Source organism: Vreelandella glaciei (assembly GCF_013415125.1).
GTDB classification, from domain to species: domain Bacteria; phylum Pseudomonadota; class Gammaproteobacteria; order Pseudomonadales; family Halomonadaceae; genus Vreelandella; species Vreelandella glaciei.
In genome coordinates, this window is the sequence record NZ_JACCDE010000030.1 from 1 (window position 1) to 56,648 (window position 56,648).

At 55.6% G+C, this 56,648-nt stretch carries 51 protein-coding genes, 5 tRNA genes and 1 pseudogene (1 of these 57 running past the window's edge); 30 read left to right on the top strand and 27 right to left on the bottom strand.

From position 1 onward, the window contains the following. Together HZS80_RS17835 and HZS80_RS17840 are read right to left on the bottom strand one after the other, a co-directional pair. Positions 1-192 (bottom strand): annotated as a pseudogene (locus HZS80_RS17835) (IS110 family transposase); the annotation flags it as partial. A 243-nt stretch (positions 193-435) separates the two neighbouring features. Next, positions 436-1,899, bottom strand: a complete 1,464-nt coding sequence (locus tag HZS80_RS17840) for a M48 family metalloprotease (RefSeq protein WP_179916820.1) — start codon at positions 1,897-1,899, stop codon at positions 436-438. 218 nt (positions 1,900-2,117) lie between these two features. Here HZS80_RS17840 and HZS80_RS17845 point away from each other — a divergent pair, with 218 nt between their 5' ends. Both HZS80_RS17845 and HZS80_RS17850 read left to right on the top strand, forming a co-directional pair. Further along, complete coding sequence (locus HZS80_RS17845) at positions 2,118-2,381, top strand: sulfurtransferase TusA family protein (RefSeq protein ID WP_179916821.1); 264 nt, start codon at positions 2,118-2,120, stop codon at positions 2,379-2,381. Beyond that, positions 2,378-3,478, top strand: coding sequence for an AI-2E family transporter (locus tag HZS80_RS17850; protein WP_179916822.1), 1,101 nt, complete (start codon positions 2,378-2,380; stop codon positions 3,476-3,478). The genes HZS80_RS17845 and HZS80_RS17850 overlap by 4 nt, the downstream gene beginning before the upstream one ends. Before the next feature lie 52 nt (positions 3,479-3,530). Here HZS80_RS17850 and HZS80_RS17855 read toward each other — a convergent pair whose 3' ends face one another. Beyond that, entirely contained in the window at positions 3,531-4,007 is a 477-nt protein-coding gene (locus HZS80_RS17855) for a peroxiredoxin (RefSeq protein WP_179916823.1), read from the bottom strand. A 269-nt stretch (positions 4,008-4,276) separates the two neighbouring features. Between HZS80_RS17855 and dapA the strand changes: the two genes are divergently transcribed. The 3 genes from dapA to purC all read left to right on the top strand — a co-directional run bounded on the left by dapA (position 4,277) and on the right by purC (position 6,972). Next, on the top strand, positions 4,277-5,161 hold the full coding sequence (gene dapA / locus HZS80_RS17860) for a 4-hydroxy-tetrahydrodipicolinate synthase (RefSeq protein WP_179916824.1): 885 nt from the start codon (positions 4,277-4,279) through the stop codon (positions 5,159-5,161). Positions 5,162-5,239: 78 nt separating this feature from the next. After that, the gene (locus HZS80_RS17865) at positions 5,240-6,223 is read left to right on the top strand and encodes an outer membrane protein assembly factor BamC (RefSeq protein WP_179916825.1); all 984 of its coding nucleotides are present in this window, start codon (positions 5,240-5,242) and stop codon (positions 6,221-6,223) included. A gap of 32 nt (positions 6,224-6,255) precedes the next feature. Beyond that, a complete protein-coding gene (gene purC, locus HZS80_RS17870; protein WP_179916826.1) occupies positions 6,256-6,972 on the top strand; it encodes a phosphoribosylaminoimidazolesuccinocarboxamide synthase in 717 nt (238 codons plus the stop codon). A 15-nt stretch (positions 6,973-6,987) separates the two neighbouring features. Here purC and tsaA read toward each other — a convergent pair whose 3' ends face one another. After that, positions 6,988-7,725 (bottom strand): tRNA (N6-threonylcarbamoyladenosine(37)-N6)-methyltransferase TrmO, encoded by a 738-nt coding sequence (gene tsaA, locus HZS80_RS17875; RefSeq protein WP_179916827.1) that lies wholly within the window; start codon positions 7,723-7,725, stop codon positions 6,988-6,990. A 164-nt stretch (positions 7,726-7,889) separates the two neighbouring features. Between tsaA and HZS80_RS17880 the strand changes: the two genes are divergently transcribed. After that, positions 7,890-8,414 carry a GNAT family N-acetyltransferase gene (locus tag HZS80_RS17880; RefSeq protein WP_179916828.1) on the top strand — a complete coding sequence of 175 codons (525 nt, stop codon included), beginning with the start codon at positions 7,890-7,892 and terminating at the stop codon, positions 8,412-8,414. Positions 8,415-8,420: 6 nt separating this feature from the next. On the opposite strand, the gene nadC is transcribed toward HZS80_RS17880, so the two are convergent. After that, positions 8,421-9,275, bottom strand: coding sequence for a carboxylating nicotinate-nucleotide diphosphorylase (gene nadC, locus HZS80_RS17885; protein WP_179916829.1), 855 nt, complete (start codon positions 9,273-9,275; stop codon positions 8,421-8,423). A gap of 105 nt (positions 9,276-9,380) precedes the next feature. On the opposite strand from nadC, the gene ampD reads away from it, so the two are divergent. The 7 genes from ampD to HZS80_RS17920 all read left to right on the top strand — a co-directional run bounded on the left by ampD (position 9,381) and on the right by HZS80_RS17920 (position 18,732). Continuing rightward, positions 9,381-9,962: a 1,6-anhydro-N-acetylmuramyl-L-alanine amidase AmpD gene (gene ampD, locus HZS80_RS17890; protein ID WP_179916830.1), complete on the top strand. Its 582-nt coding sequence runs from the start codon at positions 9,381-9,383 to the stop codon at positions 9,960-9,962. 404 nt (positions 9,963-10,366) lie between these two features. Next, entirely contained in the window at positions 10,367-13,039 is a 2,673-nt protein-coding gene (gene aceE / locus HZS80_RS17895) for a pyruvate dehydrogenase (acetyl-transferring), homodimeric type (protein ID WP_179916831.1), read from the top strand. 58 nt (positions 13,040-13,097) lie between these two features. Further along, a complete protein-coding gene (aceF, locus tag HZS80_RS17900) occupies positions 13,098-15,134 on the top strand; it encodes a pyruvate dehydrogenase complex dihydrolipoyllysine-residue acetyltransferase (RefSeq protein WP_179916832.1) in 2,037 nt (678 codons plus the stop codon). 257 nt (positions 15,135-15,391) lie between these two features. Beyond that, on the top strand, positions 15,392-16,045 hold the full coding sequence (adk, locus tag HZS80_RS17905; RefSeq protein WP_179916833.1) for an adenylate kinase: 654 nt from the start codon (positions 15,392-15,394) through the stop codon (positions 16,043-16,045). A gap of 114 nt (positions 16,046-16,159) precedes the next feature. Next, on the top strand, positions 16,160-16,858 hold the full coding sequence (gene tsaB, locus HZS80_RS17910; protein WP_179916834.1) for a tRNA (adenosine(37)-N6)-threonylcarbamoyltransferase complex dimerization subunit type 1 TsaB: 699 nt from the start codon (positions 16,160-16,162) through the stop codon (positions 16,856-16,858). Beyond that, a complete protein-coding gene (locus HZS80_RS17915) occupies positions 16,855-17,574 on the top strand; it encodes a class I SAM-dependent methyltransferase (protein ID WP_179916835.1) in 720 nt (239 codons plus the stop codon). Before tsaB ends, HZS80_RS17915 begins: the two co-directional genes overlap by 4 nt. A 36-nt stretch (positions 17,575-17,610) precedes the next feature. Beyond that, positions 17,611-18,732 (top strand): phospholipase D-like domain-containing protein, encoded by a 1,122-nt coding sequence (locus HZS80_RS17920; RefSeq protein WP_179916836.1) that lies wholly within the window; start codon positions 17,611-17,613, stop codon positions 18,730-18,732. A gap of 15 nt (positions 18,733-18,747) precedes the next feature. On the opposite strand, the gene HZS80_RS17925 is transcribed toward HZS80_RS17920, so the two are convergent. Further along, positions 18,748-19,407, bottom strand: a complete 660-nt coding sequence (locus tag HZS80_RS17925) for a YecA/YgfB family protein (RefSeq protein WP_179916837.1) — start codon at positions 19,405-19,407, stop codon at positions 18,748-18,750. Between the two features lie 64 nt (positions 19,408-19,471). On the opposite strand from HZS80_RS17925, the gene HZS80_RS17930 reads away from it, so the two are divergent. Then, positions 19,472-20,020, top strand: a complete 549-nt coding sequence (locus HZS80_RS17930) for a SprT family zinc-dependent metalloprotease (RefSeq protein WP_179916838.1) — start codon at positions 19,472-19,474, stop codon at positions 20,018-20,020. Positions 20,021-20,214: 194 nt separating this feature from the next. Next, positions 20,215-22,164: an acetate--CoA ligase gene (acs, locus tag HZS80_RS17935; protein WP_179916839.1), complete on the top strand. Its 1,950-nt coding sequence runs from the start codon at positions 20,215-20,217 to the stop codon at positions 22,162-22,164. Positions 22,165-22,302: 138 nt separating this feature from the next. Here the strand turns inward: acs and HZS80_RS23890 are convergent, their stop codons facing one another. After that, a complete protein-coding gene (locus HZS80_RS23890; RefSeq protein WP_022522133.1) occupies positions 22,303-22,428 on the bottom strand; it encodes a hypothetical protein in 126 nt (41 codons plus the stop codon). On the opposite strand from HZS80_RS23890, the gene HZS80_RS17940 reads away from it, so the two are divergent. After that, positions 22,427-23,089 carry a response regulator gene (locus tag HZS80_RS17940; protein WP_007113812.1) on the top strand — a complete coding sequence of 221 codons (663 nt, stop codon included), beginning with the start codon at positions 22,427-22,429 and terminating at the stop codon, positions 23,087-23,089. The two genes, HZS80_RS23890 and HZS80_RS17940, sit on opposite strands and share 2 nt — an antisense overlap. A 36-nt stretch (positions 23,090-23,125) precedes the next feature. Here the strand turns inward: HZS80_RS17940 and HZS80_RS17945 are convergent, their stop codons facing one another. From HZS80_RS17945 to HZS80_RS17960, 4 genes are all read right to left on the bottom strand, one after another. Then, on the bottom strand, positions 23,126-27,067 hold the full coding sequence (locus tag HZS80_RS17945; protein WP_179916840.1) for a hybrid sensor histidine kinase/response regulator: 3,942 nt from the start codon (positions 27,065-27,067) through the stop codon (positions 23,126-23,128). 127 nt (positions 27,068-27,194) lie between these two features. Further along, the gene (locus tag HZS80_RS17950; protein ID WP_179916841.1) at positions 27,195-27,704 is read right to left on the bottom strand and encodes a hypothetical protein; all 510 of its coding nucleotides are present in this window, start codon (positions 27,702-27,704) and stop codon (positions 27,195-27,197) included. A gap of 121 nt (positions 27,705-27,825) precedes the next feature. Next, on the bottom strand, positions 27,826-29,607 hold the full coding sequence (locus tag HZS80_RS17955; RefSeq protein WP_179916842.1) for a sodium:solute symporter family protein: 1,782 nt from the start codon (positions 29,605-29,607) through the stop codon (positions 27,826-27,828). A 6-nt stretch (positions 29,608-29,613) separates the two neighbouring features. Next, on the bottom strand, positions 29,614-29,874 hold the full coding sequence (locus HZS80_RS17960; protein WP_007113808.1) for a DUF4212 domain-containing protein: 261 nt from the start codon (positions 29,872-29,874) through the stop codon (positions 29,614-29,616). Positions 29,875-30,549: 675 nt separating this feature from the next. Between HZS80_RS17960 and HZS80_RS17965 the strand changes: the two genes are divergently transcribed. From HZS80_RS17965 to ttcA, 3 genes are all read left to right on the top strand, one after another. Next, entirely contained in the window at positions 30,550-32,394 is a 1,845-nt protein-coding gene (locus HZS80_RS17965) for a DUF294 nucleotidyltransferase-like domain-containing protein (protein WP_035562207.1), read from the top strand. Beyond that, positions 32,391-33,053, top strand: a complete 663-nt coding sequence (locus tag HZS80_RS17970; RefSeq protein WP_327050449.1) for a 3'-5' exonuclease family protein — start codon at positions 32,391-32,393, stop codon at positions 33,051-33,053. Before HZS80_RS17965 ends, HZS80_RS17970 begins: the two co-directional genes overlap by 4 nt. Positions 33,054-33,158: 105 nt before the next feature. Continuing rightward, complete coding sequence (gene ttcA, locus HZS80_RS17975) at positions 33,159-34,070, top strand: tRNA 2-thiocytidine(32) synthetase TtcA (RefSeq protein ID WP_035586014.1); 912 nt, start codon at positions 33,159-33,161, stop codon at positions 34,068-34,070. Here ttcA and fnr read toward each other — a convergent pair. The 11 genes from fnr to ccoN form a co-directional block, all read right to left on the bottom strand. Continuing rightward, a complete protein-coding gene (gene fnr / locus HZS80_RS17980; protein WP_035562210.1) occupies positions 34,063-34,806 on the bottom strand; it encodes a fumarate/nitrate reduction transcriptional regulator Fnr in 744 nt (247 codons plus the stop codon). The two genes, ttcA and fnr, sit on opposite strands and share 8 nt — an antisense overlap. Positions 34,807-34,888: 82 nt before the next feature. After that, positions 34,889-36,322: an oxygen-independent coproporphyrinogen III oxidase gene (hemN, locus tag HZS80_RS17985; RefSeq protein WP_035562213.1), complete on the bottom strand. Its 1,434-nt coding sequence runs from the start codon at positions 36,320-36,322 to the stop codon at positions 34,889-34,891. A gap of 78 nt (positions 36,323-36,400) precedes the next feature. After that, positions 36,401-37,093, bottom strand: coding sequence for a sulfite exporter TauE/SafE family protein (locus HZS80_RS17990; RefSeq protein WP_035562216.1), 693 nt, complete (start codon positions 37,091-37,093; stop codon positions 36,401-36,403). Further along, complete coding sequence (ccoS, locus tag HZS80_RS17995; RefSeq protein ID WP_035562219.1) at positions 37,090-37,335, bottom strand: cbb3-type cytochrome oxidase assembly protein CcoS; 246 nt, start codon at positions 37,333-37,335, stop codon at positions 37,090-37,092. The genes HZS80_RS17990 and ccoS overlap by 4 nt, the downstream gene beginning before the upstream one ends. After that, entirely contained in the window at positions 37,332-39,818 is a 2,487-nt protein-coding gene (locus tag HZS80_RS18000) for a heavy metal translocating P-type ATPase (protein ID WP_179916843.1), read from the bottom strand. The genes ccoS and HZS80_RS18000 overlap by 4 nt, the downstream gene beginning before the upstream one ends. Next, positions 39,815-40,348, bottom strand: coding sequence for a FixH family protein (locus HZS80_RS18005; RefSeq protein ID WP_179916844.1), 534 nt, complete (start codon positions 40,346-40,348; stop codon positions 39,815-39,817). Before HZS80_RS18005 ends, HZS80_RS18000 begins: the two co-directional genes overlap by 4 nt. A gap of 6 nt (positions 40,349-40,354) precedes the next feature. After that, positions 40,355-41,794, bottom strand: a complete 1,440-nt coding sequence (ccoG, locus tag HZS80_RS18010; protein WP_179916845.1) for a cytochrome c oxidase accessory protein CcoG — start codon at positions 41,792-41,794, stop codon at positions 40,355-40,357. A 146-nt stretch (positions 41,795-41,940) separates the two neighbouring features. After that, positions 41,941-42,870 (bottom strand): cytochrome-c oxidase, cbb3-type subunit III, encoded by a 930-nt coding sequence (gene ccoP, locus HZS80_RS18015; RefSeq protein ID WP_035562233.1) that lies wholly within the window; start codon positions 42,868-42,870, stop codon positions 41,941-41,943. Further along, complete coding sequence (locus tag HZS80_RS18020) at positions 42,867-43,091, bottom strand: CcoQ/FixQ family Cbb3-type cytochrome c oxidase assembly chaperone (protein ID WP_008955980.1); 225 nt, start codon at positions 43,089-43,091, stop codon at positions 42,867-42,869. The genes ccoP and HZS80_RS18020 overlap by 4 nt, the downstream gene beginning before the upstream one ends. A gap of 3 nt (positions 43,092-43,094) precedes the next feature. Then, positions 43,095-43,703, bottom strand: a complete 609-nt coding sequence (gene ccoO, locus HZS80_RS18025) for a cytochrome-c oxidase, cbb3-type subunit II (protein WP_008955981.1) — start codon at positions 43,701-43,703, stop codon at positions 43,095-43,097. Between the two features lie 19 nt (positions 43,704-43,722). Further along, a complete protein-coding gene (gene ccoN / locus HZS80_RS18030; protein ID WP_035562239.1) occupies positions 43,723-45,147 on the bottom strand; it encodes a cytochrome-c oxidase, cbb3-type subunit I in 1,425 nt (474 codons plus the stop codon). Between the two features lie 164 nt (positions 45,148-45,311). On the opposite strand from ccoN, the gene HZS80_RS18035 reads away from it, so the two are divergent. The 6 genes from HZS80_RS18035 (at position 45,312) to HZS80_RS18060 (ending at position 46,807) form a co-directional block, all read left to right on the top strand. Next, the gene (locus HZS80_RS18035) at positions 45,312-46,067 is read left to right on the top strand and encodes an alpha/beta fold hydrolase (RefSeq protein ID WP_179916846.1); all 756 of its coding nucleotides are present in this window, start codon (positions 45,312-45,314) and stop codon (positions 46,065-46,067) included. 70 nt (positions 46,068-46,137) lie between these two features. Next, positions 46,138-46,213 (top strand) — tRNA-Val (locus HZS80_RS18040). A 98-nt stretch (positions 46,214-46,311) separates the two neighbouring features. Then, positions 46,312-46,388, top strand: a tRNA-Asp gene (locus HZS80_RS18045). 58 nt (positions 46,389-46,446) lie between these two features. Further along, positions 46,447-46,523: transfer RNA gene (locus HZS80_RS18050), tRNA-Asp, on the top strand. Positions 46,524-46,575: 52 nt separating this feature from the next. Further along, positions 46,576-46,651 (top strand) — tRNA-Val (locus HZS80_RS18055). A gap of 79 nt (positions 46,652-46,730) precedes the next feature. Then, a tRNA-Asp gene (locus HZS80_RS18060) sits at positions 46,731-46,807 on the top strand. A 114-nt stretch (positions 46,808-46,921) separates the two neighbouring features. On the opposite strand, the gene HZS80_RS18065 is transcribed toward HZS80_RS18060, so the two are convergent. The 4 genes from HZS80_RS18065 to glcD form a co-directional block, all read right to left on the bottom strand. Then, complete coding sequence (locus tag HZS80_RS18065; protein WP_035562244.1) at positions 46,922-47,323, bottom strand: heme-binding protein; 402 nt, start codon at positions 47,321-47,323, stop codon at positions 46,922-46,924. A gap of 86 nt (positions 47,324-47,409) precedes the next feature. Next, the gene (glcF, locus tag HZS80_RS18070; protein WP_179916847.1) at positions 47,410-48,642 is read right to left on the bottom strand and encodes a glycolate oxidase subunit GlcF; all 1,233 of its coding nucleotides are present in this window, start codon (positions 48,640-48,642) and stop codon (positions 47,410-47,412) included. Between the two features lie 14 nt (positions 48,643-48,656). After that, complete coding sequence (gene glcE, locus HZS80_RS18075; protein ID WP_179916848.1) at positions 48,657-49,757, bottom strand: glycolate oxidase subunit GlcE; 1,101 nt, start codon at positions 49,755-49,757, stop codon at positions 48,657-48,659. A gap of 51 nt (positions 49,758-49,808) precedes the next feature. Next, the gene (gene glcD / locus HZS80_RS18080) at positions 49,809-51,308 is read right to left on the bottom strand and encodes a glycolate oxidase subunit GlcD (RefSeq protein ID WP_179916867.1); all 1,500 of its coding nucleotides are present in this window, start codon (positions 51,306-51,308) and stop codon (positions 49,809-49,811) included. A gap of 216 nt (positions 51,309-51,524) precedes the next feature. Here glcD and glcC point away from each other — a divergent pair, with 216 nt between their 5' ends. Next, a complete protein-coding gene (glcC, locus tag HZS80_RS18085) occupies positions 51,525-52,304 on the top strand; it encodes a transcriptional regulator GlcC (RefSeq protein WP_179916849.1) in 780 nt (259 codons plus the stop codon). A gap of 5 nt (positions 52,305-52,309) precedes the next feature. Here the strand turns inward: glcC and HZS80_RS18090 are convergent, their stop codons facing one another. Further along, a complete protein-coding gene (locus HZS80_RS18090) occupies positions 52,310-52,993 on the bottom strand; it encodes a GntR family transcriptional regulator (RefSeq protein ID WP_035562260.1) in 684 nt (227 codons plus the stop codon). Positions 52,994-53,251: 258 nt separating this feature from the next. On the opposite strand from HZS80_RS18090, the gene HZS80_RS18095 reads away from it, so the two are divergent. The 4 genes from HZS80_RS18095 to HZS80_RS18110 all read left to right on the top strand — a co-directional run. Then, a complete protein-coding gene (locus tag HZS80_RS18095; protein WP_035562263.1) occupies positions 53,252-53,713 on the top strand; it encodes a GlcG/HbpS family heme-binding protein in 462 nt (153 codons plus the stop codon). Positions 53,714-54,023: 310 nt separating this feature from the next. Beyond that, positions 54,024-55,001 (top strand): TRAP transporter substrate-binding protein, encoded by a 978-nt coding sequence (locus tag HZS80_RS18100; protein WP_035562266.1) that lies wholly within the window; start codon positions 54,024-54,026, stop codon positions 54,999-55,001. A gap of 65 nt (positions 55,002-55,066) precedes the next feature. Continuing rightward, a complete protein-coding gene (locus HZS80_RS18105) occupies positions 55,067-55,627 on the top strand; it encodes a TRAP transporter small permease (protein ID WP_035562269.1) in 561 nt (186 codons plus the stop codon). Positions 55,628-55,636: 9 nt separating this feature from the next. Continuing rightward, a protein-coding gene (locus HZS80_RS18110; protein WP_035562272.1) for a TRAP transporter large permease crosses the window boundary here: on the top strand, positions 55,637-56,648 show its 5' portion. 272 nt of this gene lie beyond the right edge of the window; only the first 1,012 of its 1,284 coding nucleotides appear in the window; it begins with the start codon at positions 55,637-55,639; its stop codon lies off the right edge, out of view.

A 56,648-nucleotide genomic window follows, 5' to 3' on the forward strand; every position in this document is an offset into this window, starting at 1 on the left:
TCGCGCCCAATAATGCGATCCACCGCACGCTTCCATAAATACCCGACAGGCCGGTTGGCGGCGCATAAAATCCAAGACCTGATGCCGTTTAAGCTCTTTGTTGACCTGAACACGCGGGCGGCGAGTGTCGACAACACACACTTGAAAAACACGCTTTGCCAGATCAATACCGATTGTCTTATGCTTGTTCATGGCTCTTCCCCTCCGCATTGATGTGGTTCAACTATCAATGTAGCTCGCTGAAGCTTCGAGAGGGGAGGAGTCCCTTTCATTGAGCGTAGAAGCTTCATTGCGAAAGAAGTGAAGCAACCTCGGTGTTACTGCCACCTCTGGTGAAGATTGCCGCGTTGCTGCGCTCATCGCAATGACATAGGTTTAGTTGACCTAGATTTAATTGACCTAGATTTAATTGACATAGGTTTAGTTGACATAGGTTTAGTTGAAATCTTCCAGCGCTTCGCGATACTCAATGAAAGCTTCCCGGCGCTGTTCAATCCTGGCTACTACCTGTTGATCATTTTCACGTTCCGCTGCATCCCGAGCGATGGAGAGCTGGCGAATGCCGCGGTCTACCCGGCCCGTCAATTGCAGGTGCTCAGCGCGAGCTAAATGCCCCCAGCCATCATGGCCACTGCGTCCGGCGGCTTCAGCTAATAGATTGAAGACCTGAGGGTTTTCTGGATGCTGATCGGCCATGTCCCGTAACACGTTATAAGCTGATTGAGGGTCACGCTGTAGCTGTGCTTCGGCCAATATCAGTTGAGCAGGCAGGTAGTTAGGCATAAAGCGCAGCAATCGCTGGCTGCGCTGGATGGCCTCATCGTACTGACCGGCCTCTAAAGCGACGCTCGCGGCAGAGGCGGGGAGCATGGCAAAGTCAGGCTGCTGACTGGCAAGTTGATCAAGGCGTTGTAAGGCATTATCAGTCTGGCCGTTACGGGCAGCGATCAAGGCGTCCAGGTAGCCCTGGGCAGTCTCGTCGGCGCCTTCTTGGGCAAGGCGCGCAGCCGCTTGCTGAGGTGTGTTGGCATAAATGCTCAACAGGGCGCGGGCGCGCATCATGTCGTAAAGGGTGTCGCTGGTATAGGCATCGGCGACATTGAGTTGGGCAGCGCGATCCTGTGCAGCGGTTAAGCGGCTATCGGTGACCGGGTGGCTAAGCAGGAACTCCGGCGGTGTCTCGCCCTGTAGGCGGGCCATGCGCTGCATAGCGGCGAACATGCGCACCATGGCCTCTGGGTCGTAGCCCGCGTCGGCCATCGCCTGGAGGCCTAGGTTGTCGGCTTCCTGTTCAAATAAACGTGAATAGCTGAGCTGATCCTGTATTAGCGCTGCCTGGGAGCCCATGGCGGCGGCCATGCCCGCATCACCGCCGCCACTCGCAGCAATTAGCATGCCTGCTAGCATGGCCGCCATGGCGGGCAGTTGGGTTTGTGCTGCCCGTGCGTTTCCCCTCGCATAGTGGCGTTGAGAGAGGTGGCCCAGCTCATGGGCCAGCACCGAAACGAAGGCGCCTTCATCTTCAGCAAATGCGAACAGTCCTGAGTTGATGCCTATCACCCCGCCAGGCACGGCAAAGGCGTTAAGCGATTCGTTATCCACCATCACGGTAATAGTGCGAAGACCGTTAATCTGGCTATGGGGGGCGAGCCGGGCAATCAGGCTTTCCAGATAGTCGTTGGTAATAGGATCTTGCCACTGGGGGGCTTGGGCACGAAACTGTCGTAACCACGCACGGCCCAGGCGATACTCCTCATTGCTGACCGAGGTAGACGCCGCCCCCAGGCTTGGCAGGCCGTAATCGTTGATAGCAACGCTTTGGGGACTAAAAAGTAAACTGCCGCAGGCGCAAGCGAACGCACATATCCAGCCTGGGTAAGCGCTACGAAAGGTCGGCATGGCATCCTCATGGGTGATGGTTAAACGCTACCGTCAGGGTATGACATTGATTAATACTATGACATTGATAAAGACGGGGAAGTGCCGTTAAATCGACGACCTAGTGAAATCAATCGCTAACAAGACAGTTTATGCGGCAGCGTCTATTACACAATGTATATGCAGCAACATTTACAAATCTATGCCGTGAATAGGCAGGTCATTTTGAGGGAGAGTGTATGTCTGAGCAAACCGGGGGCTTTCAACCCGATACGGTGCTTGACGCTTGTGGGCTGCATTGCCCATTGCCACTGCTGAAAACTAAGCAAGCCTTAGCTGCCTTGGCAGCAGGTCAGTTGCTGGAGGTGCGTTCAACGGACGCCGGTTCGTGGCGAGATATGGCGTCGTTTACCGATCAAAGCGCGCATACCCTGGAAGGCCGTGAACAGCGTGACGATGTTTATGTGTACTGGATTCGTAAAGTCGGGGATGGTCACTCATGACCCTGCGTACGATTTTAAAAAGCTGGGTTGAGCGCTACTTCTCCGACGAAGAAGCGCTGATTCTGCTGGTAGTATTGGTGGCGGGTTTTGCGGCGATCATCTGGTTTGGCCGTATGCTGGCGCCGTTTTTCACTGCACTGGTAATTGCGTTTCTACTGCAAGGCGTGGTGAGCGCACTTACCCGCCGTGGGCTGCCGCATTTGCTGGCGGTGATTATGGTATTCCTGGCGTTTATTAGTGTCTTGCTAACCCTGGCGTTTATTTTAATGCCGCTGATTTGGAACCAGTTAGTGGGGTTGGTGCAAGAAACACCGAGGATGTTCGCCAGTGGTCAAGGCTGGCTGGACGAGCTGCAAGCGCGCTATCCCAACATTATTACGCCGGATCAGATGCAGAGCTGGATAGGCGTGGCGAGCCGCGAAATCAGTCAGCTAGGGCAGCGCGCCTTAACGCTTTCGCTGGCATCGCTAGGCAATATTATGTCGCTGATTATTTATCTGGTGCTGGTGCCGATTCTGGTCTTCTTCATGCTCAAGGATCGCGACGTATTAGTTGGCTTCATGCTTTCGCTGCTGCCCCAAAAACGCACCCTGTTGTCGCGTATTTGGCGTGAGATGGATGATCAAATTGCCAATTATATTCGCGGTAAGTTTATTGAAATTATTATCGTGGGCACGGTGACCTTCTTTACCTTTGCTTTCTTTGGATTGCCCTATACGGCGCTGTTGGCCGTTCTGGTGGGGTTTTCTGTACTGGTGCCGTATATCGGGGCGGCGGTGGCAACGCTACCGGTGGCTGCGGTCGCTGGGTTTCACTTCGGGCTCAGCGAGGAGTTTGTGTATGTGCTCGTCGCCTATGGGGTGATCCAGGCGCTGGATGGCAACGTACTGGCCCCGGTATTATTTTCTGAAACCAACAATATCCATCCGGTTTCTATCATTGTGGCGGTGTTGTTCTTCGGCGGAATTTGGGGCTTTTGGGGTATTTTCTTTGCTATTCCGTTAGCAACACTGCTGAAAGCGCTGATCTACGCTTGGCCGCGTAGTATGCATGAGCGAGAGGAGCGTCGTAGCTTGCAAGCCCCAGCAAAAGAGTAAGCGTAGCGCTGAAACAGGCCCGCGCTGGGTATCCTCAGCGCGGGCATAGGGGTTAGCTGGCAGCGTTAAGTTGTTCAGCCGCGGCGAGTACCTCATCAACATGACCAGGCACCTTAACACCACGCCACTCGTTGGCGAGCTTGCCCTCTTTATCGATCAAGAAGGTGCTGCGCTCTATGCCAAGATGCTCCTTGCCGTACATTTTCTTGAGCTTGATAACGTCAAACAGCGTGCAGACGTTTTCGTCCTTGTCAGAGATCAGCTCAAAATTAAAATCCTGTTTGGCTTTAAAGTTCTCCTGAGCACGTAGGCCATCGCGAGAGACGCCGAGAATGACTGTATTAGCGGCATCGAAGGCGGGTTTACGGTCACGGAAGTCTCCCCCTTCGGTGGTGCAGCCTGGGGTGCTGGCTTTGGGGTAGAAGTAAATAACCACTTGTTTGCCGCGCAGTTCCGATAGCGTCACGGTGGAATCACCAGTTGCGGTGGCGGAAAAGTCAGCAACGGGTTGATCAATTTCAACAGACATAAGGCGTCCTTTTGAGGGTGGGTGTTAAGATTAGTAGTTATGCGCGATTACACGTAAGCCGGGGGCAGTTGTCAAAGCTCAAATCAGGTCAGTGATAAACTCGCACCGCTTTACGCTGTACAGGCTCGAATCGCCTGAGTACCATTTGCTCTCTGTGGAACGCTAGCGCCTGATAAAAAGTATCGCGATGGCGCCCAGTTTGATAAAGACATAGCACGTAAAATACATAGATAGTTGATATCACACTTTGGCTGGTGAGGAATAAACGGATGATCACAGGCAGCATTGTCGCCCTGGCGACGCCTATGAAGGTCAATGGTGACATCGACTGGGAGGCGCTTCGTCGTCTGGTGAACTTCCATCTCGAAAATGGCACCGATGGCATTGTGGCTGCTGGCACGACGGGCGAACCGACTACCATGTCCTTCGCGGAGCACTTTGATGTGATTCGCAGCGTTGTCGAAGAGGTCAATGGTCGTATTCCGGTTATCGCAGGGACTGGGGCTAACGCCACTTCTGAGGCGGTTGAGCTGGCGCGTTACGCCGGTGAAGTCGGGGCCGATTACTGCTTATCAGTGTGCCCTTACTACAATAAGCCCACCCAGGAAGGCCTGTATCAGCACTTTAAAGCGGTCGCGGAAGGCAGCAAACTGCCGGTGATTCTGTATAACGTGCCGGGCCGTACCTGCTCTGATCTCTACAACGAGACCGTTTTACGCTTGGCCGATGTCGATAATATTATTGGTTTGAAAGACGCGACAGGGAACCTGGAGCGTGCGGAAGATCTAATCTCACGCCTAAAGGGCAGTGGTTTTATGCTCTACTCCGGCGACGATGCGACCGCCTGTGACTTTATGTTGATGGGTGGCCATGGCGATATCTCCGTAACGGCGAATGTTGCCCCACGGGCGATGCATGATCTGTGCGCCGCTGCCGTGGCCGGTGATGCTGATAAAGCCCACCAAATTAATACCCGTCTGATGCCGCTACACACCAATTTGGGCATAGAGTCGAATCCTATTCCCGTGAAGTGGGCGCTTAATCGCATGGGTTATGCGGACGCAGGTCTTCGTTTACCGCTAACTTGGCTGTCTGAAAAGTACCACGCCACGGTGAGCGAAGCGCTGCAGATGGCAGGCGTCGTAGAGGAGTAACCTGGCGCAATACCCTTTGCTACCCAGCTCAGCGATAAGTTGAGCTGGGTACCTGATTTGTTGACTTAAGGTGGCTTGATGAGCTCTGTGCTTGAAATACGTGCGCTTAAATGGGTCCCGCTGGCACTCGCAGCGGCTGTCGCGCTCTCTGGTTGCGCGCGGGATGGTTTTTACCACGACCGTAACCTGGACTACACCGAGGCTGCTCCGGCGCCTCCGCTGGTGTTACCAGAGACCCGTAATACCCAACGTTACCGCGATGCGCTGCCGGTTCCTCAAGCCGCCACCCAAGGGACACGGCTTGACGAAGCGGCAGAAATTCGTCCGCCCCAATCACTGGCTATTGGCAGTGGCTTAGAGCCTGAATACGTTGAGCGCCGCGAAGTCGGTGATCAAACCTGGCTAGTGGTGGCCGCCGACACCGGTACGGTGTGGCCGCAGTTGGAAGAGTTTGTACGCAGCCGACAGTTGAACGTGCTGCAGAGCAGTGCTTCCCAGGGCGTTATCGTGACGTCCCAGGGGGAAATACGCCTGCAAAGTGCGCTGCGCGCAGGCAGTAGCGAAGTTCGCTGTGAAAGCGGTGGGCAAACCATGGCTAGCTGTCTGGACGCACTGGAAAGCCATCTAAGTGCACGCAGCGCCTCCGTCAGCGTGTCATCTTCTTGGACCGCTCAGCGCCTTACCGATGAGCAAACGTTACAAGTTCGCCAGCAGGGTGAAGAGTGGGAAGTGGTTATCCCGCAGCCAGTAGACCGCGTATGGGCTGAACTGAACCACTACCTTGAACTGGATTTTGCTCAGGAAGGACAGCGCGACTTGCTTGCCTCTGAGCCCAGTAGCCATGAGTTTCTGGTTGAATATATGACCGAAACCGAGCGCAACCGTAACCCGCTGCAAATCGTGTTCAGCGCTGACGTGCGCAAGATGTCTCAAGAGATCCGTCTTGCTCTACAGCCTGACGGCGACCAGACGATTCTGCGCGCCATCAATGCCAGCGAGCGGGCATTCAGCGCCGATGATCAGCGCGAGCTGCTTGAGCGTGTCTCCGGTTATTTACGTTAATTTATTGATCCTTGATCCCTTACGGAGCCCCCATGGAAAAGCGCCAAGAACTCTACGCCGGTAAGGCGAAATCTGTGTATACCACCGACGATCCGGATTTGTTGGTGCTTAACTTTCGTGATGACACCAGCGCCTTCGATGGCAAAAAAGTCGAGTCGCTGGCCCGTAAGGGAATGGTCAATAACATCTTTAACGCCTTCATTATGGAGCGGCTGCAGGAAGCGGGCATTCCCACCCACTTTGAAAAGCAGCTCTCCAATACGGAGAGTCTGGTCAAAAAGATGCAGATGATCCCGGTGGAGTGCGTAGTACGCAATATCGCCGCCGGTGGTTTGGTAAAACGGTTAGGTGTGGAAGAGGGTATTGCACTGACACCGCCTACCTTCGAGCTGTTCTTGAAGAACGACGAGAAGGGCGACCCGATGATTAATGAGTCATTGGCGGAGACCTTCGGTTGGGCAACGCCCGAGCAGCTCGCCAAAATGAAAATGCTGACCTTCAAGGTTAACCATATCCTCAAAGCGCTGTTTGCCGAGGGCGATATGCTGCTGGTGGATTACAAGCTTGAGTTTGGCGTCTTCAAGGGTGAGGTGGTGTTGGGGGATGAGTTCTCGCCCGATGGTTGCCGCCTTTGGGACGCTAACACCCGTGAAAAACTGGATAAGGATCGCTTTCGCCAGGGGCTGGGCGGCGTGATTGAGGCGTATGAAGAAGTTGGTCGCCGCCTGGGTATTACCTTTCCCGCTTAAAACGTCATCATTGTTTTACCGCTCGATGTAAGGTTCGATAGCCACCACCTCTAAGGTGGTGGCTTCGCCGTGTTGGCGCTGGCGAAACTTAACGTCTACATCGCGCAGGCGTACCCCGTAAAGTCGATCAGACGCTAACTCTTTTTGCTTATAGGCGGGCCGTGGGTCCTGGCTTAGTACTTGCTCAATTAATGCATGCAGCGTGGCGCTGTCTGAGCGTTGGGTGAGGGTATCCAGCGCTGCTGGGTGAAACGTAACCGCCAAAAGTGACGGTGTCTGCAGCGCAAAACCAGCCTGTGCATTAGGCTGAGATTCAGCCCAGGGCAGGTAGGGTTTGATATCAACCACCGGCGTGCCGCTGACTAAGTCGCAGCCCTGTAATGCCAAAACGACGCCTTGCTGAGTGTCGATGCCGACTAGCCTTACCAGTGATAGCCCCAGGCGATTAGGGCGGTGGGTGCTACGGCTGGCAAAAACGCCCACTTTTTTATTACCGCCCAAGCGTGGTGGCCTCACCAGCGGCGACCAGCGTTGCGGGCTTTGATGAAATATAAAGCTTAGCCACAGGTGGCTGAAGTCTTCTAGACCACGCACGGCGAGAGGGTCATTGTAGGGGGCGGTGAGCACAAGCTTGGCATTAGCCGCGGGTGCGAGCCCTGGCTGGCGCGGAATGCCGAATTTGTCAGGGTAGTCGCTGACCATGTGGCCAATGGGCGATAGCGTAAAGTGCTCGCTGTTAGGGACATCGTCCATCACACTGCCTTTTGTTAGGATTCATTGGCGTAGTATAAAACAGTATAAAGCAGCCGATGGCTTCAGCGTGACCCAATAGGGTGTGATCTAAAGCGGCGTGATCGAAGAGGTCTTGCTTGAATAGGCATTGATCAAATGTTAGCTGAACAGTGCAGAGGTGACGCATGAGTAATAGCGATGAGCAGCAAGCGCCAACGAGTGCGCGGGTTATATATCGCGCGGCACTGGCACGCGATGCCGCCGATCAGGCAGAAGTGTTTTACCACGCCGTCATGCAAGGGGCTGCTACCCACTATACGCTGGATGAGCGGCGGGCGTGGGCGCAAGCGTTACCCCGTGAAGGCAGCGCCTGGGCAGTGCGGCAAGCGCTGTATACCACGTTAATTGCTACCTGTGATGGACGTTGCGTGGGGTTTTTGGAGGTAGATTTAGATGCCGGGCGGATTGAAACGCTCTATGTCTGGCCTTCTCTTGCTGGGCGCGGCATTGGCACCACGTTACTGGTTCACGCTGAGCGTATGTTGCTCGAACAGGGCAAAGGCAAGGTGGAGATTGAGGCCAGTTCGATGCTTTACGAGCGTCTAATGCGCCGCGGCTGGGAAAACCTTGGCGAGCAGTGGGTTGAACGCAGTGGTGAATCGCTCAAGCGATATCGGCTTTCCAAGGCACTTAACGCAGTGGAAACGTAAGTCTACCTACACGCTATAGCTGCGGGTAATGCGCATCGATAGGTCGATTGAGGCGATATCCTTGGTTAGCGCACCGCTAGAGATACAATCAACGCCGGTATCGGCGATTGCCCGTAACGTAACGTCGTCCACATTGCCTGATGCTTCCAGGGTGGCTCTGCCGCCGTTAATTTCTACCGCAACGTGCAGGTCTTCAATGGCGAAATTGTCGAGCATAATAATGTCGGCACCTGCTGCCAACGCCTGATCCAGCTCTTCAAAGGTTTCTACTTCCACTTCCACCGGCAGGTCGCTGGCTAGCTTGCGCGCTTGTGCAATGGCTGCTTGAATGCCCCCACAGGCGGCAATGTGGTTCTCTTTGATCAAAAACGCGTCCCATAGACCAATGCGATGGTTATGGCCGCCACCGCAGGTGACGGCATATTTTTGCGCCAAGCGCATGCCGGGTAGCGTTTTGCGGGTATCGAGGAGGCGTACGCCAGTGCCTTCAATCAGGTCGACATAAGCGCGGGTGGCAGTCGCAGTGGCAGACAGCGTTTGCAGCACGTTAAGCGCTGCACGCTCGCCGGTGAGCAGGATGCGGGCAGGGCCTTCCAGGGTTAAAAAACACTGGCCAGCCTCAAGTTTATCGCCATCAGCGGCGTGCCAGTTCAGGCTTACTCGGTTATCCAGGCGGCGAAACAGCTCATCTACCCAGGGGGCGCCACACAGCACTGCGGCTTCACGGGTAATCACATCGGCGCTGGCCCACTGGTGTTCAGGGATCAATTGCGCGGTAATATCACCTGGGCCAACGTCTTCTGCCAGCAAGCGAGCGGCGCTGGCGCGGATTTCTTCAGCAAGAGCGGATTGATAATGCATGATCGTGGATTCCCTGAACGTCGTCTTCGATGACGGGCATTGTAGTGAAAAACAGCGGTGAAGGTGAAAGAGAAAGAGAGCGCTAACGTAAAGGAGCCCTTGCCAGTGGAAAACAAACAACCCTTCGACGGGTGGTGGGAAAGCGCGCGTAAAGTCGTTTCACCGAACTGTGACCCTCGGCCCACTGGTGAGGTGTCGTTGCTAGTGATTCATGCGATCAGTCTTCCGCCTGGTCAGTTTAGTGGTAATGCTATTGAGGCGCTATTTACCAATCAGTTGGCGGAAGATGAGCATCCATTTTTCGCCGCAATTGCCCACTTAAGAGTCTCCGCACACCTGCTTATCCGTCGCGATGGTGAGTGCGTGCAGTTTGTTGATACAGATCAGCGTGCTTGGCATGCCGGACGTTCCAACTGGTGGGATGCCCGTGAGCTAAGCTGGCGAAGGGCACTCAACGATTTCTCGGTGGGGATTGAGCTGGAAGGGGATGGCGTTACCCCCTATCGCAAAGCACAGTATGACGCTCTGGTGGAAGCAGTGGTGTGGCTAATGGCGCGTAACTCTCAACTAGATAGCAGCCGTATTACCAGTCATGCCCATGTGGCGCCGCTGCGTAAAACGGATCCTGGCCCGGCGTTTGATTGGGCGTATTTCCAGCAACTGCTGACATCTCGCGTTAAGCGTTAGCGGTTCGATTACGCTTTTTTCTGTGCTAAGTATTTCACTAATAACACAATAAAACGGTAGTTTAATTACATCGAATGACTATTTGGTCGCAATGGCAAATGCTCTATGAATTACTTATGTTGCAGTGCAATAGTTTGTTTTCGATAGGCTTTTCCGCTGCGACAGAATTGGCAGCGTGGCGACTTTGAGGTATCTTCGCCTATACAAAAGGCTAACCTTTAACAGAATTGTGTAGCTTTACTACATTCAACAAGCATGTAGCTTGTTGAATGTAGAGCTAAAACCCCTATCCGGCGGTTAATCGCCGGCGAAATGTTGGCGCGTGGTGGAGTTCCACACCGCCGCCCCAGGCCCTTGAGGGTAGCGGGGTTAATTGTCATTTATCGTCATTCGGAGAGACCTCTATGAGTCTGGAGACAAGAGAAGATCTCGATCCGATCGAAACTACGGAATGGATTGATTCCCTAGAGTCGGTATTGGATCGTGAGGGCGAAGATCGTGCCCGCTACCTGATGACCCGCCTGGCGGATCGCCTGCGCCGGGACGGCATGAAGGTGCCCTTCTCGGTGACAACCCCGCACCGTAATACGATCCCGGTTCACCGCGAAGCCCCGATGCCTGGCGACCTGTTCATGGAGCGTCGTATCCGCTCCTTGATCCGTTACAACGCCATTGCTCAGGTGATTCGTAATAACCGTGCCAAGCCGGGCCTGGGCGGGCACATCGCCAGCTTCATGTCATCTGCCACGTTGTACGACGTAGGCTTTAACCACTTCTTCCGCGCGCCCCAAGGGGATTTTGCTGGTGACTTGGTGTATATCCAAGGGCATGTGGCACCAGGCATTTACGCCCGTTCCTATTTGGAAGGTCGCCTGAGCGAAGCGCAGATGGACAAGTTCCGTCAGGAAGTCGATGGTGATGGTCTCTCTTCCTACCCGCACCCTTGGCTGATGCCGGACTACTGGCAGTTCCCCACGGTCTCCATGGGGCTTGGCCCAATTCAAGCGATCTACCAAGCGCACGTGATGAAGTACCTGCATCACCGTGAGCTGAAGGATATGTATGACCGCAAGATCTGGTGCTTCATGGGCGATGGCGAGTGTGACGAGCCGGAATCCCTGGGTGCCATTTCACTGGCCGGTCGCGAAAACCTCGACAACCTGATCTTCGTCATCAACTGTAATCTGCAGCGCCTTGACGGCCCTGTACGCGGCAACTCGCGGGTGATGGATGAGTTCGAAGGCGTCTTCCGTGGCGCTGGCTGGAACGTGATCAAGGTCGTATGGGGCCGTCACTGGGATCCGCTGTTCGAGAAGGACAAGAAAGGCATCCTTCAGAAGCGCATGGACGAAGCGGTCGACGGCGAATACCAGAACTACAAAGCCAATGGTGGCGCTTACACCCGTGAGCACTTCTTTGGCAAATACCCAGAAACCGAGGCGATGGTTAACGACCTCTCCGACGACGATATCTGGAAGCTCAACCGCGGTGGCCACGACCCGTTCAAGGTTTACGCGGCGTATAACGAAGCGGTTAACACCTCCAACGGCAAGCCCACGGTCATCCTGGCGCATACCGTTAAAGGCTACGGCATGGGCAGCGGCGATGGCGAAGCGGCCAACGAAGCGCACCAGGTCAAGAGCATGGAGTACGAAGCGCTCAAGACCTTCCGCGATCGCTTCGGTATTCCGTTAACCGACGAGCAGCTCAAAGAAGTGCCGTACTACAAGCCGGAAGACGACTCTCCCGAGCTCAAGTACATGCACCTGCAGCGTGAGCGTCTGGGCGGCTACCTACCCAGCCGTCAAAGTGACTTCGAGGCCCTGGAGATCCCAAGCCTCGAAGACAAGACCTTTGCCTCGCAAATGGGCGGCTCGAAAGGGCGTGAAGTCTCGACCACCATGGCGTTTGTGCGGGTGCTTAACGGCCTGGTCAAAGATAAAACGCTGGGCAAGAAGGTAGTACCGATTATTCCTGACGAAGCGCGTACCTTCGGTATGGAAGGCATGTTCCGCCAGTTGGGTATCTACACCTCGGAAGGTCAGAAGTACGAGCCGGTGGATAAAGGCCAGATCATGTTCTACCGCGAGGATCAGAAAGGTCAGATCCTCGAAGAAGGCATTACCGAAGCGGGCGCGATGTCGGCCTGGATCGCCGCGGCGACCTCCTACAGCAACAACAACGTCACGCTACTGCCGTTCTACATCTACTACTCGATGTTCGGCTTCCAGCGCATTGGTGACTTGGCTTGGGCGGCTGGCGACCTACAGGCGCGTGGCTTTATGGTCGGCGGCACCGCAGGGCGCACCACGCTTAACGGCGAAGGCCTGCAGCACCAGGATGGTCACAGTCTGATTCAGGCCTCCACCATACCCAATTGCCGCAGCTACGACCCGACCTATGCCCATGAAGTCGCCGTGATTCTGCAGGATGGCCTGAAGCGCATGTTCACTGACAAGGAGAACTGCTTCTACTATCTGACGGTGATGAATGAGAACTACGAGCACCCTGCGCTTGAAAACGTGCCCGCCGACGATATCGTCAAAGGCATGTACCTGCTGCGCGAAACCAAAGGTGACAAGGGCCGCGTTCAGCTGCTCGGTTCGGGCACGATTCTGCGCGAAGTGGAAGCTGCCGCTGAGTTGCTCGAGAACGATTGGGGCATCGGCGCCGACATCTGGAGCGTGACCAGCTTTAACGAGCTGCGTCGTGAAGCGCTGCTGCTGGATCGTGAAGCCTTCTTAAGCCCAGATGCGGAGGCCAACAAGCCTCACGTCACTAAGTGCCTGGAAGGGCGCGACGGACCGGTGATCGCGTCGACCGACTACATGAAGCTGTATGCCGATCAAGTGCGCGCTTGGATACCGGGTGACTACACTGTACTGGGTACCGATGGTTTTGGCCGTTCAGATACCCGCGAGAAGCTGCGCTACTTCTTCGAAGTAGATCGCTACTTCGTTACCGTGGCGGCGCTGCGTGCGCTGGCTGAGCGTGGCGAGATTGATCGCAAGCAGGTTGGTGAAGCGCTTAAGAAGTACGGCATTGATGCCAATAAGCCTAACCCGCTGACTAGCTAAACCGCTGACCGGTGGGCGGTTGCCCACCGGCTCGATCCGATTTGGAAGGAGCGCGACCTTGAGTAGCGAAATCATCAAAGTTCCCGATATCGGCGGCGATACCGATGTCGAAATCATCGAGATTGCGGTGTCAGAAGGCGACGTCATTGAAGCGGAAGACACCCTAATCACGCTGGAATCCGACAAAGCCAGCATGGACGTACCGGCCCCGAAAGGCGGCAAGGTGCTCAAAGTGCTGGTCAAAGAAGGCGATAGCGTTTCCGAAGGTGACGATATCGTTGAGCTGGAAGTCGAAGGCGGCAGCGGCGAGCAGCAAGAGAGCTCGTCTGATAGCCAGCCTGAAGAGGCCCCAGCGAAACAAGAAACACCTAAAGAAGACAAACCGCAGGAGCAGAAGCCCGCGGCGAAAAAGCCTGCCGGCGGTAAGCAGACGGTGGATATCACAGTGCCCGATCTCGGCGGCTCGGACAGCGTCGAAATTATTGAAGTCGCGGTCAGCGAAGGCGATGAGGTTGAGGCCGAAGACACCTTGATCACGTTGGAGTCTGATAAAGCCTCCATGGACGTGCCCAGCCCCCATAGCGGTAAGATCGTCAGCTTTACCGTGAAAGAGGGTGACACGGTGTCTGAGGGCGATGTGATCGGCCAGATGGAGATCGCAGGCGAAGGTGGAGATGACAGCGCAGACGCGCCGCAAGAGAGTGCCTCTTCAGAGCCGTCCTCTCACCAAGCCAGCAGCGAGCCGGAAGAGTCCTCTGAAGAAGATGATCGGGAAGAGGCCGCTAGCGAATCGCCTGCGCGCAAAGAGATTCGCGTACCCGATCTTTCTGGCGCTTCTGACGTGCCGATTATCGAGATCGGCGTAGCGGCGGGTGACGAGGTCAACGAAGAAGACCCGCTCATCACTCTAGAGTCTGACAAAGCCTCTATGGACGTGCCCAGCCCCTATAAAGGCAAGCTCCTGGAGCTGACCGTAAAAGAGGGCGACACCGTCTCTGAAGGCGATGTGATTGGCTATATGGAAGTCGCTGGCGCCAAAAAAGCGACACCGAAAAAAGCCGCACCCGAAAAATCTGAGCCTACAAAAGATAAGCCGTCCAAGGCCACTGAATCTCCGGCGGGTACGCCCAGCCCCGAAGCCCAGATGGCGGCCCATAAGCCTCGCGATGGCAAGCTGGTTCACGCCGGCCCAGCGGTGCGTATGCTGGCCCGTGAGCTGGGTGTCGATTTGGAACTGGTGAAACCCAGCGGCCCGAAAGATCGCGTGCTCAAAGAGGACGTACAGTCCTACGTGAAGCAAGCGATTGCCAATCAGGGCAAAGCCCAGCCCGGCGCCGCAGCTGCGGCCACCGGCGGGGCGGGCATTCCGCCGATCCCGGAAGTCGACTTCAGCCAGTTTGGTGAAGTGGAAGAGAAGCCGATGGGACGTCTGCTCAAGATGGGCGCGACCAATCTGCATCGTAGCTGGCTCAATGTGCCTCATGTCACGCAGTTCGACGAAGCGGACATCACCGAGCTGGAAGCTTTCCGTAAGGCGATGAAAGCAGAGGCTGAAGCCCAGGGCGCCAAACTGACGCCGCTGCCCTTTATGGTCAAGGCCTGTGCCTTTGCGCTGCGTAAATTCCCGCAGTTCAACGTCAGCTTGAAGGGCGACGGCGAAACCCTGGTATGGAAGAACTACGTCCATATCGGTATTGCCGTGGATACGCCTGATGGTCTGATGGTGCCGGTAGTTCGCAACGCCGACAAAAAATCCTTGATCGAGATTGCCAAGGAAATGGCGGAGCTAGGCAAGAAAGCCCAGACCAAAAAGCTCAAGCGCGACGAGATGACTGGTGGCTGCTTCACCATTTCGAGCCTCGGTTCGATTGGTGGTACCGCGTTCACACCGATTGTTAACGCGCCGGAAGTGGCCATTCTGGGTGTGTCCAAAGCGCAGATGAAGCCGGTTTGGGATGGCAGCGCCTTCCAGCCACGCCTAATGATGCCGCTGTCGCTCTCCTACGATCACCGCGCGATCAACGGCGCCGATGCGGCACGCTTTACTGCCTTCCTGGCAGATGTGCTGACCGATATACGTCGCTTACTGTTGTAATTGGTAGCGATGTACTCACACAAGCGGCGCCCCTCGGGGCGCCGCTTGTGTTTGCTATCTCTATCCTTACTAAACCTATAGCAGGGCGACCAAAGTGGTAGTTTTGCGCCACCTGTCTGTTTTAATTTTAAAAAAGTGAGATAAAAGCGGGTCTCTCAGGCTTTTGGGGAGTTGTGTCGCCCGAGAGGCGCGGTTATTGTCAATTAACAGAATTTTCATACGCTTTTTTCATACCAAGAACTTCAAGGAGCAGTGCCATGCGTTTAATCCTGTTGGGTGCCCCCGGCGCGGGGAAGGGGACTCAAGCTCAGTTTATTTGCGAGCAATTTAAGATTCCTCAGATTTCCACCGGGGATATGCTGCGCACGGCCATTAAAGATGGCACAGAGCTGGGCCTGAAAGTAAAAGAAATCATGAACAGCGGTGGTCTGGTGTCTGACGACATCATTATCGATCTGGTCAAAGAGCGCATCAGCCAGCCCGACTGTGAAAATGGCTTTCTGTTCGATGGCTTCCCGCGCACGATTCCCCAGGCCGACGCCATGAAAGAGGGCGGCGTCAAGCTGGATCACGTGGTGGAAATTGCCGTACCCGACGAAGAGATCGTTAGCCGCTTAGCGGGACGTCGCGTTCACCAAGCGTCAGGTCGCGTCTATCACGTTGATCACAATCCGCCCAAAGAGCCGGGCAAAGACGATGTGACCGGTGAAACGCTTATCCAGCGTGAAGATGACCAAGAATCCACGGTGCGCAATCGCCTGTCGGTTTATCACGATCAAACCGCGCCGCTGGTCGATTACTATCAGCAGTGGGCCGCCCAGGACCCGCAGAGCGCGCCCCAGTACCACCGCATCGAAGGTGTTGGCAGCGTGACGGATATCACCCGCCAGGTAAAAGAAGCCCTTAGCTGATAAGCTAAAAAAGCGTTATACGCCTTTGCCGATGGCCCGCTCAATGCGGGCCATCGTCGTATTAGCGTGACAAAGGTATAATGCCGCAACCTTTCTTTCGAGTGGCCACTTGCTATGCCGTTACATCTGCTTGCCCTGGACGCCTCTTCAAGCGCCTGCTCTGCAGCCCTACTGCGCCAAGACGACGCTGGTACTGAGTGCCTGGCGCGCTTTGAGATGACGCCCCGTGCCCATACCCGTCGACTGCTGCCGATGGTGGATGAGGTGCTTGCCGAAGCTCAGGTAACGCCTTCCCAGCTTGATGCCGTAGCGTTTGGACGGGGGCCAGGTTCATTTACCGGGCTGCGTATCGCGGCGGGGGCAGCCCATGGGTTGGCATTTGGCCTCGACTGCCCGCTATTGGGCATCTCAACGCTGGAAGCGCTGGCGCTTCAGGCCCATCGCCGCTATCACCTCCGCCACGTAGTGACGGCTTTAGATGCCCGTATGGGCGAGGTATACGCCGCGACCTGGCACTGCCTTAAAGACACCATTACGCCAATGAGCGCCGAGGCGGTGCTGGCCCCCGAGGCACTGCGCCTGCCTGGCGATGAAACCGACTGGGTAGGCGTGGGCAGCGGCTTTTCGCTGTGGGAGCGCTTCACTGTCGATGTGCAGCTAAGCATGCCCCAGCATTTGGATGATTTGGAGCCCCGCGCCGAAGAGATGGCGTGGCTGGCGGCGCGTGATTTTGCCGCTGGGTTGGGGCAGGCCGCGCACTTGGTTCAGCCGGTGTATCTGCGCAACGACGTTGCCTGGAAAAAGCCCGCATGAGCTTTGTGAGGAGCGATATTGAGAACATTGCTCTACCTGACGGGCTGCGTTTGGTTCAGGGGGAAGACGGATTAGCGCTGGTCGGTGATGAAAAACGCTACGGCAAGCCGCTCAGCGTTGATTTCGTGGCGGGCAAAGCGGCCCATCGGCGGCGCTTTGGCGGTGGGCGGGGCCAGCTTGTAGCAAAGGCCTGTGGGTTAGCCAAGGGCGTGTCACCCAGCATTGTCGATGCAACGGCAGGATTAGGCCGCGATGCGTTTGTATTGGCTAGTTTGGGCGCTCAGGTGTTGTTAATTGAGCGAGTAGCGGCGATTGCGGCGCTGCTGGAAGATGGCCTAAAACGCGCCTCCAGGCATAGCGATACGGCGGATATCGCTGCCCGCATGACGTTGCGCCATGGCGATGCCGCTCAATCCCTGGCTGAACTCGTAGCGAGTGCACACTTTTCACCCCAGGTGATACACCTGGATCCGATGTTTCCCCATCGTGAGAAATCGGCGCTGGTGAAAAAAGAGATGCGGCTGTTTCGCGAGCTGGCCGGTGATGACGACGACGCTCCACGCCTGCTTGAAGCAGCGCTGGATGTCGCCACCCACCGCGTGGTGGTTAAGCGCCCCCGCAAGGCGCCGCCTATTACGGGTCCTGCGCCGCAGCATACCCTTGAGGGTAAAACCAGCCGCTATGATTTGTATGTCCATCGCTCATTAGTGCGCTAATCGGCTCGCTTATCGGCAGTACCGCAAGGAGCACCCATGCAGAATGCGTGGCGAGAAGGTAATCGATTTACGCTGCTGCCGGAGGCCACACGCTTTCTGCCGGCTATGTTCGAGGCAGTACATAGCGCCCGCCACTATGTGTTGGTAGAACTCTATTTAATGGAGTCGGGGGAGCTGGCGGATCAAGTCAGTGATGCGCTGATTGAGGCTGCACAGCGCGGGGTCAACGTCTGTTTGCTGCTGGATGGCTATGGCTCGATGGGGCTCTCTAAAAATGATCGCCAACGGTTGAAGCAGGGCGGTGTTCAGCTGCGCTTTTTTAACCCGCTAGGCTTCCACTCCTTGACGCTTAACTTGAGCCGCGATCACCGCAAAATTGTCGTTATTGACGGCGAACTGGCGTTTACCGGTGGCTTCGGTGCGGTAGATGAGTTTCTCAATGCCTGGTATGAGATTGCGCTGCGTATTGATGGACCGGTGGTGGCTGACTGGGAGCAGCTATTTCGGCGGCTTTGGAACTCGCGGCTAACCCACAATGAGAAAGGCGATAAGAGCGCGGGGACGCTGCCTGAAAGACGTGAACCTCGAGCCCATGCCGATGGTGTACCTGGTCGGGCTATGTCAGCGCGGGGCTATCGATACCAAGCCATTCGTCATTCACTGCATGAGCGTGTTAATCATGCACAAACACAGTTATGGCTGTGTACTCCCTATTTTGTGCCGACCTTCGCGCTACGTCGACGCTTGGTTAGAGCCGCCCGGCGCGGGATCGACGTGCGCCTATTGCTGCCTGGGGCAAAGCACGACCATCCCAGCGTGCGCTTTGCCGGCCAACGCTTCTACCATTCGTTGCTGAAAGCGGGCGTGCGTATTTATGAGTTTCAGCCAACCTTTATCCATGCCAAATTCGTGCTTGCCGATGAGTGGGTAAGCATTGGTTCGTGTAACTTTGATCACTGGAATTTGCACTGGAACCTAGAAGCGAACCAAGAAGCGATGGACCCACAGCTAGCGGCGGAAGTACGCGAACTGTTTGAGCGTAACTTCGCCGCCAGCCAGGAGGTGGATGCAGCGGCCTGGGCGGCGCGCCCCTGGGGCCAGCGCATCAAAGAGTGGATCTATGGGTTACTGGATGGAATCATCACGCGGCTCAAATGATGGCAGCTGATAGCACTAGCGTTTCTTGCCCTTGGCAGGCGTTTTTTTACGCGGTTTGGGTTTGGGCGTTTCCGGCGGTACGCGGTAGTGCAGGTAAAGGTCTAAAACGAGCTCTGGTAACTGCACTACTAACGACTCCTGGCGCTCTTGATCTTTAGCCAGCTCGGCCATGTCCGGCTCATCGTCGAACAGCCCAGAGAGCAGCATAAACGGCAGTAGCAGGGTGGCGGCAGCCTCTTCATCGTCCTGGAACCAAGCGCTCTCGTCGCTGAAAACGCCCTCCATAAAGCCCGCGCACCAATCGCCAATGGGGGTTTCCTCGGCGGGTTCGCCACCCAGGGTTAGCTCAAATGGAAGCTCCGGCAAGCCGCCTTGCTCAAGTACCGCCACCGCGTTGTCACGCAGCAGCGTGAGCAGGGTGATAATCTCATCACGCTCGGCGTCGTCGGCGTAGCGAGGCTCACCCTGAAACAGCTCAGCCAGCCACTGGGTAGGCGGTACTTCGCTAGGGGCAACCGCAAGCGCCACTAAAAAGCCATGGGCGGAGATCAGATCCAAGGCGTCTTCATCGACTTGATCAGAGTCGAGGAAGTCGTCCAGTCTATCCAACTGCTCATCCTCAAGCAGTGGCTGTGGTGGCGTGGTTGTATCGGGCGTGTCACTGCGCTCTGCCATGAGTAAAGCCTCGTCAGTACAAATCGTTCGTCAATGGTTATCTATAACGGCTAGTTTATCACTAATGAAGACCTCACCACTGCCCCCTTGGCCTGCCACTGAATTGGCGGCCATGTCAGAAACAGAGTTGCACCGGGCCGCGCGGGCTCGCGTTGAACAAGCGTGGCAGCGCTGCTGTGAAGTGTGCCCGGCGCTGCCAGTACCAAAAGTGTGGTTTAACCTGCGCGGTGCTTCGGCTGGGCAGGCGCATCTTGGTCACGGCGGGTTACGCTTGAACCCGGTGCTGTTGAGGGAAAACCGCACGGCGTTTTTTGATGAGGTGATTCCCCACGAAATGGCTCACTGGCTGGTGTTTCATTTGGACAACGGCCCGCGCTTAAAACCCCACGGCCGCGAGTGGAAAACGGTGATGCGCGACCTCTTCGGCTTAACTCCTAGTGTGACCCATCGGTTCGATATCCAGCAGGCGCAGTCCGCACCTTATCGTTACCAGTGCGATTGCCGGTTTCATCAATTTACCCCGAGGCGTCATGCTTTAGTGGTAAACGGGCGTCGTTACCGCTGTCGACACTGCGCTAAGACCTTGGTCTACAGGCCAGAAGATGCGCTTTGATTTGTTTATAAATAGCTGTTTTTTAAATAAAAAATGATAATACCAATGTCTAAAGGGAAGCCCGCGCGAGGAGGTTTATGCTAGGGGAACATTAATGGCAGTCGATACGCCCGATAATGGTCAATAGGCCCCATAAATAATCGTATCGACTACAGTTTCTTAGAGAGTGCATTTTCACGGACAGAGGCAATTTTATGAGCGATCAACAGAACGTCTATCCGGTGCGCGACGATTTCGCCGCCAATGCCTGGGCCGATAAAGCCAAATATGAGGCCATGTATCAGCAGTCGATAGACGACCCGGAAGGCTTCTGGGCTGAACAAGCTAAACGTCTCGACTGGATCAAAGCGCCCAACAAAATCAAAAACACCTCCTTTGCGCGTGACAATGTCGATATTCGTTGGTTTGAAGATGGCCTGCTGAACGTCAGCGCCAACTGCCTTGACCGCCATCTGGATAAGCGCGGTGATCAAACGGCGATCATCTGGGAAGGCGACCACCCTAATGAGTCCAAACACATTACCTATCGCGAGCTCTATGCCCGTACGAATCAGCTGGCTAACGCGCTGAAAGAGCTGGGCATCGGTAAAGGCGATACCGTCACGCTGTATATGCCGATGATTCCCGAAGCGGCCATGGCGATGCTTGCCTGTTCGCGCATCGGGGCCGTTCACTCGGTTGTCTTTGGCGGCTTCTCACCGGATGCCGTTGCCCAGCGGGTCATCGGCGCCGACTCCAAACTAGTGATTACCGCCGATGAGTCGGTGCGCGGTGGCAAGCATGTGCCGCTTAAGGAGAATGTGGATGCCGCGCTGACCCGTGACGGCACCGACGTGTGCAAGAACGTACTGGTGGTTAAGCGTACCGGTGGTGAGATTGAGTGGAACGACGGCCGCGATATCTGGTTTGATGAACTCGTCGACAAGCAGTCAAATGAGTGTGAAGCTGAGGCCATGGGCGCGGAAGACCCGCTGTTCATTCTCTATACCTCGGGCTCTACAGGGGCACCGAAAGGCTTGAAGCACACTACCGGCGGCTACCTGACTTATGCCGCTATGACCCACCAGTATGTATTCGACTACCAAGAGGGTGAAATCTATTGGTGTACTGCAGATGTTGGCTGGGTGACCGGGCACAGCTATATCGTCTACGGGCCCTTGGCCAATGGCGCGACTACCTTAATGTTTGAGGGTGTGCCAAGCTACCCGAGCCATGGCCGTATGGGCGAAATCGTTGATAAGCACAACGTCAATATTCTCTATACTGCGCCCACTGCGGTACGCGCATTGATGGCTCATGGCGATAACGTCATGGATTCGAGCAAGCGTGATAGCCTGCGTCTTCTCGGTTCCGTGGGCGAACCGATTAACCCGGAAGCCTGGGAGTGGTTCTACCGCGTTATCGGCAACGAAAAATGCCCGATTGTGGATACCTGGTGGCAAACCGAAACCGGCGGCATCATGATCGCGCCGCTGCCGGGTGCTACGCCGCTTAAACCCGGTTCTGCGACCGTGCCATTCTTCGGTGTGAAGCCTGCGCTGGTCGATAACGAAGGGAACAAGCTGGAAGGCGCCACTGAAGGCAACCTGGTGATTCTTGACGCCTGGCCGGGTCAGGCGCGCTCTATTTGGGGTGACCACGAGCGCTATGTTCAGACTTACTTCTCGACCTACGACGGTATGTACTTCACGGGCGACGGCTGTCGCCGCGATGAGGATGGCTACTACTGGATCACCGGGCGTGTGGACGATGTGCTAAACGTTTCGGGTCACCGTATGGGCACCGCCGAGATTGAGTCCTCTCTGGTAGCGCACAGCGCCGTAGCGGAAGCAGCCGTTGTTGGCTACCCGCACGATATTAAGGGACAAGGCATCTATATCTATGTCACCCTGAATGACGGTATCGAAGCGACAGACGAACTCAAAAAAGAGCTGACCCAGTGGGTACGCAAAGATATTGGCCCGATTGCTTCGCCGGATGTCATCCAGTGGGCACCAGGTTTGCCGAAAACACGTTCGGGTAAAATCATGCGTCGCATCCTGCGCAAGATTGCCGCCAACGAGTGTGATGGCTTGGGCGATACCAGCACCTTGGCTGACCCGTCGGTGGTCGATGAGCTGATTGAGCATCGCGCCAACCAATAATGGCGACACAGCTATAGGCTGTTCAGCCTAATAAAGCCTGTTTGCTGACTCAAAGCCGTGCCGACCCGAGTAGGTCGGCACGGTCGTGTTTGTAGATATGGATTTATAGATACGTGTTTCACTTGTATGAACTATCTATTATAAATTGTGCATGTGATGCTTGGGCATGATGAAGCCCATGGGGTACCATGCTTCACAACCGTAAGAGCCTAGCGTCGCGGCGGCAGACAACCCCGCTGCTCGAGGAACCGGAGGAATATCCATGGCAGTAGCTCATAAGTTTATCGTCGCTGACGATCACCCGCTGTTTCGTGCAGCGCTGACCCAAGCGTTACGCCAGTTGGCCCCCCAGGCGGAAATTGTCGAAGCGGACACCATGGAAGCCACCACCGATGTGGTGAATCGCCACCCAGATGCCGATTTGATTCTGCTTGATCTGCACATGCCGGGAGCCCACGGCTTCTCTGGTTTGATCCAACTGCGCGGCCAGATGCCCGATATCCCCGTTGCGGTCGTGTCTGGCAGTGATGAGCCCTATGTGGTCCGTCGTGCTATTGACTACGGCGCGTCGGGTTTTATCCCTAAATCATCGTCTCTACAACTAATTGCTGAAGCCGTCGGTGAAATTCTGCAGGGCGAAGTGTGGTTGCCTGAAGCGTTGGCCAACGTGCTGGAAGAGACCAGTGAAGAGGAGTCGCGCTTTGCCGAGGCGATCGCTTCATTAACGCCCCAGCAGTTTCGCGTCTTGAATATGCTGACCGAAGGCCTGCTGAATAAACAGATCGCTTATGAACTGAGTGTTTCTGAAGCGACCATCAAGGCCCACGTGACTGCGATTCTACGCAAGCTGGGCGTGCACTCGCGTACCCAGGCGGTTATCGCGGCTCAGAAACTTGAAGTCGAGCCGCCGAAAGTCGTTTCCTAAGCAAGTAGCGAGTACCGACTGCGTTAACCGCGGCGCTTAACGCGCCGCGCGATTGGCCTGCAAGGTGCGCGTTAGTAATGCTCGTAGCGCCGCCGGTTTAACGGGCTTCAGCAATAGTTGATAGCCCGCTCGTTTGATCTCTTCAGCCACTGCTTCGGTACGGTCAGCGGTAATTACAATTCCCGGTACCGCCCCCTCAAAACGCTCGCTGAGCGCTTCTAACGCCATTAACCCCGTGACTTCGTTATCCAGGTGGTAGTCCGCCAGAATAGCGTCAGGGTCGCCATCCATATTGCGTAGGATCGATTTGGCCCCACCGATACTGGTGGCGGTAAACACCTCGCAGCCCCAGCCGCTAAGCATGGCGGTCATGCCTTCCAGAATCAGCGTCTCATTGTCGATACATACAATCCGCGTACCGCTAAGCTTATGGCTGCCGCGCCGAGCGTGTGGCTCAAGCTCGTTACTGCTGGCTTCGTGGGCAGCCACAATCGGCACGCTAACCGAGAAAACTGCGCCTTTGCCTACCGTCGAGCGCACTTTGATGGGGTGATCCAGCACCCGGCTCATGCGGTCGGCAATGGAGAGCCCCAGCCCTAGGCCTTTCTCACTCTCTTTGTGACGGGAGACCTGATCCAGGCGGCGGAATTCTTGAAAAATCTCGCTTAATTTAGATTCGGGAATGCCGGGGCCGCTGTCCCACACTTCAATTGAGAGCCAGCCGTTTTGGCGGCGGCAGCCCAGCAGTACGCGCCCCTCCTGGGTATAGCGAATGGCATTAGACAAGAAGTTCTGCACGATACGGCGCAGCATCTGGGGGTCTGAGTCTACCCAAAGCTGGGTAGGCACGACTTCTAAGTCCAATCCGCGATCGTCCGCCATCACCTCAAACTCGGCGCGTAACGGGCGAACGATATCCGCCAGGGCAAAGTGACTGCGGCGTGGCGTTAAGGCGCCTGCGTCCAGTTTGGAGATATCCAGCAGGGTGCTGAGCAACTCCTCGGCAGCTTGCAGCGAGTTATCGATATGGCCAACGATGCGTTGGGTATCGGTAGTGGTCACGTTTTGCATGAGCGCAGAAGTAAATAGCCGTGCTGCGTTAAGCGGCTGCAACAAGTCGTGGCTCGCCGCGGCCAAAAAGCGCGTCTTAGACGCGTTGGCATCTTCCGCGAGCTGCTTAGCCTGGCGCAGAGCGAGCTCCGCCTCGGCGCGTACCCGGTTCTCCTGGCGCAATGCCGCGTTGGCTTCAGAGAGCGCCTGGGTGCGTTCGCGGACGCGCTCCTCCAGGGTTTCGTTGGTCTCTTTAAGGGCAATTTCGGCCTGACGGCGTTCGGTAATATCCTGATAGAGTGCAAAGAAGCCCAGGATCGCCTGACTGTCGCCAAAGTGCGGCGTGTAAGTGACCAGCATATAGCGCATGGCCTCATTCACCCGCAGTGAGACCTCAAAACTCACCCGTTCGCCTTTCAAGGCGCGCGCGACCCATGGCGCGCGCTCTTCCGCCTGCTTAATTTGCAGCACGTCTTCAAAGCGGCGACCAATGACCGCATTGCGGTCAATGTTGAACGCCTGCTCGTAGGCACGGTTGGTAAATAGGTAGCGGCACTCTTTGTCAAAGTAGGCAATCAGCGCGGGGACGTTGTCGGTGTAGATACGGATATTGTTTTCCGAGCGAATCAGCGCCTCTTCGATGCGCTTCTGCTGGGTAATATCCTGGTAGGTATACACAAAGCCCCCGCCGGGCATTGGGTTGCCTTGCACTTCCAGCACGCTGCCATCCTGGCGGTAGCGCACATAGCGGTGGGGCTGGCCTTCGCGAATATTGTCGAGCAGTAGCTGGACATGCTCTTCCGGGTCACCCGGGCCATACTCGCCGTTGTGGGCGTTGTAGCGGAAGATGCGGTCAATGGGTGCACCGACGCGAATTAAGTGGTCAGGAAAGCGGAAAAGCTCCAGATAGCGCTGGTTCCACACCACCAGGCGCAGGTTCTGGTCGACTACGCTGATGCCCTGGTTAATATTTTCAATGGTGGCCTGAAGCAGCGCCCGGTTGAACTCCAGCACTTGGGAGGCTTCATCGACAATTGAGATCACATCCGAGATGCCGATACCGCGCCCCTGAAGCGCCGAGTTAACCACGATGCGTGCCGATGAAGCACCCAGCACCGAGGCCAGAAAGCGTTCGGTGAACTGAATAATATCGATTGAGGCGCGGGTGCCGTTGTCCAATGGCTTGCCCGCGCGCCGGGCGTAATCTTCAAAGGCGCGATCCACTTGGCCGGCACCGAGGAAGCGCTCGCAAAGAACTTTTAAATCGCCCACGGTCGTCGCACCCGTCCAGGGGCGGTTGACCGAAGTCTGGCGTGTTTCCACACTATCTACGAACAGCGAGGCCTGAATACGCTCAACCACCCGCTGCGAAGTGACCTGAGAGACAAAGATATAGCAGAACAGGTTGACCCCGAGTGAGAGCATGACGCCGTGGGTAAAGCTATCGCCCAAGTTGAGCCCAAACAGCGCCGTGGGTGATAACCAGTTAAGCCCCAGCGGGCCGCCTTCAAGCCACATTGTCGGAAGCACACCGGCATTGATCATGGCGGGCATTAACAGACTATATACCCAGATGGCAAAGCCAGCGTTCATGCCGACAATGACCCCGAGGCGATTACCGCGCTTCCAGTAAAGCCCGCCAATTACCGCGGGGGCAAACTGAGCGGCGGCGGCGAATGAGAGCATGCCGATCGAGGCCAGCGAGGTGAACTCGGCAATCAGTTGGTAGAAGCCGTAGGCCATTGCCAGTACAGCGACAATAGTCAAACGCCGCGCGCGCAGCACCAAGCGACCATAATCCCGCGCCTTGGTATCAAACCAGCGCAGTCGGAACAGCGCCGGGATAACGATTTCGTTGGAAATCATGATCGACACTGCCACGGCGGCGACAATTACCATGCCCGTGGCCGCCGAGAAACCGCCGATAAAGGTGAGTAGCGTTAGCCACTGGTGGCCCGAGGCCATGGATAGTGCCAGTACGTAGGTGTCGGGCTCTACGCCGCTTTCGGAAAACAACAGCAGTCCAGCGGCGGCCAAGGGCACCACGAAAAAGGCAATGGCTAGCAGGTAGAGTGGAAATAACCAGCGCGCCTTAGTGGCATCGTCAGGATGAATGTTCTCCACCACCGCCACATGGAACTGGCGCGGTAGACATAGAATCGCCAGCATGGCGAGCAGCGTTTGTGCCCAGAAGCTCTGGCCAAAATCTTGATTGGCCAATTGGCGCTGGAGTTCTAGCTGGCTTTCGGCATGCCCCATCAGCTCACCCAGGCCATCGAACATACCCCAGGTAACAAAGGCGCCAAGCACCACGAAAGCGAGCAGCTTGACCAACGATTCAAACGCTACGGCGTGGATCAAGCCTTCGTGGTGTTCGGTGGCATCGGTGTGGCGGGTGCCGAACAGAATCGCGAAAATTGCCATTACAATCGCCACATAGAAGGCCGTATCGCCAAACAGCGGCGTATGGGTCACATCGGTGGCATCGGTGAGTACGCTAAAAGTGGTGGATACCGCTTTTAGCTGTAGCGCAATGTAGGGCAGGGTGCCGACGAGAGCGACCAGACTGGCAAAGGCGGCCAACGACTGGGTTTTGCCGTAACGGGAGGCAATAAAATCGGCAATCGAGGTGACGTTTTGGTGCTTGGCAACGCGGATCATCTTGGCCAGCACCGGCCAGAACAGCAAAAACGTCAAAATCGGCCCGACGAAGATGCTTGCAAACGACCAGCCCGCGGTAGCTGCCTGGCCAACCGCGCCGTAAAACGTCCACGAGGTGCAATAGATTGCCAGCGCCAGGCTATAGATGATCGGACGCCGACGGGTGGCGCCGTGGGTGCGCGCGCGGCGGTCACCGTACCAAGCGATGCCGAATAGAACGGCAATATAGAGTAACGAAACCGCTACCAGTAGCCCGCCGTGAAACATGCCTTTCTCCCCGCCAGAGTGTGCGATCCACTAATCGTGCGCTAATAAAAAAGGCTTCATTCTAGGCGAAATGGAGGGTCGTGTACGACCATTCTCTAAGCTTGTTTACACCACAGACTTTATTTATCTATGTGCATACGTTGCTGAGTAACGGAGAGGTTTCGCGCAGCGTGCGTATCTCTTCGAGAATAGGCTCGCGAGACTCTTCATCCAGTGGTACCAATTCCCGGTTCTCACAGTTGAGTACGTAGGGCTGGGTGATCAAAATATCGGTGTGGTGACGTTCAAACTGATAAAGAATAAATTCTGCTAAGCGGGCGCCGTCCTGCTCGCTGATGCGAATATTGTCGCTATCGACCATGCTGAACTTAGTAGTCATGGGAAAGGCAAAGGTCCATGGGCGCCATACCGCCGTGCTACTTTCGGTTGAAATGACCTTGGCGGTCTCGGGAAGTTGCGCCTGCTTATGTTCAAACCAGCTGTACTCGACCTGAACTTGATAGCCCAGCATACCCAGCGCGCCAAACACCGGCACTATCCACTTGGGCAAACGTTTGCCGCTCAAATTGCGCAGTATCAGACCAATCCCGGCAGCCGCAAGACCTGCAAAAACGGCGGCGATCAAATGCCAAATCATAAATTATCCTTTCAAAAAGCCGTCTATAAAAGCCATCGGGCCTCCCGAAGGAAGCCCGATGGTAAGGTCGATCCCCAGCGTTATCACCGCATGGCAATAACGCGTCAGGAAGGAGTATGACTTAGTGATCTATCGCCATGCCAGCACCTTTCGGATAGCGAACGCTTTCCACTAGGTCCTGAATTTCCTGCGGCGGTGCAGCTGTCACTCTGGAGACCGCGAAGGCAACGGCGAAGTTGATCATCGCGCCTACGGCACCGAAGGAGAGCGGCGAGATACCGAAGATCCAGTTATCCGGCGTGTTGGCCAGCGTGTTGGTATCCGGAATAAAGAACCAGCCCAGGTAGGTGAAGATGTAAAGCAGGGTGCAAATCAAGCCCGCCAGCATACCGGCAATCGCACCTGAGTTGTTCATCCGCTTGGAGAAGATACCCATCATCAGCGCGGGGAACAGCGATGCACCGGCGATACCAAAGGCCAACGCCACCGTTTGTGCTGCGAACCCAGGCGGATTAAGCCCCAAGTAGGTGGCCAACAGTATCGCGCCCCCCATGGAGATTCGCGCCGCCAACATCTCGCCTTTTTCGGAAATCTTCGGATTGATCATGGTCTTGATCAAGTCGTGACTGATCGCCGACGAGATCGCCAGTAGCAAGCCTGCTGCGGTTGATAGGGCGGCCGCGATACCACCTGCTGCGATCAAACCAATAACCCAGCCGGGCAAATTGGCGATTTCCGGGTTGGCGAGTACCAGAATGTCATTATTAACGGTTAGTTCGTTGCCTTCCCAGCCACGATCAGAGTAGTCAGCTGCATCGTTGTACATCTGAATACGGCCGTCATTGTTGAGATCGTTGAAGCTGATAAGGCCGGTTTCTTCCCAGGTGCGAACCCAGTCTGGACGCTCTTCGTAGAGAATCGGGTTTTGCGCAGCCTCTTCGTAGTTCTCAACCTGACCGGCCATCTCTGGGTACACGGTCGTCGCCAGATTCAGGCGTGCCATGGAGCCTACCGCCGGAGCCGTAAGGTAAAGCAGGGCAATGAACACTAGCGCCCAGCCAGCAGACCAACGTGCATCGGCCACTTTCGGTACGGTGAAGAAGCGAATGATAACGTGGGGAAGACCGGCAGTACCCACCATCAGCGACAGAGTGAACAGCACCATGTTGAGCTTGTTGTCTACGTCGGCCGTGTAATCGCGGAAGCCCAGCGCACTCACCACATCATCCAATTTAGCCAGCAGAGGAAGGCCGGATTCAGTATGCGTACTGAACATACCGAACATCGGAATCGGGTTGCCGGTTAGTTGGAAGGCAATGAACACCGCAGGAATGGTGTAAGCGATGATCAGAACGATGTACTGGGCCACCTGGGTGTAGGTGATGCCTTTCATGCCGCCAAATACGGCGTAGAGGAAAACGATCAGCGCGGCTAACCAGATACCCCAGGTGTTGCTGACTTCAAGGAAGCGCGAGAACGCCACGCCCGCACCGGTCATTTGACCGATAACGTAGGTAACCGACGCCACAATCAAGCACACGATCGCCACGAGGCGAGCGGTGTTGCTGTAGAAGCGGTCACCAATGAAGTCGGGCACGGTGAACTTACCGAACTTGCGCAGATAAGGGGCTAACAGCATCGCGAGGATAACGTAGCCACCGGTCCAACCCATCAGGAAGGTAGAGTTGGCGTAGCCACCTGAGGCCAGCAAACCCGCCATGGAAATAAACGACGCCGCTGACATCCAGTCCGCTGCGGTGGCCATCCCGTTGGTAATGGGGTGAACCCCACCCCCAGCGACGTAGAAGTCTTTCGTTGAGCCGGCGCGCGCCCAAATCGCAATGCCTATATACAAGGCAAAGGAGGCGCCGACGAACAGTAAGTTAATTGCAAACTGGCTCATACCGGCTTACTCCCCAAGGCCAAATTTTTGATCGAGCTTATTCATCTTCCAGGCGTAGAAGAAGATCAGCACGATAAACGTTAGGATTGAGCCCTGTTGTGCAAACCAGAAGCCAAGATCAGTGCCGCCAACCGGAATACCGGCGAGCAGTGGGCGAAAGAGGATAGCGCATCCGTAAGAAACAAATGCCCAAACGGCCAGGCATCCGAAAATTAAGCGGACGTTTGCTTTCCAGTATTCAGCAGCATTGGTTTTGTCGTCTGCCATTGTGTTGCTCTCCACTTGTGATTTTTAAGGTTGGGAAAGTTCACGAGGAATAGCGTGTGACCCATCAGGGCAATCGCACGTCTAAAGCCACTCAATCGTTAGGAGTGGTGAGTCAGTTCCTGTTAGCACGTCACCTTATTATTCGATATGAAATTTCGAGTTAGTTAGTGACGTGCGATTACCCTGCATGACTCATTGTTAATACTGGGCAATAAACGTCAAAAAATAAATCCCAGACTTTGGTATCAATAAACAGCTTAATGGCTTTCTGCGGGCTACATGTTGTTGAAAGTGCGAGTTTTTAGACGCTATTTAAGCGAAATTTGTAGGCGTTTCCAGGGCTATGGGACGATAGTCTAGTAAGCAAATAAAAGCAGTTATTGGCTACTTTAAATACATATGCTGCCTTTAATGGGTAATGACGGTTAGTGAGTATCGATACTTTGGTCGCGTATCAAAAGTCGCTTCGACCTTAGCGTGATAGCTAAAGGTATAACAATGTTCTACTTGCTACTTGGGAAGTGAATCCTTTATACCCGTACAGCCACCTTCACATAATAATCGATTACAGTTTTTGAAGCGTTGGAAAGACTCCTTTGATGTGGATCAATGTCGGGCGGAGTGCTTATTTACTTTATTTTCTAGTTCGCCTTTAGTTGAATGAGGTCATGCACAATGGTCGATGTGGATCTATCCCAACTGCCGTTCACGCTTCTTGACGATGAAGGACGTGACCACATTCGTCGCGGTATTGACCTTGCGTATTTTGACCGCGACGAAATAATTCTAGAGACCGGACAGGGGGGCGAGTTTGTTTATCTGATCCATAAGGGTGAAGTGGCAGAAATCGACCCCACGCTGCCCTCGTCTACTTCGCGTATTGGCCATTACACGGCCGGGGACCTATTTGGCGCGATCAGCATCCTTAACGGTAAAAGCCGCTATCGTTTTAAGGCCGAGCAGGAGTGCTTGTGTTACCTACTGCCCAAAGCGTTGTTTCAGCAGCTGTGCCGTCATTACCCGGATTTCAGTAATTTCTTTCGCCAATCGTTGACGCATAAAGCACGCTTACTGACTGAAAAGCGTGCCGAAGGTGGCGTCACCATGGCGGGTTTTATGTTGGCCAAGGTAAGCGAATGTATGCGTGCGCCGCTGTTAATGGCGGCGGCTACTGATATTGCCAGCGCGGTGAAGCAGCTCAACGATAGCTATGCTGATAGCCTGCTAGTAGAGACTCAAGGCAAGCTAGGCATGGTGACGAAAACCGACCTGCTCAATGGGTTGGTGTTGGGCGGTAGTGCGGTGTCATCGCCGCTTGATGAGCTCGCCCATTTTAATCTGGTCACCGTTGCGCCGGAACAATACTTGTTTGAAGTATTGGTCTTAATGACACGCCATAAAGTGACGCGGGTAGTGGTGCTCGAGCAAAACGTCTTAAAAGGCGTCGTCGAGCTCACCGACGTGCTTAGCTATTTCTCAAGCCGCAGCTACGTGGTGAGTTTGCAGGTCGAGCAGGCGAGCAGTTTAGAGACACTGTCGGCAGCCAGCCAACGTACACCGGAGCTGGTAAAAGCGCTGATGGCCCAGGGCGTAAAGCTGCGTTTTGCGATGGATCTTCTCGCCGCGCTGAACGGGCGGATCATGAGCAAGGCCTGGGAGTTCACGATAGAGGAACAGTATCGCGACCAGAGCTGCATGATGGTAATGGGTAGCGAAGGGCGAGGTGAGCAAATCCTAAAAACAGACCAGGATAATGGTCTGATTTTAGCCGATGACGCGCGGTGGCCAGATCTTTTGAGCCACATGCAAACGCTCACCGATACCCTAATCCAGCTTGGCTACCCGCCGTGCCCCGGCAATATTATGGTTTCAAACCCTGAGTGGGTGGCCACGGTGTCGCAGTGGAAGAGCAATATTGCCAAATGGGCCAGCGAGCGGGATGGTGACAGCCTGATGAAGCTGGCGATCATGCTTGATGCCCATGCGGTGGCCGGTAACCCCAGCCTGCTTGCCAGTGTACGAGAAGAGCTATTTGAACGCTGCTCTCGTGATGAGCTGTTGCTTTCGTACTTTGCGCGCACGGCGCTACGTTTTTCCACACCGCTGACGCTGTTTGGCTCGCTGAAAAAGCCTCAGCACGGTATCGATATCAAGAAAGGCGGTATTTTTCCCATTGTTCACGGCGTGCGCACCATGGCGCTTGAGCGGCGCATCCAAGCCACCTCGACGTTTGACCGTTTGGATGCCCTGGCCGCCGATGGGCGATTGGATCGCCGTTTTGCAGATGACCTGGGCGAAGCGTTGGCCCTGTTTTCCGAGCTACGTCTTAAACAGCAGCTAACCGCGTTGGAGACGCCTGTCGGTGCTCAAGAAGCTAACGCCCAAAACAGCAGTCGCGCTAACCGTGTCGTGGTGCAAAATCTTTCTTCCCTTGAGCGCGACCTATTGCGTGAAGCGATGCATATTGTCAAAGACTTTAAGCAGCGGCTTTCCCATCGTTACCATTTGGAGTATTCGTGAGCGGAATACGGCTGTTAGATCGACACGTGGCACTTTTTAGCGGTTCCTTACGCACCTTGTTGCGTCGCGAAAGCGACCGGCGGCGCTGTGCTGATTCTCCCTATGCCTGGCTCTTTCAGCCCTATATGGGCGAAGAGCTGGTAGCGCTTGCCTGCACATCAACGCCTACGCCGACATCACCTGTGATCAGTTTGGCCGCCGTGGTGCTTAGCCAACAGCAGGTGCGTACCAGCCGTGCTTTTGTGCTGACGTTAGGCGCACCGGGGCAGGCTGACCATGCATCGCTGCGTCGCCATCACCTGCTGTGTCAGGCGGGGTGTGTGGCGGCGCCAAATCGCGACAATTTAAATGCGTTAGTAGAGTTTATTGGCAATCGACCTATTGTCGGCTGGCAGTTAGACCAGCGGATTGGCGCGTTAAATGCGTTGCTGAGAAAGCGGTTGAATTTCGCGCTGCCCAATGCCCAGGTCGACGTAGAAAAGCTGCATCAGCGCCAGCTGCGGCGCTTGCACCCGGAGATAGAGGCACCGAGTAGCTTTGCTCAAGCGCTGGCGTGCTGGCAAGTACCCGCGATGGGGATGCAGGGTGTGTTAGGTGAGGCCACTTCCAGCGCGCTGCTGTATATGCGCCTGCAGCGCATTATGGCGGAGGCTGCTTAGTAATAGGCAGCGCTGCATACGAGTAGTTGGGTCAGGGCGGTGAGTGTTGTTAGAATAGCAGCCACTTTTTCTTGAATGCCTTCCACCCTCGGCAGTGCTTATACCATGCAATCTCTTGATCATTTTGACCCTGCTTCCCTCGGAGCCGCCCTCGCTGATGTTGAGCAAGACTCGCCAGAGCTGGCTGATGCTAAGCAGAAACGTGAATTTAACAAGCTGCAAAAGCGCCTGCGCCGAGAAGTAGGCAATGCGATTATTGATTACCAGATGATCAATGAAGGCGACCGCGTGATGGTCTGTCTCTCCGGCGGCAAAGACAGCTATACGATGCTGGAGATTTTGCGCAACTTGCAGCGCAACGCGCCGGTCAATTTCTCACTGGTAGCGGTCAATCTGGATCAAAAACAGCCCGGTTTTCCCGAGCATGTGCTGCCTGCGTATCTGGATAAGCAGGGCGTGGAGTATCACATTGTCGAGCGCGACACCTACTCGGTGGTGAAGGAGAAAACCCCGGAAGGCAAAACGACTTGCGCGCTCTGTTCACGTCTGCGCCGCGGTTCGCTGTATGGTTTTGCTGAAGAGATTGGCGCCAATAAAATCGCCCTGGGTCACCACCGCGAAGATATCCTTGAAACGCTGTTTCTCAATATGTTCTTTGGCGGCAACTTAAAAGCGATGCCGCCTAAGCTGCTTTCTGATGATGGTAAAAATATCGTCATTCGGCCGTTGGCTTACTGTAAAGAGGCGGATATTGCCGAGTTTTCACGGCTGATGGAATTCCCGATTATTCCCTGCAATCTATGCGGTTCGCAGCCCAATATGCAGCGCCAGGTGGTCAAAGAGATGCTCGCCGAGTGGGACAAAAAATTCCCCGGCCGCCTGGAGAGCATGTTTAAGGCGGTGACTAATATTGCCCCTTCCCAGTTGGCCGACCGCAGCCTTTTCGATTTTGAAGGCTTAGAGGCCAAACAGGCAGAGCTGCTGGCCGGGCGTATCCAGGCATTTAACGTCAGCTAGCGTTTTGCTCCTCTTCGGCGAGGGTGATTAAGCGCTGCATATCAAGAATATTGACCTCTCGCCCGGATACCGCCATTACGCTCTGCTGCTGGAAGCGGCTTAAAATCCGGCTGACGGTTTCCACCGCTAAACCCAAATAGTTGCCGATATCGGCCCTGGGCATGGAAAGGCGGAAACTGTAGGGCGAGTAGCCACGGCGACGAAAACGATCCGAGAGGGTAATCAAAAAGCTCGCCAGCCGCTGGTCGGCGGTTTTACGCGACAGCAGACGCATCATGCGCCGGTCATCGCGTAACTCTTTGCTCATGCTGCGATACAGCTGGCCACGCAGTTCGGGCAACTCCTCAGAGAGTGAGTCCAAGCGATCAAAGGGAATCTCGCAAACGGTGGTCGTTTCCAGGGCAATCACGCTACCTGGATAGTGCTCCTCATCAATCCCGTCCAACCCCACTAGTTCGCTCGGGAGGTAGAAATTGGTCAGTTGCTCGCTGCCGTTTCCCTCTGAGGTGACTTGTTTCAAACTGCCCGAACGTACCGCGTAAACGCTGGTAAAAGTATCGCTTTGGCGAAATAGTGGTTCGCCTTTTTTCAGCGGTGCGCGACGACGAATAATGGCATCGAACTGGCCCATATCGTCCAACTCAAGGGCAAGCGGCAGGCACAGCGAGCTAAGGCTGCAGGTTTGGCAGCGCGCTTCGTGGAGTAGCGAGCGTCGGCTGCTCATAGGTTCCAACATACGGTGCTCCTTGAGTGGGTCAGGGTAAAATTAGCAAATTCTTACTTATTGTGATGGCGTTAGCATGCCTACAATAAGGTGATTAAACAATCTTAGAGTAGCGCTGCCCTATTTGTCCAGAAAGATGGGTATCGAACGCCATGGCTAAATGGCGCACCAGCAGACGACCCATGGACGTGGCGCTAAGTTGATCACCACTACGGGTCAGTAGGCCATCTTGCTCGGCGCTCTGTAAGCGCTCCAGAGCGGGGGCAAAATAGCGGGGGGCATCGATGTTCCAGCGCTGGCTGACCGCAGCCAGATCAATGCCCATATCGCACATCAGCCGCTCAATCACGTCTCGACGGATGAGGTCGTCGTCGCTCAACCGCACGCCGCGTACAGTGGCGAGTTGGCCCTGATCCAACGCCGCCTCGTAGCTTGCCAGATCGCTCGGGTTCTGCGCGTAGACGTCATCAATGCGCGAAATCGCCGAAACGCCAAGCCCGATTAAATCGCACTGGGCGTGACTGGAGTAGCCTTGGAAGTTGCGCTGTAGCGAGCCGTCGCGCTGGGCAATGGCCAGGCTATCGTCAGGCCGGGCAAAGTGATCCATCCCGATATGTACGTAGCCAGCCGCGGTGAGCATTTCAATCGTGGTGCGCAGAATTGCCAGCTTCTCTTCGCTGCCCGGCAGGTCATCGACGTTAATCCGCCGCTGGGGGGCAAAACGCTCGGGCATGTGGGCGTAGTTAAACACAGAAAGCCGTGCGGGATTTAACTCGATCACTTGGCGCAGGGTGTCTGCAAAGCTTTTTTCAGTCTGAAAGGGCAAGCCGTATATTAAATCGAGATTGAGCGAACGAAAGCCCAGTCGGTGTGCTTCATCCATCAGCGTCTCGGTGAGTACTCGTGGCTGAATACGGTTAATGGCTTTCTGCACCAGCGGGCTTAAGTCCTGCACGCCTAAACTGATGCGATTGAAACCGAGCGATTGCAGGTGGCGCAGCGTAAATACATCCGCTTCGCGTGGGTCTATTTCAATCGCGTAATCGCGATCGGCAGAGGACGAAAGGCCAAACCGGGCATCCAAACGATCAATCAGGTCGCCCATCTGGTTCAAGTTAAGAAACGTCGGTGTTCCGCCACCCCAGTGCAACTGCTTCACCGGTCGTGTGGTATCCAAGTGGCGTGCGGTCAGCACCATTTCACGGTCGAGTCGGGATAAGTAGGGCTCGGTCAGGGCGGTGTTCTTGGTGGCGATTTTATTGCATGCGCAGTAGAAACAGATCTTGCGACAAAAAGGCACGTGAACATACAGCGACAGCGAACGCTGACTGGCATTGCTACGCTCTAGTGCCTGGGTCAGGTCACCGGGGGTGAATTGGTCGTGAAATGACAGCGCCGTGGGGTAAGACGTGTAGCGTGGTCCGCTGGTGTCGTAGCGGCGCAGCAGGGCTTCATCCCACACCGGCTGCACGGGCGCTGCCGCCACAGACGAGGCAAGAGGTGAAACCGCAGGGGCATGAACGGGCATGAAGGGGCGCTCCGACGTGAGGTAATGCCGCTAGCCTAACCCGTGACGAAAGCGTAAAGCTTGAGCCATGTCATGCTATTAGAAGTTGTGTGCCGTAAGAGTCCAGAGCTGCCACAGCGCAAACGCGATAATCGTTAGTGCCGCCACGCTGCGCGTCGCCGGGTGGCGAATCAGGTGGCTTAGCTGGCGCGCAGCGAGGCCAGTGGCGAGCAGCGCCGGCAGGGTGCCTAGCCCAAATGCGCCCATTAGCAGCGCGCCCTGGAGCGGGTCGGCAATCGCCAAGCTCCAGGCCAGCATGGAGTAGACCAGCCCACAGGGTAGCCAGCCCCAAAGTGCGCCTAGCGCGAAGGCTTGAGGGATATACACCACCGGCATTAAGCGCCGCCCCACAGGCTCGATAAAGCGCCATAGACGGCGGCCAACCGCCTCCACTTTGAGCAGCCCTTTCCACCAGTTGGCGATATACAGCGCCATCAGGATCAGCATCAGCGCCGCAAACACTTGTAGCAGCATTCTCGCCGTGGCAGAGAGGGAAAATAGCGTGCCTAGTAGGGCTACCAGCGCACCTGCGCTCATGTAGCTAGTGATGCGACCTGCGTTATAGCTGAGCAGCAAGCCTCCCATACGCGCCGGATGGCGCATGCTGGGGGGCACTGCAAAAGTGAGCGCGCTCATAATGCCACCACACATGCCAATGCAATGGGCGCCGCCCATCAAACCAAACACGAATGCTGCCAGTAGTGGCGGCAGGTCAAGGCCGGTTGGATTCATGGCCGGGGCTCTTGGTCGTCGGACGAGTGTGTGTCGGAGGGGGCAGCAGGGCGGTGCTTGGCTTGTTGTCGCTGGCGTCGCTGTTCGGGGTTGAGGTCGTTTTCATCTTCATCAAACAAAATGCGGTGCGCCGGGCCTTCCAGGTCGTCGAACTGATCATTTTTCACCGCCCAGAAGAATGCCCAGACGGCGAGGCCCAGCAGAATCAGTGAAAGCGGAATGAGTAGATACAGAATCGTCATGCGGTTACCGGTGTTGAAGCGCTTGGCGAAGAGGCTGGCGGCGTCGTACGCCAGCGTGACAGCCGCAGCGCGTTACCCACCACCACTAGCGAGCTGAGCGACATACCAATGGCCGCCAGCCAGGGCGGTACCAGCCCCATTGCCGCCAGCGGCAGTGCCAAAAAGTTGTAGCACACTGACCAAATCATGTTCTGACGCATGATACGCCGCGTCGCGCGGGAAATCTCGATAGCCTCAAAAATCCGCATCAGGCGTGGGCTGAGCAGCACTGCGTCGGCGCGGGTACGGGCGAGATCCGTCGCGCCGTTCATGGCAATCGCCACGTCAGCACCGGCTAACACCGGCACGTCGTTGATGCCGTCGCCGATCATCACCACGGTTTCGCCAGCGGCTTGAAGCTCTTTCATCCGGGCCAGTTTACCTTCGGGGCTGGTGCCTGCGTGCCAGGTAGTAATGTTGAGCTGGTTGGCCAGGCTCTCCACGGCATCGACGGTATCACCGGAGAGCAGCTCCACGGTTAGCCCCTGGGCCTGAAGGGCTTTGATCGTGGCAGCAGCGTCATCACGAATACCATCATGCAGACCAAACCAGGCGCGGGGTTCGCCGTTTTCGCTCAGCAGCAGCCACTGGCCCCTGGCGGGTGCCGCGATGGGGGTATCGGTGGCGCCATCCATTGCGCTATCTATTGCGCCGTTTACTGCAAACCTGGGCTTGCCCAACCGCCAGCGGGCGCCGTTTAAGCTCCCCTCAAGGCCTTGCCCGGTGTGGCTGTGGATCTCTTTGGCTTGCAGCGTGGCATCCCGGAACGGCCGAAAGGCGCGGGCGATGGGGTGTTCTGAGTGGGCCTCTAACGCCGCTGCAATCGCCTGGGCACGCTCGGCGGTTAATTCGCCGAACGGCTGGGTCTGGGTCAGGTGCATTTCGCCGCGGGTCAGCGTGCCGGTTTTATCAAAAATCACCCGGGTAACGTTGGAGAGGGTTTCCATGGCATCGGCGCGGGTAATCAACACGCCGCGCTTACGTAGCTGGCCGTGGCCTGCGGTCAGTGCCGCGGGGGTGGCCAGCGCCAGCGCACAGGGGCAGGTCACCACCAGCACCGAAAGCAGCACCCAGAGCATCCGAGAGGGATCGATAAACCACCAGGTGATCGTCACGCAGGCGGTCACCAGCAGCAGTCGGAGTACAAAGAGGTGGGCCATACGCGCCGCCATCTGCGCAAGCCGCGGACGGCTGGCAAAGGCGCGGTCGGTGAGATCGACAATGCCCGCTACCCGGGCATCGCGCCCGGCGTGAGTCACCCTGATCACCAGCGGGTTTTCCATGTTTTGGCTACCGCCGGTAATGCGGTCGCCCACCCGGCGGGTGACCGGTAGGTATTCGCCGGTCAGCATCGACTCATCCAGGCTCGATTCGCCTTCCTCGATAATGCCATCGGCAGGGACGCCGTGGCCGGGCTTGATTAATACACGGTCGCCGGGGGCGAGTTCGCTGGCGGGTAGAATGCGCTCGCTGCCGTCGCTTTCCAGCCGCGTGGCCGAAATGGGTAACACGCCGCTCAGCGCATTGCCGCTATGGCCGCTGCGGCGTCTGGCGCGGCCTTCTACGTAGCGGGCAAAGAGTAAAAAGAAGGTAAACATCGCCACCGAGTCAAAATAGACCTCGCCGACGTTAAACAGCACCGCGTAGCTGCTGGCAAGGTAAGCCCCGCCAATCGCCAGCGAGACTGGCACATCCATGCCCAGTACCCCGGTGCGCAGATCGCGCAGGGCGTTGCGGAAAAACGGCTGGGCGGAGAAAAACACCACCGGCGTGGCCAGCGCAAAGGAGAGCCAGTGAAACAAGGCATAGAAGTCGTCGCTGATTTCTCCGGGGCCGGAGACATAGATCGGGATCGAAAACATCATCACCTGCATCATGCCCACAGCGGCGATAATTAGCCGTCGCACGTTCATGCGCTCTTCATGCTGCATGCGCGCCTGGGCTTGATCAGGCTCGTAGGGCTGGGCGTCGTAGCCGATGGCGGCCAGTTCCGCCAGCAGCTGCGAGAGCTTCAACCGCTGGGGATTCCAGCTTACCCGCAACCGGTGGTGGGTTAAATTCACCGCGCTGGAGGTGACCCCTTCCAGGGCGTTCAGGCGGTGCTCGATCAGCCATGCACAGGCGGCGCAGGTAATGCCTTCAATGGCGAGGGTAGCTTTGACGTTGCCCTCGTCGCCATCGGGGTGGACAAACTGCGCCTGCAGGCCGGGGTCGTCAAACACCGACCAGGTGTCCGCTTTGGCGGCCTGGCGCTCATCCGGGCGTTCGGGCAGTTCGGTACGGTAGCGGTAGTAGCTCTCTAGGCCACCGTCGACGATGGCATGGGCCACCGCCTCGCAGCCGGGGCAACAAAGCGGGTGGGTATCCTCATCTAGGCTAATCGACCAGGGTGCTCCAGCGGGAACCGGATTGCCGCAGTGGTAGCAGGGGGTGGCGTCGCTCATTCGCTTGCTTTGCGCCCTCCCGGCAGTAGCGCGACGCTATTTTCATTCGGGAACGTCGCTTCACCCGTCAGGCGCCAGTCGGCATCTTCTAGTGCGGGCTGAATCTGTAGGTACCAGCGATAGCGCAGATTGTCAGGCCCTTGGGCGATATAGCGGCCATCACGCACGTGCTCAAGCACAAACGATTGGTCACGGTTATCTTCAGTAGGGAAGATAAGGTCTAAATAGAGCATTTCAGGGCGCGCATCACCGCTTAAATCAACCACGATATCGCTGGTCATCGGATCCAAGCGAAGCTCGGCGCTTAAGTTCAGTGCGCGCGCCTGCTCTTGTTTGGCAAGCACCATATTAATGGCTTTGCCGTGCTCGTAATAATCTTCCTGTACCACCATGCCGTCGAAACTCTTGATCGACATAACGGCAAAGCCGGTGCTGACGATAATCGAAGAGAACAGAATGCCAATTAAAAACCATGGCCAAAACTGCTTATACCAGGGGGTCACCTTCTCGCTAGAGGGTAGGGATGACATAGTCGTTTATCTCCTCATATCGCCCAGGAAGCGGGCGTCCCGCTCAAGGCGAATACGCTCGTCTTGCTGAGCCTGCAGCGTGAATACAATATCGTGACTGGGTTGCTGTAGCTCGTCAGGGCTAGCGGTCACCGTGACAACTTCTAAGCGCGACTCACCCGCAGGCACGTCAATCATATTGCTCTCTAAGGCTAAACTGGGTAACCCGGAAACGCTTAGTTGGTAGGTGTGGTCCTGATCATCAAGGTTACGAATGGTCAGGGTAAACACATTACTAATCAGGCCGTCACGGGTCGTTTGGTAAAGCTGGGTGCGCTCGCGTTCAGCGTCAAAGTTAAGCGGCATGCGGTCGTTAATCGCCCAGGCAAAAGTGCCTATCATTAATACTAATGCCGCAAAGTAGCCTAGCAGGCGAGGGCGCATTATATGGCTCTTTTTGCCCTCAAGCGCGTTTTCGGTGGTGTAGCGTATCAGCCCCCGTGGGTAGCCCATTTTGTCCATCACGCTGTCGCAGGCGTCGATACAGGCGGCGCAGGTGATGCACTCATACTGCAGGCCATCGCGGATATCGATGCCAGTGGGGCAGACCTGCACACACAGGTCGCAGTCGATACAGTCGCCGTAGCCAGCTTGACGCGCTTCCTGATGGCTCAGCCCTTTTTTGCGATGCCCACGGGGTTCGCCGCGGGACTCATCGTAGGAGACAATCAGTGTGTCACGGTCAAACATCACCGATTGAAAGCGGGCATAGGGACACATATAAATGCACACCTGTTCACGCAGCCAACCTGCGTTCAGGTAAGTGAACACCAGGAAAAAGCCCACCCAGAAGTAGGACCAGCCATGGGCTTCAAATGTCGGCAATTCCGCCACTAAATCGCGAATCGGCGTGAAGTAACCCACAAAGGTGATGCCGGTAGCGAGCGCTATCAGTAGCCAAGCGGTGTGTTTAGCGGTTTTACGCCACGCCTTATCCGCTGTCATCGGCTGATCGTCGAGCTTGATACGCCGATTACGCGAGCCTTCGATGCGGTGTTCAAGCCAGATAAACAGAAAGGTCCAAACGCTTTGCGGGCAGGTATAACCACACCACACCCGACCAGCAAAAACAGTAATAAAGAACAGCCCAAAAGCACAGATAATCAACAGCCACGACAGCAGTATGAACTCCTGCGGGTAGAACGTGGCGCTAAAAATATGGAATTCGCGATTAGGCAGGTCGAACAGAATGAGTGGCCGGCCGCCAAGTTTAATCCAGGGCAATAGGAAAAACATCAGCATTAACGCCCAATTAGTACTGCGGCGTAGTTTCTGGAAAATACCTTTAATTTCTCGCACATAAATGTGACGCCGTTTGGCGTACATTTCCTGAGTAACCGGTTGTTGTGGAGGAGTGTGATGCCCCACCGGATTCGGCGTGACGTCTTGGGTTGGTATCTTTTCCATGGCGGTATTCCCGGCTCAGAAGGCAGGAGGGAGTGCACCTAGTCTCGTAAAGGCGGTGCATGGTCAATATTGTATCGGTTTGCGTATAAAGAAAGGGTGCGGTTTGAGGCCGCACCCTTGCTTGGCTAGTAGGGCTGTTTAGTCAATCAGTCCGCTAAGCGCAGGCTATACACGTAGGCGGCGACCAGGTGAACACGCTCTTCACCAATATAAGCCGCTTGCGCCGGCATATGACCGTTACGGCCATTGCGTAGCGTTTGACGGATGGAGTCACCTACCTCTTGGCCGGGCGCCAAGTAGAGCCAGGTATTGTCGGTCAAGTTAGGCGCGCCGAGGGCTGTATTGCCCGTGCCACTTGGGCCGTGGCAAGCCGCACAGACTGCAGTAAAGGTGCTTTCGCCCTGTTCAGCTTGTGCCTCATCATGCGCTTCATCAGACAGCGAGAGCACGTATTGAGTCAGGTTCTCAATATTGTTTTGCCCCAACTGCTGCCAGGAAGGCATTAGCCCGTTACGGCCATTCGTCAGCGTTTGAACGATATTGTCGGGCTCTCCGCCGTATAGCCAGTCGTCATCGGTCAGGTTAGGGAAGCCGTAGCCACCTTGCGCGTTGGAACCGTGACATACCGCGCAGTTGTTCTGGAAAATGCGTTCCGCCACCTGCATCGCTTCGTTATCTTCGGCTAGTTCAGGAATAGGCACTTCCTGATACTGGGCAAAAATCGGTGTGAAGCGTTCTTCCGCTTGCGCAACTTCCTCTTCCCACTGGCCCTCTTGCGACCAGCCCAGCACCCCGGCGTAGTTGCCAAGGCCGGGATAAAGAACGAGATAACCCAACGCAAAAACTACCGTCAGGATGAATAGTTTGAACCACCACTGAGGTAGTGGGTTGTCATACTCTTCAATACCGTCGGCAGCGTGGCCAGTGGTTTCTACGTTGCCTTCAGCATCCGGCGTTTTATCGGTACGACGGTTGGCCAGCAGTATCCATACGCTCAGCGCAATTGTGCCCAGCGTGATGATAATGATCCAGGCACTCCAGAAGCCGGATAGGGAGTCACCCCATAAATTATTCATAACTTCTTATCTCCCCTGTCTTGGCGGGAATGCGCTTCGCTATCGCGTTCATGCGACGCGTGCTTGTCACTGGTCGGTTGCTCATCTTCATCGGCAAAGGGCAGGTTGGCCGCTTCGTCGAAGTCTGGCTTGCGTCGCTTGGAGTACGCCCAGAGGGCGATGCCGATAAAAGCGAAAATCAAGATCAGCGTGATGAGGCCGCGAAAAGTTCCCGTATCCATAACTTAACGAGTGCCCTCGAGCACGGTTCCGAGCTGCTGTAGATACGCGACCAGGGCGGTAATTTCCTGGGTGCCGCGGACATCTGCAGTTGCATTGGCGATATCTTCGTCGGTATACGGCACACCTAACTGACGCAGCGTGCGCATCTTTCTCGGTGTGGCGTCACCATCGAGGGTGTTTTCAAACAGCCAGGGGTAAGCCGGCATAATTGACTCGGGCACTACATCCCGCGGGTTGTAGAGGTGAGCACGGTGCCAGTCGTCGCTATAGCGGCCGCCGACACGTGCCAGATCCGGCCCGGTACGCTTAGAGCCCCACAGGAAGTTGTGCTCATAAACCTGTTCACCCGCCACGTTGTAGTGGCCGTAGCGCTCGGTTTCAGCGCGGAACGGGCGAACCATCTGTGAGTGACAGCCCACGCAGCCTTCACGGCGATAGATGTCACGGCCTTCCAGTTCCAGCGCTGATAGCGGCTCCAGGCCTTCAACCGGCTCGGTGGTCTGCTTCTGGAAAAACAGCGGCACCACCTCAGCCAAGCCGCCGAAACTGATCACGACAAGGATCAACACGGCAAGTAGGCCAACGTTCTTTTCGACAATCTCGTGTTTCATTGGTCTCAACTTCCCCGGTTTAAGCAGCTTGTGGCGCTGAATGGCTGATGGCCTCACGACGCTTAACGGTCATGTAAACGTTGAATGCCATGATCAGCATGCCGGTGACCCAGAAGAGGCCGCCGATTAAGCGCACGAAGTAGCCCGGTGCGCTGGCTTCAACGGCTTCAACGAAGGTGTACATCAAGGTGCCGTCAGGGTTGATCGCACGCCACATCAGACCTTGCAGAATGCCGTTAACCCACATCGAGGCGATGTAAAGTACCGTGCCGATAGTGGCCAGCCAGAAGTGCACGGCAATCAGGTTGACGGAGTGCATTTCAGTGCGACCGAATACGCGCGGAATCAGGTGGTACATTGAGCCGATAGTGATCATCGCTACCCAGCCGAGCGCACCGGAGTGAACGTGGCCAATGGTCCAGTCAGTGTAGTGCGACAGCGCGTTGACCGTTTTGATGGCCATCATCGGGCCTTCAAACGTCGACATACCGTAAAACGATAGGGCCACTACCAAGAAGCGCAGTGTGGGGTCCGTGCGTAGCTTATGCCAAGCGCCTGACAGGGTCATCATGCCGTTGATCATACCGCCCCAGGAGGGCGCCAGTAGGATGATAGACATGATCATGCCTAATGACTGCGCCCAGTTCGGCAGCGCTGTGTAGTGCAGGTGGTGCGGGCCTGCCCACATGTAAATCATGATCAGCGCCCAGAAGTGGACGATGGAAAGACGGTAAGAGTAAATCGGTCGCTCAGCCTGCTTGGGTACGAAGTAGTACATCATGCCCAGGAAGCCGGCGGTCAGGAAGAAGCCTACCGCGTTATGGCCGTACCACCACTGCACCATGGCATCCACCGCACCGGCGTAGATCGAGGTGGAGTACATCGGGGTAACCGGGATCGCCGCGTTGTTAACGATATGCAGCACTGCAACGGTTAAAATAAACGCCGCAAAGAACCAGTTCGCCACATAAATATGCGACGTGGTGCGCTTTTTAATCGTCATCAGGAACACGATGGCATAGCTGATCCAAACGACTGCAATCAAAATATTGATCGGCCACTCTAGCTCAGCGTACTCCTTGGTCGTGGTGTAGCCCATGGGGAGTGACACGATCGCTGAGATAATAACGGCTTGCCAGCCCCAGAACGTAAAGGCCGCCAGCCTGTCCGAGAATAGCCGTGTCTGGCACGTTCGTTGGACAACGTAATAGGACGTTGCAAAAAGCGCCGAGCCACCAAAAGCGAAAATAACGGCGTTAGTGTGTAACGGACGCAGTCGCCCGAAGCTGGTCCAAGGTATGCCGAGGTTCAGTTGCGGCCAAACCAGTTGCGAGGCGAGGATGACACCAACGGTCATTCCCACGATGCCCCACACAACGGTCATAATCGCGAACTGCCGAACTACCTTGTAGTTGTAGGTCGGGTGTTCAAATGCTGTGCTCATTTCATGTTCCCATCGAACGCGGTTAGGGGGTAACCCGTGGCATTTTGCACGGATGCGGCCACCCGCTTGATGATGCAGGTCAAGATCCGACGAGGATTCTAGCGCAGCCGAGGCTTAAGCTGAACATGCCAATAGGTTAATCATTGAATTATTAGGAGCGGTGCATGTCACATTACGCTTTATCTGACTATATTTCGTTGCCGCCAGACGCATTAAGCGAGGAGATTCATCTCGACTCAAGCGGCTGTTATCTGGTGCAGGGCATGGGGCCGTTGGCGGTTCAGGGTGAGGCCAAAATAGGACGCTTGCTGTTTGCCCATGGTGCAGGCGCCGGTCATCAGTCAGCTTTCATGCGTCAATTTGTCACCTCTTTGGCGGGGCAGGGAATACAAGTTCTGTGTATTGACTTTCCTTATATGCAGCAAATGCAGGAAACCGGCAAGCGACGCCCACCGCCACCGATCGCGCAGACCTTGGCTCAGTTTGCCGAGTGGTATGCGCTGCTTAATTCTTTATTCGACGGGCCGCTGTGGATAGGGGGGAAGTCGATGGGCGGCCGCGTGGCGACGCTGTTAGCCAGCCAACAACCGTGCCCTGGTGTCGTGGTGGCCGGTTACCCGTTTCATCCCACCAAAGCGCCGGAAAAGCTTCGTTTGGAACACTGGCCAGCGGTTACTTGCCCCATGCTAGTGATACAAGGTGAGCGAGATCCTTTCGGTACTCAGGAGGAGGTCGCAAGCTATATGCTGCCCGCTAATGCGCAGCTGGCTTGGCTGAAAGATGGCGATCACGATTTCAAGCCGCGGCGCTCTTCTGGGTTAACGCAAACGTTTTTGATTGACGAAGCCACCCAGGTTACGGCATCCTTCGTCCGCGTTCACAGCCAAGGCTTGAAAGAAGAGGGCAACGCGCTAGCTTAAAAGCAGTTTTTAAGCGCAGCATGTTGACATTGAAACAACCTTCTGTAGAATGCAGCGCCACGTGACCAGCGGGTGGTTAGCTCAGTTGGGAGAGCACCAGCCTTACAAGCTGGGGGTCACTGGTTCGAACCCAGTACCACCCACCATGTTTAGTAACACTAATTTATTAGTACTAAAAATGGTTTGAAAACGTGAAGTGAAAAGTAAGAAGCAAAAAGTAAGATGAAGTTTTGATGTGCATAACGGACCGGTAGTTCAGTCGGTTAGAATGCCGGCCTGTCACGCCGGAGGTCGCGAGTTCGAGTCTCGTCCGGTCCGCCAACATCAAATAACTATCTGCTTGATAAGTAATTAGCTTTAAAGTGTGTTATCGCAATTCGGACCGGTAGTTCAGTCGGTTAGAATGCCGGCCTGTCACGCCGGAGGTCGCGAGTTCGAGTCTCGTCCGGTCCGCCACGATAACTGCTAAGCAAGGTTGATAAGCGACTGTGGTGCTTATTGACAAATTGGGTGGTTAGCTCAGTTGGGAGAGCACCAGCCTTACAAGCTGGGGGTCACTGGTTCGAACCCAGTACCACCCACCATCGCCTACCATTTGAAGCGCCTCTGAACCGCTGAAAATGCTATGCATACGATGGTTGTAGTAGTAATGCGCCTTAACGTGGACCGGTAGTTCAGTCGGTTAGAATGCCGGCCTGTCACGCCGGAGGTCGCGAGTTCGAGTCTCGTCCGGTCCGCCATTAAGCGCTTAGATTGAAAATGTAATATCGGCATCAGTCGAACGAATTCCAAAAAAGCCCGGATCATTGATCCGGGCTTTTTTATTGCGTGCAGCCTACGGGCTGCCCGCTGCATTAGCCGATAGCGCTAACACCTGCTTTGGCAACCTGTACGTCCTGGTCGGGTTTAACGCCGGAAATACCTACGGCACCCACCACATGGCCATCCACTGTGATCGGCACACCACCTGAAAGTAGACCCTGCAGCGGCGCAGAAAGAAACGCTGTACGGCCGCCGTTAATCATCTCTTCAAATACCTGGGTCTCTTTACGACCTAGCGCTGCGCTGCGCGCTTTTTGCGTGGCAACATCGGCACTGAAAGGGGCAGCACCATCTAAGCGGCGCAGGCCCAATAAGTGGCCGCCGTCGTCGGTTACTGCGATAGTGACCGGCCAGTTATTGCTGTCGGCTTCTTTTTGCGCCGCGTCTAATACATTGATGACATCGGCTTGAGCGAGGATGGCTTTTGTTTGCATGGGGTAATCCTTTTTAAGGCAGGGAGTGAGTCGCCGCGCTATTAAGTAGCAGCGCGGCGGTAGGGGGTAAAGAGTAACAACCAGCGCTAGGGAAGTGCCGCATCGACGATTTCAACCCAGTGGCGCACCGGCGTACGGTTGGCTCCAGCCAAGTGGGTTTGACAGCCGATATTGGCAGTGACAATCATCTCTGGATTACCGGCCTCCAGGGCATTGAGCTTATTGTCGCGCAGTTGGGTGGCAATTTCCGGTTGAGTAATCGAGTAAGTGCCCGCCGAGCCGCAGCAGAGATGCGCATCCTGCACCGGCGTTAACGAAAAGCCGAGCTTGGTGAGTACGCCTTCCACTGCACCGTTAAGCTTTTGCGCGTGTTGCAGCGTACAAGGGCAGTGAAATGCCAGCCGCTTGGATTCTTTAACGTTCAATGCTTCCAGGGGCTCATCGCGCAAGATTTCGACAATATCTTTGGCCAAAGTGCTGACCTTTTGCGCTTTAACGGCGTATTCAGGGTCATCCTTGAGCATATAGCCATACTCTTTAACAAAGGCGCCGCAACCGCTGGCGGTTTGAACGATGGCTTCAGCGCCTTGTTCAATATATGGCCACCAAGCGTCAATATTGGCGCGCATACGAGCCCGCCCATCGTCCTGGGCGTTGAGGTGAAAATCAACCGCGCCACAGCAGCCTGCTTTAGCCACCGGCGTTACGCTAATGCCGAGCCGATCTAGGATCCGCGCGGTAGCCGCATTGGTATTGGGTGACAGCCCCGGCTGCACGCAGCCTTCCAGAATCAGCACTTGCCGGGTATGACGGTTTGCGTCGGGGCGTGCACCTGCATCTATGGGCGCTGCGGGCATTTTACTGCGTAGCTTGCTAGGCACCAGCGGCTTAAAGGTTTGGCCCAGCTTTAGCAGTGCCTGAAAGCGTTTAGGCTCGACCATCATTTTCCGCAGTGCATAGCGCTGGGCCCGCTCGCCAGCAGGACGGGGAACCCGGCGCTCAATTTCGGCACGGCCAATATTGAGTAGCTTGTGGTACTCCACGCCGGAAGGGCAGGTAGTTTCACAGTTAAGGCAGGTCAGGCAGCGGTCAAGGTGCAGGCGAGTCTCTTCGGTGACTTGGTCGTCATCGTCGCGGCTCTCAAGCAGCTCCTTCATCAGATAAATACGCCCGCGGGGGCCGTCGCGCTCATCGCCCAACAGCTGGTAGGTGGGGCAGGTGGCGTTACAGAAACCGCAGTGAACGCAGGTGCGCAAAATGCTATCTGCTTCCTGAATGTGCGGCTTCTGACGGTCGGCATCGGTAAATTGCGTCTGCATGTCAGCTCTCCTGATTAAAACGCCGCATAAAGACGACTGGGATTGAATATGCCATGGGCATCCAGCTCCGCCTTTAAATTACGATGATATTTTTCCACTACCTTATTGAGCGGCGTGAAAGGGTCGGCGGCGCCTCCCTGGGCGTGCGGCGTGTAGCAGGTGGCATGGCCGCCTGCTGCCGCGCAGGCGGCGCGCAGGGTGCTGGCATCCAGCGATGTTTTTACCCAGCGCTGACAGCCCGCCCAATCGTAAAAGATATCCGCTTCGGGAATATCCAGTGCTAGCGGCGACGTATGCGGAGGCAGCGATAACCGCCACAGCGCTTGGTCGTCGCTGAGTTGGAAGAAATCGTGGGTATGGTCGCGTAGCGAGGTCCAGAAGCTGGCATCGAGCGGCTCGCCGTTTAGCTGCGCTTGCGTCGCGCTGACAGAGCTGTTGCCACCCTCTAAGCGCAGAAAAAGCTCACCGTTATGCCAGGCTGCCGCCGTGATCGGCAGCGGCTTGCGACCCAGCTCGGCAAGCTTTTTAAGCGCGTCTTCAAGATTAATGGGCAGGCGTAAGCTGTGCGTAGCGTTGGGAATGGGCAGCACTTTAAACGAGATATCGGTCAGCACGCCAAGTGTTCCTTGAGCACCAGCCATCAAGCGCGAAAGATCGTAACCGGCGACATTCTTCATTACCTCGCCGCCAAAGCGCAGCAGCTTGCCCTCTTGAGTGATGACCCGAGTGCCAAGCACGAAGTCCCGCGCTGCGCCTGCCCAGGGGCGGCGCGGGCCGGAAAGGCCGGTCGCGACCGCGCCACCAATGGTCGAGGCTTCGCCAAACATGGGCGGCTCAAACCCCAGCATCTGGTGTTTCTCTGCCAACGCTGCTTGAAGGGCGCTTAGCCGCGTGCCAGCGCGCACGGTGACCACCAGCTCCACCGGATCGTAGCTGACAATGCCACTATGTTCGGCCATCTGCAGCGCTTGGCCATCCACCGGTCGGCCATAAAAGGCGCGGGTATCGCCGCCTACAATGCGAAGCGGAGTGCGTGTCTCATATGCGCTGCGCACCTGATCACAAAGGGTGTCAGCGATATCGCGGTCGGCGGCATGCATCGCTAATTCGGTCATGGTCTATTCCAATATTTATTTTGCCTAGTGGTTATCTTGACTAGGTCACTATTAAAAACGGGGCAGATCCGGGTGCGGCAGTTCGTTATTGTGAACATGCATGGCGCCAAACTCTGCGCAGCGCGCCAGGGTCGGAATGTTCTTACCAGGATTGAGCAGGCGCTTGGGATCGAATGCCGCTTTCAGGGCATGGAAAACGCTGATCTCATCCGGCTGGAACTGGCTGCACATCTGATTGATTTTTTCCCGCCCGACGCCGTGTTCGCCGGTGATCGAGCCGCCTGCGGCTACGCAGAGTTCAAGAATCTTGCCGCCCACCTCTTCGGCAAGCGCCAACTGACCCTCTTTATTGGCATCAAACAGGATCAGCGGGTGCATATTGCCATCACCTGCGTGGAACACGTTGGCGACCGCGAGGCCGCTCTCTTCGGAAAGCGCGGCAATGCCTTTGAGTACCCGGGGGAGTTCGCGGCGGGGGATAGTGCCATCCATACAGTAGTAGTCCGGCGACATGCGACCCACCGCGGGGAAGGCATTTTTTCGCCCGGCCCAGAACTTGGCGCGCTCGGCTTCATCCCGGGCCTGCTGAATATTGGTGGCACCGGCGGCTTCCAATACACGGCGCACGGTGTCGCAATCGTCGTCCACGTCGGCTTCAACGCCATCCAGCTCGCAGAGCAGAATCGCTTCGGCGTCGAGGGGGTAGCCCGCTTTGACAAAGTCCTCGGCGGCTTTGATGGCCAGTTTATCCATCATCTCCAGGCCACCGGGAATGATCCCCGCAGCAATGATATCGCCCACAGCGCGGCCGGCTTTTTCGACATCGTCGAAGCTGGCCATCAGTACTTTGGCGGTCTCCGGCTTGGGCAGCAGCTTGACGGTAATTTCGGTGACCACGCCGAGCATGCCTTCGGAGCCATTTATCAGAGCTAACAGATCAAAACCGGGCGCATCGAGGGACTCGGCACCCAGTGTCATGTGCTCGCCTTCGATGGTGAGCACGTCCACACGCATGACGTTATGCACCGTCAGGCCATATTTTAAACAGTGCACGCCACCGGCATTTTCAGCCACATTACCGCCGATGGAGCAGGCAATTTGTGAGGAGGGATCGGGGGCATAATAGAGCCCGAAAGGTGCGGCGGCCTCGGAAATCGCCAGATTGCGAACGCCGGGCTGAACGCGGGCCATCCGTGCATCGGGGTCAACGCTCAGAATCTTGTTAAACCGTGACATGACCAGCAGCACGCCCTGCTCCAGCGGCAGGGCGCCCCCTGAGAGTCCGGTGCCCGCACCGCGGGTAACCACGGGTACGCCCAGGGTATGGCAGCGCTTGAGTAACCCTTCAACCTGTTGAAGGGTTTCCGGCAACGCCACCAACATCGGCAGTACGCGATAGGCCGCCAGCCCATCGCATTCGAAAGGGCGTAAGTCTTCTTCACGGTGCAGCAGCGTCATATCGGGAACCGCTTGCTGCAGGTCGCTCAAGACCTCGCTTTTATCTCGCTGGACCAATTCGCCGTCCAGGCGCTCATCAAAGAGGATATTCATCATGACATCCCATGTTTATTATCGTTAAAGGCGAACGCTGAAAAGTTGTCCATGGGCCGCCCACCTAACATGGCCTCAATTTGGGCTTTTTTTATCGGTCTGTCTAGGCTGTGGTGCATTGGTCTGACCAGTAATTGGTCGACAGGGGTGCCTTGTTTGTTTAGTACTGGGTCGAGTCCTGGCAAGCTGGTCATATCGCCCATTAGGAGAGTCACCATGGCAGCAGAGAATCAAGCCTTGTCCCCCGGGCAGCGTAGGCCGGATCAGGTGGCTACTCGGCTTGAACGTCTTATTCTGGATGGCGTTTTTCGCCCCGGCCAGTTGCTCCCTTCGGAACGGCGGCTGTGTGATCGGCTTGGCGTCTCCCGCGCGTCGTTACGCGAGGGATTAAGAATTCTGCGCAGCAAGGGGATTATCGACACCCGCCAGGGCCATGGATCGACGGTGGCGACGCTGCTACCCGTCAATCAGCAAAGCCCCCTTATGCACTTGTTTAAAGACCATCCGCGCACGCTGTTCGATCTGCTAGAAGTGCGCGCCCTGTTAGAAGGGGAATCGGCACGTTTGGCGGCAAGCCGGGGCACCTCCGCTGACCGCGTGCTGATCACCCGCCGTTATCACGAAATGGCCGACTATGCGGAAACCGCCGAGCCGATCGATGTCGAGCGGCTGGCTAGATTTGATCACGCCTTTCATTTGGCGGTTTCCCAAGCATCGCATAATCCAGTGTTGGTACACACGCTGCAGAGCCTGACCGATTTATTGCTGAGTTCGGTATTCGCTTCGGTCAAACACCTTTATCATTTGCCTGTGCCGCGGGCGATGATCAATCAGCAGCATGCTCAACTGCACGATGCCGTTGTCAGCGGCGATGCAGAGCAAGCAAAACAGGTGGCGCTAGAGCATCTCTCCAGCATTAGCCAACTGCTGCGTGATCTGGAGGTGGAGCACGATCGGCTGGAGCGATCCTCCATGCGCCTTGAAGAGTGGCAATAGCTAAGTTAACTGTTAGCCGCACTTTTATCGTCTTCGGTGTCAATCACGCCTGCTAAGGTAGCCACTTCAATCTTATTGCACAGATGGTCACGGAGAATTTGGCCGAGCAATTGGCTGTCACGCTTTTCAAGTGCAGCCATCATATTTTCATGATCTTTTACCGCCTGGCTCCAGTAGCGTTCGGTCATCTTCTTGGAGTAACGCACGCGCTTAATGCGCTGACTTAGATTGCTATACATCTCTTGCAGCACATCGTTATTGGACGCCGCCAGAATGCTTTCGTGAATCTGCCGATTGACCTGGAAATAGGGCATTAGATCCCGGTTACGGTAGTGTTCCAGCATCGTGTCGTGTAGCTGACGAATGGCGGCAATTTCAGCGTCACTGATGTACTGGCAGGCAAGCTCCCCCGACAGTCCCTCTAGTGCGGCCATCAGGTCATAGGTGTCTTTAACGTTTTTTAAGGTTAACCGCACCACCCGCGCGCCGCGATTGGGTAGCAGTTCAATCAGTCCTTCAGTGGCGAGTACTTTCAATGCTTCCCGCAGCGGCGTACGCGATACACCGAAGCGATCGCACAGCTGCTTTTCCGAAATACGTTCACCGGGTAGCAGCTCTCCGTGCTCAATCAGGTCGCCAATTCTATCGGCCACTTCGCGATATAAATTGCGTTGCAAGATCTTTGTCATTCGTAAGTTCCTTGTCAGCGGCTCGCTTGTTTGCTTGCCAAGCTACCCAGACCACCTAGTTCAATGTGAGCACGATGCCATCTTTGCATAGTGGCTTTTGTTGATATGATCTGCAAAAGTAATTATGAATTCAATATTCCTTTGGTGGCGCTTTTGTCCACCATCGCTATCTACGACGTCGATGTGCTTACCAAAACCGCGTACTTACCAAGACAACGTGCTGACAACAACTGAGTGACAACAAAAAAGGTAACTCTTATGGCCGGACAAGTATTTCACTGCAGCGTACAGCTCACCCGAGAAGAGGGCAGAAAGATCATTGATGGTGCCATGGCGCAGGCGCGCGAAGCAAAATTGCCGCCGTTAACAATCATCGTGCTAGACGGCGGTGGCCATGTGATCGCCGCAGAGCGGGAAGATGGCTGTGCGCCATTGCGGTTTCCGGTTGCGCAGGGAAAAGCTTATGCCTCGTTGGGCATCGGTGTTGCCAGTGGGGTAAGTGGCGCCCGTAATGCCGAGCGCACCGCTTTTGTTGCCAGTGTGGCGGCGGCTTCCCAGGGGCATTTTGTAGCGGTGGCCGGCGGCGTCCCCATTCTAGATCAGCAAAATTGTGTGATTGGTGCGGTGGGGGTTAGCGGTGCTTCATCTGAGGAGGATCAGCAAGCGGCGATTGCCGGTATTGAGCGGGCCGGTCTGCGCTGGGGGCTTGAACCGGACTAAGTGTTAGCAGAAAGATGTTAAATGAAGCGGGCAGCGGTCGAATCGAGGCGCTGTCCGCTTTTTTTTACGATTACTTTTTATTAGCCCTTTTTAAATCAACTGGTTGCAGTGAGATTTTCGTGTCGAGACGAAAGTTTAATACCTAATTTTGAATTTTGAATTCAAATTGAGGTGGAGGATGTTTCATGAGTAGCGCTAGATCAACAATAAGTAGATCTACTCAAGCGACGCCTTTTGCAGGCGCTATCGGGTGCCAGAGCCACGATGGTGACATTGCTAACAACAACAAATGCTTTACCTGGAGTTCACAATGAAATTGCTCAAAACAGCACTCGTTACGGCCGTTGTGTCGTTTGGCTTGCAGGCCGCCGCCGCCAACGCCCAGACGGAAATTCGCCTTGGCCATGTCGGTGGCCCTGGATCACTGTTTGAAATTTCTGCGAATCGCTTTGCCGAACTTGCCAACGAACGTTTGGAAGGCGTGGCGGAAGTAAACGTTTTTGGCAATAGCCAACTGGGTGGTGACGAATCGATGATGCGTCGCCTGCGGTTAGGGTCTTTAGATCTCTCGTTGCCCTCGACAGTAATGAGCTCTGAATCCGCTGAGTTTGCACTGTTCGAGATGCCTTACTTGATCCAAGACCGCGAACATATGAAGCGCGTGCGTGAAGAGATCGTTCGTGGCCCGCTGTATGACGCTGCAGAAGCCCGTGGTTTTAAAATTATTGGCGTGTGGGAAAATGGCTTTCGCCAGATTACTAACAACGAGAGACCAATCGTAACGCCAGAAGATCTCGAAGGAATAAAGCTGCGCGTACCTGGCGGCACATGGCGTATCGATATGTTCCGTAGCTACGGCGCGGCACCTTCGCCAATGTCGCTGTCGGAAGTGTTTGTTGCCCTGCAAACAGGCGCAATGGATGGCCAGGAAAATCCCTTTATTCAAACCTACTCCTCGCGCTTCCACGAAGTTCAAGACTACCTCTCGATCTCTAACCACGTTTATACACCCGCTTATCTGACCGCCGGTGTAAGTTGGAACCGCCTGCCTGAAGAAGTGCAACAGGTACTCGAAGAAGTCGCTGTCGAGATGGAAGATTTTGTGCTGGAAGAGGGGCAGCGGCTAGACGATGAAACTCTGGTGAAAATGCGGGACGAAGGCATGAAAGTGAATGAAGTCGACTTCGATGCCTTTGTTGAGGCCTCTGAGACCATTTACAGCAAGTTTGCTGACGAAGTGGATGGTGGCCAGGAAATGATTGACGCCGTGACTGCTCTTCGCGAGTAAGCAAAGCGCCACTCTTTAGAGGTGCGTCGCTACTTGGCGGGGCGCCTCGCCTTTCGGAGGTCTCAATGAGTACTTTTACAAAGTTCAAGAACGCATATTTTTCGTTTCTTGAAGGCATCGTGGTCTTTTTGGTAATTGCGCTTGCCGTTGTCGTAACACTAGGTTTTGTAACCCGCTATCTAGGCTCTCCATTAAGCTGGTATGACGAACTAGCCGCCGCTTTACTGGCTTGGGTGACTTACTACGGCACAGCTTTAGCAGCCGCTAAAGGCGCGCACATTACCTGTCCAAGCGTGTTGAACATGTGTCCTCCCGCTATTCGGGTGCCGATCGCGCTGTTAGCTGAAGCTATCACTATCGGGTTCTTCGTTTTCTTGGGTCTCGCGAGCTACCAAGTCATGTTGATTCTCGAAGGCGTTGGCATGGTCAGCCTCCCAGGGGTGTCTATGCAACTGGTTCACTCGGCGATTCCCGTTGCTGCTGTGCTGTTCATTATTGCAGAACTGCTGCGGATCCCTGATGTGATTAAAAGTGCGCGCGGTAGAGGCTTTATTGACCATGAGCTTGAAGAAGCCGGCATCGACGCTGAAGAAGTCGCCACCGTCAGCACGCATCAGCGAGGATAAGTAAACACCATGGTCATACTGTACATATTCTTAGCACTAATAGTGCTTATTCTAATTAACGTGCCGGTGGCGGTTGCCTTAGCGCTGGTAGGAACGATTGCCACCTTTATGACATACGGCAACATGGCGATGCCTACGGTGGGCATGACTATGTTTGAGGGCGCGACCAATTTTCCGCTTATTGCCATACCGCTGTTTATTTTAGCGGGCGCCATTATGAACGCGTCGAGTATCTCTCGGCGTTTGATTGACCTAGCCATGGCAATGGTAGGGTTTATCAAAGGCGGTTTGGCGATGGTGACGATCGGCGCGTCGGTATTTTTTGCTGAAATCTCTGGGTCGGCAGTGGCGGGTGTATCGGCGATCGGCAGTATTCTGATCCCGGCTATGCGCAAGAAAGGCTACTCAAAAGAGTTTGCGGCCTCTATCTCATCCTCTGCGGCAAGCCTTGCGATCATTCTCCCACCCTCTATCCCGATGATTCTTTATGCGGTGATGTCGGGCGAATCAGTGGTGCAAATGTTTGTGGCGGGTATTTTGCCGGGCTTGTTGGGCGCGATGGGCTTAGCCGCGATGTGCTACTACTTGGCGCGCAAGAACAACTTCCCCTCTGAAGGACGGTTCCGGGTTTCACAGCTTTGGACAGCTTTTAAAGAAGCCATCTGGGCGCTATTGATTCCAGTTATTATCCTGGGCGGTATCTTTGGTGGTTTCGTTACGGCAACTGAAGGCGCTGCGTTGGCGGTATGTGTCGCGATCTTTATCAGTGCGGTGGTTTATCGCGAATTCACTATCAGAAATTTCATTGATTCTTGTAAGAGTGCTGGTGTGCAGACCGCTGTGGTCATGCTGCTGGTGGCCGCGTCTGCAGTGGTGGGGGGCTATCTTACTGAGACCCGAGTGCCTCAAGAAATCGCCATGCAAATCAGCGAGCTAACCAACAATAAATATCTTATTTTGGCACTGCTTAATGTTATTTTCTTGATTTTAGGTATTTTCCTGCACTCTGCAGCGGCCATCA

Coding starts and splice junctions, on each gene's coding strand:
- HZS80_RS17840 (WP_179916820.1), bottom strand. CDS start 1,899: ATGCCGACCTTTCGTAGCGCTTACCCAGGCTGGATATGTGCGTTCGCT.
- HZS80_RS17845 (WP_179916821.1), top strand. CDS start 2,118: ATGTCTGAGCAAACCGGGGGCTTTCAACCCGATACGGTGCTTGACGCT.
- HZS80_RS17850 (WP_179916822.1), top strand. CDS start 2,378: ATGACCCTGCGTACGATTTTAAAAAGCTGGGTTGAGCGCTACTTCTCC.
- HZS80_RS17855 (WP_179916823.1), bottom strand. CDS start 4,007: ATGTCTGTTGAAATTGATCAACCCGTTGCTGACTTTTCCGCCACCGCA.
- dapA (WP_179916824.1), top strand. CDS start 4,277: ATGATCACAGGCAGCATTGTCGCCCTGGCGACGCCTATGAAGGTCAAT.
- HZS80_RS17865 (WP_179916825.1), top strand. CDS start 5,240: ATGAGCTCTGTGCTTGAAATACGTGCGCTTAAATGGGTCCCGCTGGCA.
- purC (WP_179916826.1), top strand. CDS start 6,256: ATGGAAAAGCGCCAAGAACTCTACGCCGGTAAGGCGAAATCTGTGTAT.
- tsaA (WP_179916827.1), bottom strand. CDS start 7,725: ATGGACGATGTCCCTAACAGCGAGCACTTTACGCTATCGCCCATTGGC.
- HZS80_RS17880 (WP_179916828.1), top strand. CDS start 7,890: ATGAGTAATAGCGATGAGCAGCAAGCGCCAACGAGTGCGCGGGTTATA.
- nadC (WP_179916829.1), bottom strand. CDS start 9,275: ATGCATTATCAATCCGCTCTTGCTGAAGAAATCCGCGCCAGCGCCGCT.
- aceE (WP_179916831.1), top strand. CDS start 10,367: ATGAGTCTGGAGACAAGAGAAGATCTCGATCCGATCGAAACTACGGAA.
- adk (WP_179916833.1), top strand. CDS start 15,392: ATGCGTTTAATCCTGTTGGGTGCCCCCGGCGCGGGGAAGGGGACTCAA.
- tsaB (WP_179916834.1), top strand. CDS start 16,160: ATGCCGTTACATCTGCTTGCCCTGGACGCCTCTTCAAGCGCCTGCTCT.
- HZS80_RS17915 (WP_179916835.1), top strand. CDS start 16,855: ATGAGCTTTGTGAGGAGCGATATTGAGAACATTGCTCTACCTGACGGG.
- HZS80_RS17920 (WP_179916836.1), top strand. CDS start 17,611: ATGCAGAATGCGTGGCGAGAAGGTAATCGATTTACGCTGCTGCCGGAG.
- HZS80_RS17925 (WP_179916837.1), bottom strand. CDS start 19,407: ATGGCAGAGCGCAGTGACACGCCCGATACAACCACGCCACCACAGCCA.
- HZS80_RS17930 (WP_179916838.1), top strand. CDS start 19,472: ATGAAGACCTCACCACTGCCCCCTTGGCCTGCCACTGAATTGGCGGCC.
- acs (WP_179916839.1), top strand. CDS start 20,215: ATGAGCGATCAACAGAACGTCTATCCGGTGCGCGACGATTTCGCCGCC.
- HZS80_RS17940 (WP_007113812.1), top strand. CDS start 22,427: ATGGCAGTAGCTCATAAGTTTATCGTCGCTGACGATCACCCGCTGTTT.
- HZS80_RS23890 (WP_022522133.1), bottom strand. CDS start 22,428: ATGGATATTCCTCCGGTTCCTCGAGCAGCGGGGTTGTCTGCCGCCGCG.
- HZS80_RS17945 (WP_179916840.1), bottom strand. CDS start 27,067: ATGTTTCACGGCGGGCTACTGGTAGCGGTTTCGTTACTCTATATTGCC.
- HZS80_RS17950 (WP_179916841.1), bottom strand. CDS start 27,704: ATGATTTGGCATTTGATCGCCGCCGTTTTTGCAGGTCTTGCGGCTGCC.
- HZS80_RS17955 (WP_179916842.1), bottom strand. CDS start 29,607: ATGAGCCAGTTTGCAATTAACTTACTGTTCGTCGGCGCCTCCTTTGCC.
- HZS80_RS17960 (WP_007113808.1), bottom strand. CDS start 29,874: ATGGCAGACGACAAAACCAATGCTGCTGAATACTGGAAAGCAAACGTC.
- HZS80_RS17965 (WP_035562207.1), top strand. CDS start 30,550: ATGGTCGATGTGGATCTATCCCAACTGCCGTTCACGCTTCTTGACGAT.
- ttcA (WP_035586014.1), top strand. CDS start 33,159: ATGCAATCTCTTGATCATTTTGACCCTGCTTCCCTCGGAGCCGCCCTC.
- fnr (WP_035562210.1), bottom strand. CDS start 34,806: ATGTTGGAACCTATGAGCAGCCGACGCTCGCTACTCCACGAAGCGCGC.
- hemN (WP_035562213.1), bottom strand. CDS start 36,322: ATGCCCGTTCATGCCCCTGCGGTTTCACCTCTTGCCTCGTCTGTGGCG.
- HZS80_RS17990 (WP_035562216.1), bottom strand. CDS start 37,093: ATGAATCCAACCGGCCTTGACCTGCCGCCACTACTGGCAGCATTCGTG.
- ccoS (WP_035562219.1), bottom strand. CDS start 37,335: ATGACGATTCTGTATCTACTCATTCCGCTTTCACTGATTCTGCTGGGC.
- HZS80_RS18000 (WP_179916843.1), bottom strand. CDS start 39,818: ATGAGCGACGCCACCCCCTGCTACCACTGCGGCAATCCGGTTCCCGCT.
- HZS80_RS18005 (WP_179916844.1), bottom strand. CDS start 40,348: ATGTCATCCCTACCCTCTAGCGAGAAGGTGACCCCCTGGTATAAGCAG.
- ccoG (WP_179916845.1), bottom strand. CDS start 41,794: ATGGAAAAGATACCAACCCAAGACGTCACGCCGAATCCGGTGGGGCAT.
- ccoP (WP_035562233.1), bottom strand. CDS start 42,870: ATGAATAATTTATGGGGTGACTCCCTATCCGGCTTCTGGAGTGCCTGG.
- HZS80_RS18020 (WP_008955980.1), bottom strand. CDS start 43,091: ATGGATACGGGAACTTTTCGCGGCCTCATCACGCTGATCTTGATTTTC.
- ccoO (WP_008955981.1), bottom strand. CDS start 43,703: ATGAAACACGAGATTGTCGAAAAGAACGTTGGCCTACTTGCCGTGTTG.
- ccoN (WP_035562239.1), bottom strand. CDS start 45,147: ATGAGCACAGCATTTGAACACCCGACCTACAACTACAAGGTAGTTCGG.
- HZS80_RS18035 (WP_179916846.1), top strand. CDS start 45,312: ATGTCACATTACGCTTTATCTGACTATATTTCGTTGCCGCCAGACGCA.
- HZS80_RS18065 (WP_035562244.1), bottom strand. CDS start 47,323: ATGCAAACAAAAGCCATCCTCGCTCAAGCCGATGTCATCAATGTATTA.
- glcF (WP_179916847.1), bottom strand. CDS start 48,642: ATGCAGACGCAATTTACCGATGCCGACCGTCAGAAGCCGCACATTCAG.
- glcE (WP_179916848.1), bottom strand. CDS start 49,757: ATGACCGAATTAGCGATGCATGCCGCCGACCGCGATATCGCTGACACC.
- glcD (WP_179916867.1), bottom strand. CDS start 51,308: ATGAATATCCTCTTTGATGAGCGCCTGGACGGCGAATTGGTCCAGCGA.
- glcC (WP_179916849.1), top strand. CDS start 51,525: ATGGCAGCAGAGAATCAAGCCTTGTCCCCCGGGCAGCGTAGGCCGGAT.
- HZS80_RS18090 (WP_035562260.1), bottom strand. CDS start 52,993: ATGACAAAGATCTTGCAACGCAATTTATATCGCGAAGTGGCCGATAGA.
- HZS80_RS18095 (WP_035562263.1), top strand. CDS start 53,252: ATGGCCGGACAAGTATTTCACTGCAGCGTACAGCTCACCCGAGAAGAG.
- HZS80_RS18100 (WP_035562266.1), top strand. CDS start 54,024: ATGAAATTGCTCAAAACAGCACTCGTTACGGCCGTTGTGTCGTTTGGC.
- HZS80_RS18105 (WP_035562269.1), top strand. CDS start 55,067: ATGAGTACTTTTACAAAGTTCAAGAACGCATATTTTTCGTTTCTTGAA.